The 57,671-nt window shown below is 40.0% G+C and carries 49 protein-coding genes and 1 other annotated feature; of the genes, 18 read left to right on the top strand and 31 right to left on the bottom strand.

Annotation, left to right across the window (positions count from 1 at the left end; all coding sequences use genetic code 11):
* Nucleotides 1–95: 95 nt before the first annotated feature.
* Complete coding sequence (gene mak / locus PR767_RS15920) at nt 96–1,001, bottom strand: fructokinase (protein WP_196718564.1); 906 nt, start codon at nt 999–1,001, stop codon at nt 96–98.
* Nucleotides 1,002–1,190: 189 nt separating this feature from the next.
* On the opposite strand from mak, the gene rdgC reads away from it, so the two are divergent.
* Both rdgC and PR767_RS15910 read left to right on the top strand, forming a co-directional pair.
* On the top strand, nt 1,191–2,096 hold the full coding sequence (rdgC, locus tag PR767_RS15915) for a recombination-associated protein RdgC (protein WP_004914657.1): 906 nt from the start codon (nt 1,191–1,193) through the stop codon (nt 2,094–2,096).
* A 237-nt stretch (nt 2,097–2,333) separates the two neighbouring features.
* Entirely contained in the window at nt 2,334–2,849 is a 516-nt protein-coding gene (locus PR767_RS15910; RefSeq protein WP_004914659.1) for a GNAT family N-acetyltransferase, read from the top strand.
* 339 nt (nt 2,850–3,188) lie between these two features.
* Here PR767_RS15910 and yedF read toward each other — a convergent pair whose 3' ends face one another.
* The 4 genes from yedF to exbB all read right to left on the bottom strand — a co-directional run bounded on the left by yedF (nt 3,189) and on the right by exbB (nt 7,543).
* Nucleotides 3,189–3,428, bottom strand: a complete 240-nt coding sequence (gene yedF, locus PR767_RS15905; RefSeq protein ID WP_004914660.1) for a sulfurtransferase-like selenium metabolism protein YedF — start codon at nt 3,426–3,428, stop codon at nt 3,189–3,191.
* On the bottom strand, nt 3,425–4,639 hold the full coding sequence (gene yedE, locus PR767_RS15900) for a selenium metabolism membrane protein YedE/FdhT (protein WP_272520596.1): 1,215 nt from the start codon (nt 4,637–4,639) through the stop codon (nt 3,425–3,427). The genes yedF and yedE overlap by 4 nt, the downstream gene beginning before the upstream one ends.
* Nucleotides 4,640–6,170: 1,531 nt before the next feature.
* Nucleotides 6,171–6,596: a TonB system transport protein ExbD gene (gene exbD, locus PR767_RS15895; RefSeq protein WP_004905603.1), complete on the bottom strand. Its 426-nt coding sequence runs from the start codon at nt 6,594–6,596 to the stop codon at nt 6,171–6,173.
* Between the two features lie 5 nt (nt 6,597–6,601).
* Entirely contained in the window at nt 6,602–7,543 is a 942-nt protein-coding gene (gene exbB / locus PR767_RS15890) for a tonB-system energizer ExbB (protein WP_004914664.1), read from the bottom strand.
* A gap of 413 nt (nt 7,544–7,956) precedes the next feature.
* On the opposite strand from exbB, the gene metC reads away from it, so the two are divergent.
* Together metC and PR767_RS15880 are read left to right on the top strand one after the other, a co-directional pair.
* Nucleotides 7,957–9,141 carry a cystathionine beta-lyase gene (metC, locus tag PR767_RS15885; protein WP_272520595.1) on the top strand — a complete coding sequence of 395 codons (1,185 nt, stop codon included), beginning with the start codon at nt 7,957–7,959 and terminating at the stop codon, nt 9,139–9,141.
* Nucleotides 9,142–9,304: 163 nt separating this feature from the next.
* Entirely contained in the window at nt 9,305–9,982 is a 678-nt protein-coding gene (locus PR767_RS15880) for a DedA family protein (protein ID WP_004914669.1), read from the top strand.
* A 40-nt stretch (nt 9,983–10,022) separates the two neighbouring features.
* Here PR767_RS15880 and PR767_RS15875 read toward each other — a convergent pair whose 3' ends face one another.
* The 9 genes from PR767_RS15875 to ribF all read right to left on the bottom strand — a co-directional run bounded on the left by PR767_RS15875 (nt 10,023) and on the right by ribF (nt 22,973).
* Nucleotides 10,023–11,045 carry a MerR family transcriptional regulator gene (locus tag PR767_RS15875; protein WP_272520594.1) on the bottom strand — a complete coding sequence of 341 codons (1,023 nt, stop codon included), beginning with the start codon at nt 11,043–11,045 and terminating at the stop codon, nt 10,023–10,025.
* A 202-nt stretch (nt 11,046–11,247) separates the two neighbouring features.
* Nucleotides 11,248–14,469, bottom strand: coding sequence for a carbamoyl-phosphate synthase large subunit (carB, locus tag PR767_RS15870; protein ID WP_109911863.1), 3,222 nt, complete (start codon nt 14,467–14,469; stop codon nt 11,248–11,250).
* 15 nt (nt 14,470–14,484) lie between these two features.
* Nucleotides 14,485–15,648 carry a glutamine-hydrolyzing carbamoyl-phosphate synthase small subunit gene (gene carA, locus PR767_RS15865; protein ID WP_272520593.1) on the bottom strand — a complete coding sequence of 388 codons (1,164 nt, stop codon included), beginning with the start codon at nt 15,646–15,648 and terminating at the stop codon, nt 14,485–14,487.
* 445 nt (nt 15,649–16,093) lie between these two features.
* A complete protein-coding gene (dapB, locus tag PR767_RS15860; RefSeq protein WP_272520592.1) occupies nt 16,094–16,915 on the bottom strand; it encodes a 4-hydroxy-tetrahydrodipicolinate reductase in 822 nt (273 codons plus the stop codon).
* A 290-nt stretch (nt 16,916–17,205) separates the two neighbouring features.
* Nucleotides 17,206–18,159: a 4-hydroxy-3-methylbut-2-enyl diphosphate reductase gene (ispH, locus tag PR767_RS15855; protein WP_004914678.1), complete on the bottom strand. Its 954-nt coding sequence runs from the start codon at nt 18,157–18,159 to the stop codon at nt 17,206–17,208.
* Nucleotides 18,140–18,610: an FKBP-type peptidyl-prolyl cis-trans isomerase gene (gene fkpB, locus PR767_RS15850; protein WP_272520591.1), complete on the bottom strand. Its 471-nt coding sequence runs from the start codon at nt 18,608–18,610 to the stop codon at nt 18,140–18,142. Before fkpB ends, ispH begins: the two co-directional genes overlap by 20 nt.
* A gap of 82 nt (nt 18,611–18,692) precedes the next feature.
* Complete coding sequence (gene lspA, locus PR767_RS15845) at nt 18,693–19,196, bottom strand: signal peptidase II (protein WP_109911860.1); 504 nt, start codon at nt 19,194–19,196, stop codon at nt 18,693–18,695.
* Nucleotides 19,196–22,006 carry an isoleucine--tRNA ligase gene (gene ileS / locus PR767_RS15840; protein ID WP_004914683.1) on the bottom strand — a complete coding sequence of 937 codons (2,811 nt, stop codon included), beginning with the start codon at nt 22,004–22,006 and terminating at the stop codon, nt 19,196–19,198. The genes lspA and ileS overlap by 1 nt, the downstream gene beginning before the upstream one ends.
* A gap of 28 nt (nt 22,007–22,034) precedes the next feature.
* On the bottom strand, nt 22,035–22,973 hold the full coding sequence (gene ribF, locus PR767_RS15835) for a bifunctional riboflavin kinase/FAD synthetase (RefSeq protein ID WP_109911859.1): 939 nt from the start codon (nt 22,971–22,973) through the stop codon (nt 22,035–22,037).
* A gap of 589 nt (nt 22,974–23,562) precedes the next feature.
* Here ribF and rpsT point away from each other — a divergent pair.
* On the top strand, nt 23,563–23,823 hold the full coding sequence (gene rpsT, locus PR767_RS15830; RefSeq protein WP_004914688.1) for a 30S ribosomal protein S20: 261 nt from the start codon (nt 23,563–23,565) through the stop codon (nt 23,821–23,823).
* Between the two features lie 54 nt (nt 23,824–23,877).
* Here the strand turns inward: rpsT and nhaR are convergent, their stop codons facing one another.
* Entirely contained in the window at nt 23,878–24,798 is a 921-nt protein-coding gene (gene nhaR, locus PR767_RS15825; protein WP_004914690.1) for a transcriptional activator NhaR, read from the bottom strand.
* Between the two features lie 195 nt (nt 24,799–24,993).
* Complete coding sequence (gene nhaA, locus PR767_RS15820) at nt 24,994–26,163, bottom strand: Na+/H+ antiporter NhaA (RefSeq protein WP_272520590.1); 1,170 nt, start codon at nt 26,161–26,163, stop codon at nt 24,994–24,996.
* A gap of 391 nt (nt 26,164–26,554) precedes the next feature.
* Here nhaA and PR767_RS15815 point away from each other — a divergent pair, with 391 nt between their 5' ends.
* Both PR767_RS15815 and PR767_RS15810 read left to right on the top strand, forming a co-directional pair.
* Complete coding sequence (locus tag PR767_RS15815; RefSeq protein ID WP_267750968.1) at nt 26,555–27,403, top strand: EamA family transporter; 849 nt, start codon at nt 26,555–26,557, stop codon at nt 27,401–27,403.
* A 120-nt stretch (nt 27,404–27,523) separates the two neighbouring features.
* Nucleotides 27,524–28,924: an amidohydrolase gene (locus tag PR767_RS15810; RefSeq protein ID WP_004914697.1), complete on the top strand. Its 1,401-nt coding sequence runs from the start codon at nt 27,524–27,526 to the stop codon at nt 28,922–28,924.
* A 68-nt stretch (nt 28,925–28,992) separates the two neighbouring features.
* Here the strand turns inward: PR767_RS15810 and dnaJ are convergent, their stop codons facing one another.
* Both dnaJ and dnaK read right to left on the bottom strand, forming a co-directional pair.
* Complete coding sequence (dnaJ, locus tag PR767_RS15805) at nt 28,993–30,129, bottom strand: molecular chaperone DnaJ (RefSeq protein WP_109911858.1); 1,137 nt, start codon at nt 30,127–30,129, stop codon at nt 28,993–28,995.
* 110 nt (nt 30,130–30,239) lie between these two features.
* A complete protein-coding gene (dnaK, locus tag PR767_RS15800) occupies nt 30,240–32,156 on the bottom strand; it encodes a molecular chaperone DnaK (RefSeq protein WP_004914699.1) in 1,917 nt (638 codons plus the stop codon).
* 335 nt (nt 32,157–32,491) lie between these two features.
* On the opposite strand from dnaK, the gene satP reads away from it, so the two are divergent.
* Nucleotides 32,492–33,058 (top strand): acetate uptake transporter, encoded by a 567-nt coding sequence (gene satP, locus PR767_RS15795; RefSeq protein WP_004905651.1) that lies wholly within the window; start codon nt 32,492–32,494, stop codon nt 33,056–33,058.
* A 79-nt stretch (nt 33,059–33,137) separates the two neighbouring features.
* Here the strand turns inward: satP and mog are convergent, their stop codons facing one another.
* Together mog and tal are read right to left on the bottom strand one after the other, a co-directional pair.
* Entirely contained in the window at nt 33,138–33,719 is a 582-nt protein-coding gene (mog, locus tag PR767_RS15790) for a molybdopterin adenylyltransferase (RefSeq protein WP_004914701.1), read from the bottom strand.
* Between the two features lie 191 nt (nt 33,720–33,910).
* Complete coding sequence (gene tal / locus PR767_RS15785) at nt 33,911–34,864, bottom strand: transaldolase (protein ID WP_004914703.1); 954 nt, start codon at nt 34,862–34,864, stop codon at nt 33,911–33,913.
* Nucleotides 34,865–35,248: 384 nt separating this feature from the next.
* Here tal and yaaA point away from each other — a divergent pair, with 384 nt between their 5' ends.
* Nucleotides 35,249–36,025 carry a peroxide stress protein YaaA gene (gene yaaA / locus PR767_RS15780; protein WP_109911856.1) on the top strand — a complete coding sequence of 259 codons (777 nt, stop codon included), beginning with the start codon at nt 35,249–35,251 and terminating at the stop codon, nt 36,023–36,025.
* A gap of 191 nt (nt 36,026–36,216) precedes the next feature.
* On the top strand, nt 36,217–37,206 hold the full coding sequence (locus PR767_RS15775; protein ID WP_004914707.1) for an aldo/keto reductase: 990 nt from the start codon (nt 36,217–36,219) through the stop codon (nt 37,204–37,206).
* Between the two features lie 51 nt (nt 37,207–37,257).
* On the opposite strand, the gene PR767_RS15770 is transcribed toward PR767_RS15775, so the two are convergent.
* From PR767_RS15770 to PR767_RS15750, 5 genes are read right to left on the bottom strand one after another with little or no spacing between them, the layout of a single operon-like run.
* Nucleotides 37,258–37,680: a DUF411 domain-containing protein gene (locus tag PR767_RS15770; RefSeq protein ID WP_042851912.1), complete on the bottom strand. Its 423-nt coding sequence runs from the start codon at nt 37,678–37,680 to the stop codon at nt 37,258–37,260.
* Between the two features lie 41 nt (nt 37,681–37,721).
* On the bottom strand, nt 37,722–40,859 hold the full coding sequence (locus PR767_RS15765) for an efflux RND transporter permease subunit (RefSeq protein ID WP_272520589.1): 3,138 nt from the start codon (nt 40,857–40,859) through the stop codon (nt 37,722–37,724).
* Nucleotides 40,860–40,862: 3 nt separating this feature from the next.
* A complete protein-coding gene (locus PR767_RS15760; protein WP_123382505.1) occupies nt 40,863–42,131 on the bottom strand; it encodes an efflux RND transporter periplasmic adaptor subunit in 1,269 nt (422 codons plus the stop codon).
* A gap of 17 nt (nt 42,132–42,148) precedes the next feature.
* Nucleotides 42,149–42,490, bottom strand: a complete 342-nt coding sequence (locus tag PR767_RS15755) for a copper-binding protein (RefSeq protein WP_227024219.1) — start codon at nt 42,488–42,490, stop codon at nt 42,149–42,151.
* An 8-nt stretch (nt 42,491–42,498) separates the two neighbouring features.
* Complete coding sequence (locus PR767_RS15750) at nt 42,499–43,893, bottom strand: efflux transporter outer membrane subunit (protein ID WP_109911852.1); 1,395 nt, start codon at nt 43,891–43,893, stop codon at nt 42,499–42,501.
* Between the two features lie 154 nt (nt 43,894–44,047).
* Here PR767_RS15750 and PR767_RS15745 point away from each other — a divergent pair, with 154 nt between their 5' ends.
* The 5 genes from PR767_RS15745 to PR767_RS15725 all read left to right on the top strand — a co-directional run bounded on the left by PR767_RS15745 (nt 44,048) and on the right by PR767_RS15725 (nt 47,793).
* A complete protein-coding gene (locus PR767_RS15745; protein WP_109911851.1) occupies nt 44,048–44,731 on the top strand; it encodes a heavy metal response regulator transcription factor in 684 nt (227 codons plus the stop codon).
* Nucleotides 44,724–46,109, top strand: coding sequence for a Cu(+)/Ag(+) sensor histidine kinase (locus PR767_RS15740; RefSeq protein WP_272520588.1), 1,386 nt, complete (start codon nt 44,724–44,726; stop codon nt 46,107–46,109). Before PR767_RS15745 ends, PR767_RS15740 begins: the two co-directional genes overlap by 8 nt.
* A 114-nt stretch (nt 46,110–46,223) precedes the next feature.
* Nucleotides 46,224–46,691, top strand: coding sequence for a hypothetical protein (locus tag PR767_RS15735; protein WP_109911850.1), 468 nt, complete (start codon nt 46,224–46,226; stop codon nt 46,689–46,691).
* Between the two features lie 215 nt (nt 46,692–46,906).
* Nucleotides 46,907–47,122, top strand: a complete 216-nt coding sequence (locus PR767_RS15730) for a hypothetical protein (protein ID WP_272520587.1) — start codon at nt 46,907–46,909, stop codon at nt 47,120–47,122.
* Nucleotides 47,123–47,178: 56 nt separating this feature from the next.
* Nucleotides 47,179–47,793, top strand: coding sequence for a hypothetical protein (locus tag PR767_RS15725; RefSeq protein WP_272520586.1), 615 nt, complete (start codon nt 47,179–47,181; stop codon nt 47,791–47,793).
* 126 nt (nt 47,794–47,919) lie between these two features.
* On the opposite strand, the gene thrC is transcribed toward PR767_RS15725, so the two are convergent.
* The 4 genes from thrC to thrL all read right to left on the bottom strand — a co-directional run bounded on the left by thrC (nt 47,920) and on the right by thrL (nt 52,764).
* Nucleotides 47,920–49,215: a threonine synthase gene (gene thrC, locus PR767_RS15720; RefSeq protein WP_109911849.1), complete on the bottom strand. Its 1,296-nt coding sequence runs from the start codon at nt 49,213–49,215 to the stop codon at nt 47,920–47,922.
* Between the two features lie 3 nt (nt 49,216–49,218).
* The gene (thrB, locus tag PR767_RS15715) at nt 49,219–50,148 is read right to left on the bottom strand and encodes a homoserine kinase (protein WP_109911848.1); all 930 of its coding nucleotides are present in this window, start codon (nt 50,146–50,148) and stop codon (nt 49,219–49,221) included.
* A 3-nt stretch (nt 50,149–50,151) separates the two neighbouring features.
* Nucleotides 50,152–52,611 carry a bifunctional aspartate kinase/homoserine dehydrogenase I gene (thrA, locus tag PR767_RS15710; RefSeq protein ID WP_109911987.1) on the bottom strand — a complete coding sequence of 820 codons (2,460 nt, stop codon included), beginning with the start codon at nt 52,609–52,611 and terminating at the stop codon, nt 50,152–50,154.
* Between the two features lie 24 nt (nt 52,612–52,635).
* Nucleotides 52,636–52,757, bottom strand: a sequence feature (Thr leader region).
* Entirely contained in the window at nt 52,696–52,764 is a 69-nt protein-coding gene (thrL, locus tag PR767_RS21280; protein WP_071548816.1) for a thr operon leader peptide, read from the bottom strand. Its footprint overlaps the feature before it by 62 nt.
* Nucleotides 52,765–53,842: 1,078 nt before the next feature.
* On the opposite strand from thrL, the gene arcA reads away from it, so the two are divergent.
* Nucleotides 53,843–54,559, top strand: a complete 717-nt coding sequence (arcA, locus tag PR767_RS15705; protein ID WP_004905684.1) for a two-component system response regulator ArcA — start codon at nt 53,843–53,845, stop codon at nt 54,557–54,559.
* 119 nt (nt 54,560–54,678) lie between these two features.
* Here the strand turns inward: arcA and creA are convergent, their stop codons facing one another.
* Complete coding sequence (gene creA / locus PR767_RS15700; protein WP_004914737.1) at nt 54,679–55,155, bottom strand: protein CreA; 477 nt, start codon at nt 55,153–55,155, stop codon at nt 54,679–54,681.
* A gap of 185 nt (nt 55,156–55,340) precedes the next feature.
* Here creA and robA point away from each other — a divergent pair, with 185 nt between their 5' ends.
* Nucleotides 55,341–56,255 (top strand): MDR efflux pump AcrAB transcriptional activator RobA, encoded by a 915-nt coding sequence (gene robA / locus PR767_RS15695; RefSeq protein WP_004914738.1) that lies wholly within the window; start codon nt 55,341–55,343, stop codon nt 56,253–56,255.
* Nucleotides 56,256–56,298: 43 nt separating this feature from the next.
* On the opposite strand, the gene gpmB is transcribed toward robA, so the two are convergent.
* The gene (gene gpmB, locus PR767_RS15690) at nt 56,299–56,946 is read right to left on the bottom strand and encodes a 2,3-diphosphoglycerate-dependent phosphoglycerate mutase GpmB (protein ID WP_102138956.1); all 648 of its coding nucleotides are present in this window, start codon (nt 56,944–56,946) and stop codon (nt 56,299–56,301) included.
* A gap of 52 nt (nt 56,947–56,998) precedes the next feature.
* Between gpmB and yjjX the strand changes: the two genes are divergently transcribed.
* Nucleotides 56,999–57,535: an inosine/xanthosine triphosphatase gene (gene yjjX / locus PR767_RS15685; RefSeq protein ID WP_004914743.1), complete on the top strand. Its 537-nt coding sequence runs from the start codon at nt 56,999–57,001 to the stop codon at nt 57,533–57,535.
* Nucleotides 57,536–57,671 lie beyond the last annotated feature (136 nt).

The following is a 57,671-nucleotide window of genomic DNA, read 5'->3' as shown; positions in this document are numbered from 1 at the left end:
ACGCAGCCACAGCTTGAAGTATGACGAAAAGATAGGAGCATACATTAGTATGTGACCCGAGTAGCCAAGCGCCGCCAACAACGCTACAGCGTAAATTAGGACGAAAATAGCCAAGCGGCTCCGCGCACCCCACTCGAATCGCCATGCACCGCTTTACGAATAGGCGTATCACACTCCCCACCAAATACCCATTGGCGGATCCTTGCTGGCAACGCTTCATATAAGTAATCGACATTGCTCATTCCGCCCCCTAGCACTATCACGTCTGGGTCTAACATATTAATGGCTTGTCCGAGGGCTTTTGCGAGGCGGTTGAGGTAATTTTCCAGTGCGATCTTGGCATATTTATCACCTGATTGTGCTAATTCGACAATTTCCATTCCCGTTTTTTGGCTTCCTGACATTTTCGCGTAATCCGCCATAAACCCTGTGCCTGAGACAAACAATTCCGTGCAACCTGTCAGCCCGCAATAGCAGTTTTCTGTTACTAGAAATTGCCTATCTTGCTCATCTTGCCATGGTAGAGGGTTATGACCCCATTCCCCTGCAACGCCATTTCCCCCTGAGTGCACTTGCCCATTTATTGCAATTCCTGCACCACATCCAGTTCCGATAATTACGGCAAACACGACTTTCTCGCCTGCTCCTGCACCATCAACGGCCTCAGAGACGGCGAGACAATTAGCGTCATTTGCCATTTTTACTTTACGGTTTAATAAATAACTTAAATCGGCATCGAACGGTCTGCCATTAAGCCATGTGGAATTGGCGTTTTTAACTCTTCCTGTCACTGGAGACAAGGTTCCAGGGATCCCAACACCAACACTGCCTGACAACCCCGTCGCCGTTTCTGCATCCGCCACTAAACTCGCGATCGCTTTAAGTGTCGCATCATAATCACCACGAGGTGTTGGAATACGTTTACGAAACAAAGTATTACCACTGTCATCCAATGCAATAACTTCAATTTTGGTTCCACCAAGGTCAATACCTATTCTCATTATGATGCTCTCTACTATTCAAGGGTTCTATGGTTATCATGGCTTGATTTGAGGAGTATTATCAATAGTTAGCTAATGAAATGATAGCAGCCCTCAACGTCAACGTATTTTTTTTCGCTTAATAACAGACAATTCGCTATCATAGCCCCCTGCTCTAACTGGCTATTTATCAACAAAGGTAGGTTTTTCATGTGGTTCAAGAATATATTGGTCTATCGCCTAAATCGGGATTTGGCACTCTCCGCAGATGATTTAGAGAAACAGCTTGCCGCCCTCGCCTATCATCCTTGTGGTAGCCAAGACATGATGCAAACTGGCTGGGTTTCCCCTATGAATGGTGGTGATGCATTGACGCATGCTGCGGGTAATCAAATTCTTATTTGTGCTAAAAAAGAAGAAAAAATGCTGCCATCTCCTGTAATAAAGCAAGAACTACAGGATAAAATTGAAAAACTAGAAGCTGAACAAGGGCGTAAATTAAAAAAAACCGAAAAAGACTCCTTAAAAGATGAAGTCGTCCATGCTTTACTCCCTCGCGCATTTAGTAAATTTAGTAAAACCTACATTTGGATCGATACTGTAAATCAATTAATTATTGTTGATGCCGCAAGTGCAAAACGCGCTGAAGACAATTTAGCCTTACTCCGCAAAAGCTTAGGTTCTTTACCTGTCGTTCCTCTGACTTTTAAAGACCCTATAGAGCTAACACTTACTGAGTGGATCCGTTCAGGCTCATTACCACAAGGCTTTGCTGTCATGGATGAAGCAGAGCTAAAAGCTATCTTAGAAGAAGGTGGTATTATCCGCTGTAAGAAGCAAGACCTAATTTCTGATGAAATCGCAAACCACATTGAAGCTGGCAAGCTCGTTACCAAACTGGCCTTAGATTGGGAAGAGCGTATCCAGTTCATGTTATCTGACGATGGTTCACTAAAACGCCTCAAATTTAGCGATACATTAAAAGACCAAAATGATGACATCGCCAAAGAAGACTACGCTCAAAAATTTGATGCTGATTACGTCTTAATGACCGGTGAACTCAGTGCATTAATCGCTCGCTTGATTGATGTCTTAGGTGGTGAAGCCGAACACTAAATTTGTTTCCATATCCTCTATTGCTCTCACAATGGCAACTAACACTTAAGTAAGTTGCCATCACTTTTTAGATCCCGCTTACATAGCCACAATTAAGTCATTGACTGGTTGTGAAATCTCTGGTTGATTGATTTATATCCATATCGCAAATTTCTGATATTTAATTATGTTCAACAACAATAATAAAAATAATCCATCACTGATGATTATGGTCAATATTCTGTCGAAGGAAATGTTATGAAAGAGCTCATCGAACCTGAATTAGATGAAAATTCACTGGTTACCCTACAAAAAGTCACTGCAGAAAATTTTTCTGAAATTTGCTTACTAAGTCATACACTTAGTGAGGCACAGCGTAATATGGTAGCAGATAACGCCTATTCCATGGTGGAAGCACAATTTTCTGATTGTGCATGGTATCGAGGCATATACGCTGATGATGTCCCTGTTGGTTTTATCATGCTGCATTCAGGGCTAGATGACGATGAGTTAGAATATGACGGCATTATGCTTTGGCGCTTTATGATTGCAGAACCCTACCAAAAACTGGGGTTTGGCCGAGAAGCTTTAGTTCAAGTCATCCAGTATTTAAAGAGAAAAGGTTATCCTCGCCTTTATAATAGCTGTGGTGAAGGGGAAGAAAGCCCATTTGAGTTCTACAAAAAGCTTGGTTTTGTTCCAACAGGCGCTTATATGGATGACGAATGTGAGTTGGTTCTAGATATTACTAATTGGCAAGAACAAGAAGAGTAATCGAACTACCACCTATACTAACCGTGTTCAATTTCCCGGTTTACCGACCGCTTTAATATTTACAGGGTATCACTAAGATACCCTATATAATTTGGGTTGTAACTAGGCGACAAGCGAACCGAGCCTTAGGAGCATGCAGTGTGATTAGGGAATAGGCGTAAGCCTATAAGTGCAGTCAACAACGCTACAGCACGAAGCATGACCAATACCAATACGCTAAATAGTTTGTGCTGTCGCAAGGCGGCAAATGCGTTAGACCCTAGGAGCATACACAAGTATGTGACTAGGGCTAACGCATGAAGCCAACGCCGCGACAGTGCAAAATATGACGCGTATTCGTTATTTTTGGATAAGATAACGAATAGTCGGCCCATCTTGCTGAATATCCAACACAGTATAACCGTAGTTTTTCGCATCCAGAGGAATATTATTGATCGACTGCGGGCAATCACTTACTACCTCTAATATTTCACCTTTTTTCAACGATGGCATTGCTTCTAATGTTGCCACTGCTGGGTATGGACAAGGTTCGCCGACCATATCTAACCGGTAATCAGGGATAATGTCTTTCTTACTCATACAACCTCCACGGATACATTAGATGCTTTTTGAGAACGTTTACGGAAAAAATGTTTTTCCCAGACCAACATCAGTACAAATGCGACCGCTAATAACCCATAAGTGACCAGTAATCCACCTTCTGGTCCAAAGGTTTCAAGTAAATTAACTTTGTCAAAATCAGTCGCTAGCCAAGGGCCTAAGTCATCCCAGTAGTAAGCCAGTACTGTAGCACCAATAATATTACCAAAACCTACCCACCAATAATGAACCTGGCCTTCTACGGCACGGTACATCCAGCCCGTTTCACAGCCACCAGCGAGTACAATACCGAAGCCAAACAGTAATCCACCAATGACGGCATTCGGCCCAGCCCATAAAATTTTTGGCGTTGCACCTAACTGCACATAGCTGAAAATACCAATCGCACTGACCGCCATACCAATAATGATAGCTTTCGCCATATGGGTGCGTCCGGTGACCCACAGATCACGAAATGCAGAGGTAAAACAAATTTGTGCTCTTTCAATCAGTAACCCGAAGCCAATACCACATAAAATGGCAAACCCCATTACTGGGGAGTCTAATAAGCTATAAAAGCCCCAAGCCAGTGCTAAAGTGAAAATAACCATTCCCAGTTTAAAGCGCCTTTTCGCCACATTATGATTTTGTGTTAACGGCGATGCGGTGCTGACTTTTTTCAGTTTCACAGGAATGCGAAACATTGGCATTAGTGTGAATTTCGCACCAAAGTATGACCCTACCGCAGTAGCAACAGCAAAATACCATGCGTGTAATGAAAATTGAGGGATACCAGTAAAGAATGCAGCTAAATTACACCCCATCGCCAAACGAGCACCAAATCCAGCGATAATACCGCCTAAAATAGCTTGAAAAATACGTATCCGATGCTGAGGCATTCGTAATTTAATATTATTGGCCCATAATGCAGCGGAAAAACACCCGGCAAACATACCAATGATCATCACGCCATCAATACGATCCAGAGGTGTACCCTCAAAACCAATAACTTTAAAATAGCCCCATGTCTCTGGCTCTGCACCAAATAATTGCATGATGTGCCCGCCCCAACGCGTAAACTCACCCGTGACCGCCCAGAATGTGCCGGTCAAGCCAAAGTAATAGGTTGATAAGATACCTGCGGCAATAACTGCAGGTAATGGTTTCCAAAAACCGATGAGATAGCGAGATTTAAAATCAGACCAAGTCATTGTTACTTCCAATTCATTCACGCCAGACCTTGGCAGAGAAATTCGCCGTTGTATAATTATCGTTATAAGTATTTATATCGATCCCCACAGCGAAGTGGCAACATCATACTCCGATAAATTTTTTCGTGAAGTTATTTCATCATAAAACGAGAGACAGATTGATCTTGAGCACACTCAGATTTAAAGAAATAGATGGGAATAAAAAAAAAGCGCTATCTCAATGATAACGCTGGAAGTGTAGTCTTATTTTATCTATAGAAGAGTATAATATGAAATTGCCTTATTACGGCGACGCTTGCTATGCGTAGTCTGTAGTCAGCCCATTTGACTCCAGTAATAACACTTATCTCACAGTATAAATACGTTCACTTAGCTGACCTACTTGTTAAGTAATTATAACTATTTTTAATACAAAGGCCTAAACGTTCACTAACTTTGTATTATTTCCAAATTAGCATTGGCCTTATTGATTCCCTAGCATAAGTAAATTATAAAAATAGATAACTCAGTATAATAAAGTATTTAAAAGTGTTTCTAAATGTTATTGGTTGCATTATAGCGCAACACTTTTGTTGCGCAAGTGTTTTTTTATTTTCATGATAAGCTACAAAAACCATGCAATAAAACAATTAAAATCAAACAGATACATTGAAAAACCGAAATCAGGCAAAATATTTAACCTATAGTTAAGATATTACAAACAATTTACATTTTTTATAGAAAACAATTTACTTAAAATTTAAAAGTAAATTTAATATTAATTAATATATATCACATAGCTTTACAAATATATTTTCTGGAATAATAAAACCTTCTGAACATTAATAAAACTTACATATTTTTCAATTATAAATATTAATGGTATTTACGTAATTAAAATTTATTAACCTACGAATTAAATATAAAAACAATCAGGCTCATGATAAATAATAACTTTTCTGATGAATCCTTCCCTTACAAAATAACCACCAATCTGATAAGGAATTAGGTCAAATAGATTAAAAATGATCCCCACATAAATCCTTACTTATAATATGGTTTATTTTTCGTTAAGTTTCACATCGCTATTGCATTACTTTTGATAAAATAATCAGCATTAATATGCTATTTAACTCGCATTTAAAAATTAAAAAACCAAGAAAATGAATCAATGTAACTAATAGATAAATAGTAAAAAAGGTAAAATCAATAGACATTACTGTGATAATAAAGAAAAAACAAACAATGATTCATTATAAAAATTAATAAGATGTTTCATTGCTTATAGAAAATACAAGCAAAAATATCCTAAATAGAGTGAAACAATGAGTGCAATAGCCATCCCCAGCCTATCAAATTACGAATAGAAAGCGTCAAATAAGAATAAAATTCTTAAAAAGAAATCTAATTAGCAAAATAAATGTGATGAGATAGACAAAAATAGTGCCAAAGGTAAATTAGATCGCCACAGGCTTACCTTAAGGCATAGTTAGATAATAAAAAAACGCGTTTTACCCTTAACGATAAAACGCGTTTATACGATGTAATTCGCTTATTTTGAAGTTGTTGCTTCCATACCCACTAAACCAATCTTCAAGTACCCAGATTGACGCAATGCATTCATTACATCCATCATAGTTTCATAATCAACACTCTTGTCCGCTTGGAAAAAGATTGTCGTTTCCTTATTAGAACTTGTTGCTTGGTCAAGTGTAGAAGCAAGCTGTTCTTTTGTCACAGCTTGGTCCCCAATAAAAAGCTGGCTGTCCGATTTCACCGTTAAAAAAACGGGTTTTTCTGGACGCGGCTGCGGCTTCGCTGTCGAGGCGGGTAAGTCGACTTTAATATCAACTGTTGCCAATGGTGCCGCAACCATAAAGATAATCAATAAAACCAACATAACATCGATAAAAGGTGTTACGTTAATTTCATGCATTTCACCGCTATCGTCTTGTTCGTCACCTAAACGCATTGCCATAATAATTACCTTGCTTTGCTATTTGCCAGATCAAGATCACGCCCCAGTAACAATGCGGACTGAGCAGCGACATCTCCTACTTGACCACGATAGTTGTTGATCATACGAGCAAAAATATTATAAATCACAACCGCAGGGATAGCGGCAATAAGACCGATTGCTGTTGCTAATAATGCTTCTGCAATACCTGGCGCAACAACAGCAAGGTTAGTCGTTTGTGAGTGGGCAATCCCGATAAAGCTATTCATGATCCCCCAGACAGTTCCAAATAAACCGACGAATGGAGAAATCGCACCAATAGTAGCCAAATAACCATTGCCACGCCCCATATAACGGCTAATAGCAGCAACAGCCCTTTCTAGGCGGAATGATGTGCGCTCTTTTGTACCTGATAAATCAGAGCTATTCGCTGATAAAGCTCGCTCAGTAACAGCTTCATTTAATAACATACGAGTAATGCTATTTGCTTTGAAGCCTTCTGCAATACTGACCGCCTCATCAAGTGATTTTACCTCAGCAATCGCTTTCGCTTCTGCTTTTAAGCGACGGCGAGCAACTAAAATCTCCAAACCTTTTGAGAAAAATAGCGCCCATGTAATAACAGAAGCAATCACCAAACCAATCATAACGGTTTTAACCACGTTATCTGCATTTTGGTACATTCCCCAAACAGATAAGTCTTGATCAAAACCTCCTGTTGGTGCTTCTGTTGCAATTTCAATGTTTTCATTAACAACTGTTGTGTTCACAGCTTCGCCTTGTACAGGCTCAGCGGGTACTGATGCAACTTCAGCACTTGGTGTTGTTGTTGGTGCAGCCGGGTTTACTGCCGGTTGTGTTGATGGTGTATTTTGAGACGCAGCTGGTGTTGTTGCAGGTGTGGTTTCAGCGACTGCCGTACCCATCAAGCCGAACGCCAATAGAATAGAAGCTGTTAGTTTACGCATCAGTTGGCCTTTACTCTCTTTTTAGTGTTGTATAATAAAATTCATATCGATGATTGTGCCATTCATCGACTAACCTTTAAAAGCGAAATTTGACTCGCGCTGTCCGTCTCTTTTCAAAAAGACGGTGCTGATGATATCAAACACAGCGCGAATTGATAGTAATTATCATTAGTATTCGCGATTTTTTTATATTTTTTTGCGTTTAGACAAACATGTCCTTCTCTATTATGCGGTTATTTTCCTTAATAATTCATAGCTCAATTAAGTGTTCATACGCAACCTGAGAAAATGAGACTTACCTATGAATTGAAAGTTGAAGAATACTCAGGTTACATTTCTATCAGGATCATTTAACGTCTTAGTATAAATCACCTTTGAGTTTAACTAGTTCACATCCTGTGTAGGGAAAAATCATGGCAGACATAAAACCTGAAACACAATTAGTTCATATTGGGCGAAACCCTAAATACACACAAAAAGGAGTAAACCCCGTTATTCAACGTGCTTCTTCTATTATTTTTGATACGCTTGAAGAAAAACGACATGCAACTCGCCATCGTGCAAATAACGTACTATTTTATGGGCGCCGTGGTACGCAAACACATTTTGCTTTCCAAGAAGCCATGACAGAATTAGAAGCAGGTGCAGGTTGTGTCCTTTACCCTTCAGGTGCTGCCGCAATTACCAGTGCCATTTTGTCCTTTATCTCTGCAGGCGAACATATCCTTGTTACCGGTTCAGCTTATGATCCAACCCAAAATTTTTGCGACAATATTCTCACTAAGTTAAATGTTCAAACCACGTATTTTGATCCCTTAATCGGAACGGGGATTGCTGATTTAATACAATCCAATACACGTATTGTATTCTTAGAATCCCCCGGCTCTATCACCATGGAAGTTCATGACTTACCTGCAATCGTAAAAGCTATACGTGCTAAATCGCCTGAAATTGTCATTATGATTGATAACACTTGGGCTGCGGGCGTCTTACTTAAACCATTATTATTTGATGTTGACGTTTCAATCCAATCAGCAACTAAATATATCAATGGCCATTCCGACGGAATGCTCGGCCTTGCTGTGGCAAACCAACGCTGTATTGAAACATTACGTGAAAATTCCTATCTCTTAGGTCAAACAGCTGACCCAGACACTGTTTATATGGCTAATCGTGGCCTGCATACATTACCGACTCGATTAAAACAGCATCAAATTAATAGCTTACAAGTTGCTAATTGGTTACAGCAACGTCCTGAAGTTGAACAGGTTTTTCACCCGGCACTTGAGAATTCTCCGGGTCATGAATTCTTTATTCGTGATTTTACAGGCTCTAATGGTCTGTTCTCTTTCCAACTAAAATCACGCTTAACCACGGAGCAATTTACCGCTTTTCTTGATAATTTTAATCATTTTAAAATGGGTTATTCATGGGGGGGCTTTGAATCGCTGATTTTGGGATACCAAAAAGAAGATTTGCTCAGTATGCGGCAGTATGATTTTTCACCAAAAGAAGGCACCTTCTTCCGAGTGCATATCGGTTTAGAGCACACCGATGATTTAATTCACGACTTACAATTAGCTTTTGAGCGAATTTAATTTGTAGCTTAAATCAAGATGTTAATTGCAGGATAATCATTAAATATTTCCTGCAATTTATCCACTCAATGATTAATTCATCAAACAAATCAAACTTGAACCCTTTTTTTCCTGTAATATAGATGATAAAGAAATTCGCTTTTACGCAGATACAGGAATGATTATGGAAGTCCTACGCGAAATCGTACTGGCACTTTGGCACCACGATTTCCTTAAACTCTCCAACCCTGAAGTGCTTTGGGTTATTTATACCGTACTTTTTGTTGTCATTGTTTTAGAAAATGGCGTTCTTCCCGCCGCTTTCCTACCCGGTGATACCTTGTTGATCCTTTCAGGTGCATTAATTGCCAAAGGGGTCTTACACTTTATTCCCACAATACTATTGCTAACAACAGCAGCCAGTTTAGGTTGCTGGTTAGGTTTTCTACAAGGCCGATGGTTAAGTGAAACCAAGGTTGTGAAACGCTGGTTAGCGCAAATTCCTGAGGAATATCACACCAAAGCAAATAATATGTTTAATAAGCAAGGATTATACGCCCTACTTATCGGCCGCTTCCTTGCATTTGTCAGAACAATATTACCTTTGCTCGCTGGGTTATCTGAATTAAGTCACCGCCGTTTCCAATTTTTTAACTGGCTAAGTGGCTTGTTATGGGTTGGCTTGATTGTCACCTTGGGGTATGCCTTAAACCAAATTCCTTTTGTGAAAGAACATGAGCAAATTGTTATTAGTGCGCTAATGATTATCCCTGTCATCCTACTAATTAGTGGGCTAATTGGTTCAATTGTAATGTATTGGAAACACCGAAAGGCACTCTCTGGTAGCAAAGAAAAATCATAGTATGACCGAGTAATGGCCGCTAATTAGCGGCCATTTGGTTTTATTGATCCATCAAACTAATAGCAGAAAATAAGTACTGGCCAATTTCTGCTGTCATCCATGTTCCTTGCGAAGTCTTGGGTTCCTCACGATAAATTACCCGAATTCTCTCTTGTAGCTCAGGATCTCCCCCCGTAAACTGGTTGAACATCGCTAACCATGTTTTCGCTAATTGTTGTACTTCGGGTGAGCCTGGGGATTTATGTGCTTTTAATGCATTATATAAACCTGCGATTAATTCGGGCCACACCTCACCTGAGGAAAAATAATGCTGCTGAACAAAAGCAAATTGCTCCGCGGTTAAATGAGGTTTAAACAGTGATAATTGGTACTCACTAAAACCCTCTGCTACATATTGGATCATTGCAACAGAAATACCTGATGAATAGGCTAACGTGTTATCCGATAAATGAATTCGATTCAATCGTGCAAAGAAATCCGGGTTGCCTCCGGTATCTCTTTCTAATGCCGTCATCCATTCATGTGCGATTTGTTGCACCTCGATAGATTGAGGTGTTACACCTTGTTCCATCAACTTATTTACCGTTGCTACGCGCTGTTGCCACTCTTGGTTTTTCAGCGTGTGCGCCGTATAGAGTGGTAATTGTTCCAATTCTTGAGGGGTAAAATATTTATCAAACATCGACATCATCTCCAATACAGAAAACCAATCAGCCTGAGTTAAACTATTACCTGTTTGCATTTGCTTGTGTAATTGCTCTAATCGATAACGTAATGTCGCCATTTGCTCCATTTGTTCCGTTAATAATGCAATTCGTTCTTGCAGCAAACTCGTTATATCTCCACTCTGGCCATCCAGTAATTCACCGATGTTTTTCAGTTTGACTCCAACCTGCCGTAGCAATTGAATTTGCGTTAAACGCTCTATGCATTGCATGTTGTAAAGCCGATAACCCGCATCGGTTCTTGCAGTTGGTACCAATAAGCCAATTTCTTCATAATGATGCAGTGTACGGATGGTTAATCCTGTTTTTTCCGCAATCTCACCAACTTGAAATAGCATAGGTTCCTCCTGTAATTGCGACCAAGGTTAGTGCCTCACGTTACGTGAGAGTCAATCTCAATTTTGCATTTTTTATTGGAATTATATTTTACCCACAATATCACCAGACAATTATTTTCTCGCTAGCGATAGTTTAAAAGTAGCCATAAAAAAGCCCCAGTAAATTGAATACTGAGGCTTACATAGGTGACTTATTAAATAATTACTTAATTAATGCATGCATTTCTTGTACAGAGATTACTGTATCTGTTGGATCTGCACTGAGCGACATCGTGGTGGCAAAGCCGCCATTTAACGTCGTGTCATAGTGAACTTTGTAACGCAATGCACTGCGACGAATTAATTTTGAGTCTTCAATAGCTTGACGACCTGCAGTGGTATTCACAATGTAATCATATTCACCATTCTTAATTCTATCTTGAATGTGTGGACGACCTTCATGAACTTTGTTGACGAGGCGCGGATTAATCCCAGCCTCTCCTAACACAATCGCCGTACCGTGAGTAGCATCTAACTCAAAGCCGTGTTTTAACAGCTTAGCGGCTAAATCAACCACACGTGTTTTATCCCCTTCACGAACGGATAACAGTGCACGGCCTGATTTTTTCATCGTCGAGCTACTGCCTAACATCGCTTTAGCAAATGCTTCTGCAAATGTCCGGCCGACACCCATTACTTCACCTGTTGAGCGCATTTCAGGCCCAAGAATTGGGTCAACCCCAGGGAATTTATTAAATGGCAATACGACCTCTTTTACAGAGTAGTATGGTGGAATAACTTCTTCCGTTACTCCTTGCTGTGCCAAGGTTTGCCCTACCATCACTCGCGCTGCAACTTTCGCTAATGGTACACCTGTTGCTTTAGAGACAAAAGGCACAGTTCTTGCGGCACGTGGATTGACTTCAATTAAATAAACTTCGTTATTTTTGACGGCAAACTGCACATTCATCAAGCCACGTACACGTAATTCGAAGGCAAGGTTGCGGACTTGCTCGCGCATCACATCTTGGATTTCTTGGCTAAGTGTATATGCAGGTAGTGAACATGCAGAGTCACCAGAGTGCACGCCAGCTTGCTCAATGTGCTCCATGATACCGCCAATCAGCACCATCTCACCGTCACAGATCGCATCTACGTCAACTTCAACTGCGTCGTCTAAGAAGCGATCAAGTAGCACTGGCGCATCGTTAGAGACGCTTACCGCCGTTTGGAAATAGCGACGCAAATCGATTTCATCATATACGATTTCCATTGCACGGCCACCTAACACATAGGATGGGCGAACAACCAGTGGATAACCAATAACAGCTGCTTTTTCAACTGCTTGCTCAATAGCAGTGACAGTTGCATTCTGTGGCTGCTTTAAGTTCAAGCGATTAACGGCCTGCTGGAAACGTTCACGGTCTTCTGCGCGGTCAATGGCATCTGGGCTCGTACCAATAACAGGAACACCCGCAGCTTCCAACGCTCTAGCTAATTTTAATGGTGTTTGACCACCATACTGCACAATCACACCTTTTGGCTGCTCGATGCGTACAATTTCCAGCACATCTTCAAGAGTGACAGGTTCGAAATAGAGACGGTCTGACGTGTCGTAATCGGTTGAAACAGTTTCTGGGTTACAATTCACCATAATGGTTTCATAGCCGTCTTCACGTAACGCTAGAGATGCATGTACACAGCAATAGTCAAATTCAATCCCTTGCCCAATTCGGTTTGGCCCACCGCCTAATACCATCACCTTCGGTTTAGCATTATTTGGGTTTGACTCACACTCATCTTCGTATGTGGAATACATATAAGCCGTGTCTGTTGCAAACTCTGCCGCACAGGTATCAACACGTTTATAAACGGGATGTAAATCATAGCCTTGACGTAGTTTGCGTAGTTCTGCTTCAGAAACACCGACTAAACTTGCCAGACGTGCATCTGCAAATCCTTTACGCTTAAGTACACGTAAGAAGTCCTTAGTTAGGCCATTGATGCCTAATTCAGCCACTTCTTCTTCTAAACGCACCAATTCTTCGATTTGCACTAAGAACCAGCGGTCAATATTGGTTAAATTGAAAACACCATCAACAGAAAGACCGGCACGGAACGCATCCGCGATAAACCAGATACGTTCTCCACCTGCATCTTTTAACTCACGACGGATGCGAGTTAGTGCTTCAGGATCTTCTTGGGCCACTTTCGGGTCGAAGCCTGTTGCGCCTACTTCTAAGCCACGTAATGCTTTTTGCATTGATTCTTGGAATGTGCGACCAATAGCCATTACTTCGCCGACAGATTTCATTTGCGTTGTTAGTCGGTCATTCGTGCCCGCAAATTTTTCAAAGTTAAAACGTGGAATTTTTGTCACAACATAGTCAATGGAAGGCTCAAATGATGCCGGAGTACGGCCACCAGTGATGTCATTCATTAACTCATCAAGGGTATAACCCACTGCTAATTTTGCCGCAATTTTTGCAATTGGAAAGCCCGTCGCTTTAGAAGCAAGCGCTGATGAACGCGAAACCCGTGGGTTCATTTCAATAACAATTAAGCGCCCATCTTTAGGGTTTACCGCAAATTGAACGTTAGAGCCGCCCGTTTCAACGCCGATTTCACGCAATACTGCCATCGATGCATCACGCATGATTTGGTATTCTTTATCGGTCAATGTCTGAGCCGGGGCTACGGTGATAGAATCCCCCGTGTGGATCCCCATGGCATCGAAGTTTTCAATGGAACAAACGATAATACAGTTGTCTTTTTTATCGCGGACAACTTCCATTTCGTATTCTTTCCAGCCAATTAACGATTCATCAATCAATAATTCGTTAGTAGGGGACAAATCTAAACCGCGAGTACAGATTTCTTCAAACTCTTCACGGTTATAGGCAATACCGCCACCGGTGCCTCCCATCGTAAATGATGGGCGAATAATACAGGGAAAGCCGACCGCATCTGCAACGGCATATGCCTCTTCCATATTATGTGCAATACCTGAGCGTGCAGTGCCCAAGCCGATTTTTTTCATTGCTTTATCAAAACGTTGACGATCTTCAGCTTTATCGATTGCATCTGCCGTTGCCCCAATCATAGTGACGCCGAACTCGGCTAAAACGCCTTTACGCTCTAATTCAAGCGCACAGTTCAGTGCGGTTTGGCCACCCATGGTTGGTAATACTGCATCTGGGCGCTCTTTTTCGATGATTTTACGCACAACTTCCCAGTGAATCGGCTCGATGTAAGTTGCATCTGCCATTTCTGGGTCAGTCATTATTGTCGCAGGGTTCGAGTTAACTAAGATTACGCGGTAGCCTTCTTCACGCAGTGCTTTACATGCTTGAGCACCTGAGTAGTCAAATTCACATGCTTGGCCAATCACAATCGGGCCGGCACCTAAAATCAGAATGCTTTTTATATCAGTACGTTTTGCCATTTCTTTTGCTCCCGATTATTGTGCGTTTTGACGAGGTGTGTTCTGACGGTATTCATTAATTAATTCAATGAAATGGTCGAATAAATTTGCCGCATCATGTGGCCCTGAACTTGCTTCTGGGTGGCCTTGAAAACTGAATGCTGGTTTATCCGTACGGTGAATACCTTGCAATGTTCCATCAAACAGCGACTTGTGAGTCACTCGCAGTGTGTCGGGAAGTGTCGATTCATCAACAGCAAAACCATGGTTTTGCGCCGTGATCATCACCACATCTTTATCTAAATCTTTAACTGGATGGTTAGCACCATGATGGCCAAACTTCATTTTCATGGTATTAGCGCCACTCGCCAGGGCAAGTAACTGGTGCCCTAAACAGATACCAAATACTGGAATTTCTGTGGTTAAAAATGTTTCAATGGCCTTGATGGCGTAATCGCATGGGGCTGGGTCACCAGGGCCATTCGATAAGAAAATACCATCGGGGTTCATCGCTAATACAGTTTCTGCGGGTGTTGTTGCTGGTACCACCGTTAAACGGCAGCCACGGTCAACTAACATACGTAAAATATTGCGCTTCGCACCGAAGTCATAAGCGACAACATGTAAAGGGAGTTCATCCGCAGTTTTTGCGCCTTGCTGGCCATTTTCCAGCGTCCATGAACCTTGGGACCAGTTATAAATCTCTTTAGTGCAGACTTCTTTTGCTAAATCCAACCCATTCAAACCTGAAAAACTACGCGCTTTTTCCAATGCCAGTGCAACATCTGGGTTATCACCCGCAATGATACAACCGTTTTGAGCGCCTTTTTCTCTCAGTAAACGTGTCAATTTACGTGTATCGATATCTGCAATCGCCACCACATTATGGCGTTTTAGATATTCAGATAACCCTTCTTGCCCGCGGAAGTTACTGTATACCAATGGTAAGTCACGAATGATTAAGCCTTGAACATGAACATTTGGAGATTCTTCGTCATCAGCATTAGTGCCGACATTACCAATATGGGGATAAGTGAGAGTAACAATTTGGCGGGAATAGGAAGGGTCTGTAATTATTTCTTGATATCCGGTCATCGACGTGTTGAAAACGACTTCTCCAACAGCAGCGCCTTCTGCACCGATAGCACGCCCGTGGAATTGGGTTCCGTCTTCCAGAACCAATATAGCTGACTTAATCAAAACACCCTCCGGAGAATAATAAATCACGTTTTTTGCATATTAATTCAGATTTTGCGATCTAAATCAATGCCAAAATGAGTTTTTAAGCAAATTTTTGGCAAATTGCGCGCATTCTAATGATGAGATAGGGTCTTGTCTAGAAAAAAATGCATTTTTTTCACTTTTATCTTACTTTTTTACTTAACTACCTCACTTTTAGTTGGATGAGTAGTATAAATAGCAGTAAATATGAATAAGTAAACGGTTGCAAAGCAAGATAACTAGTTTATTGATAATAACCCAGCTAAAAGAAGGAAGAAAGGATAATTAACGAGCAAAACTGAAGATAAAAACCATTAAAACATAAATTAATATCGATTTGAATAAAAATAATTCAAATCGATATCATAATAACAAAAATCAATTTTAAGATTATAATTTAAAAGAAAAATAAAAAATAAAAAAACTACAAACCATCTAGATTAAGCACATCTTTCATATCATATAACCCATTATTTTTAGCACAAACCCACCCTGAGGCTTTTATTGCGCCATTTGCAAAGGTCATACGGCTAGAGGCTTTATGGCTAATTTCAACTCGCTCCCCAATATCTGCAAACATTGCAGTATGTTCACCCACAATATCCCCAGCACGGATAGTTGCAAAGCCAATAGTTCCAGGTTCTCGTTCCCCGGTGTAACCTTCACGGGTATATACCGCACACTCTTTTAAATTTTTACCCAGCGCGCTAGCAATAGATTCCCCCATGGCTAAAGCAGTACCTGATGGCGCATCCACTTTATGGCGGTGATGAGCTTCAACAATTTCAATATCCGTGTAATTTCCCATTACTTTTGCTGCTTTTTCCAGTAATTTCAGTACGACATTGACGCCAACACTGAAATTTGCTGCAAAGACAATAGGAATAGATTTCGCAGCTTCGGCAATGGCTTGCTTCCCTTGCTCATCAAACCCTGTCGTACCAATGACCATGGCTTTTTGGTTGGCTTTACAAAATGCTAAGTAATGCAATGTGCCTTCTGGACGCGTAAAATCAATAACCACATCAAAATCATTAACAACCTGGTCAAGTGAATCAACAATGGAAATACCTAACTTACCGATACCTGCGAGTTCACCTGCATCGGTTCCGATAAGTGATGATCCTTCACGCTCAATCGCTGCCCCCAATTGAATTCCATCTTGTTGTTGTGCGGCTTGGATTAGCTGGCGTCCCATACGTCCACCTGCACCAACTATTGCGACACGTACCACTGAATTTGCCATGGTTTATCCTTTTTTAATTAATGCAAATATATAAATTTGAACTGTTGTTTAGGATAAAAAGGCTATTTTTACCCACAGTTTAGAAATGTTTGTGATACAGATTAACTATCCTGACTGTATTCTGCTAGCAAAAATGCAGAGTTATTAACAAAAGCGTAGAAAGCATAGAGATTATCAGTAAAAGTTTTAATTGAGAGAAAACGCGAAGGGAACAACTTGAATAAAAAGGTTAAAACAGCCGCAAAGATAGGAATGGTAAAGCGGCTGTTCCTGTAATTAAAACCAAATGATTAATTAATCTCTTTGACCTCAACTCTTAATTCTTTAGGGACTTCAAAGACGATATTTTCTTCACGCCCTTGCAATTCAACAACCGAGTCGGCTCCTAACTCTTTAAGTCGATCAATGACTTGCCTAACTAAGATGTCTGGCGCTGATGCCCCCGCAGTTAAGCCGATAATGTTTTTATCTGCTAACCATTCCGTTTTAATATCTTCTGCACCATCAATTAAAAATGCAGGTTTTTGCATGCGCGAAGCTAATTCCGCTAGACGATTTGAGTTTGATGAGTTTTTAGAACCGACGACTAAAACAATATCAGCGCGTTCTGCAAGTTCTCTCGCTGCCTCTTGGCGGTTAGTCGTTGCATAGCAAATATCGTCTTTACGAGGTCCTACAATGCTTGGAAAGCGAGAAGTCAGTGCATCAATAACATCAGAGGTATCATCAACAGAAAGTGTTGTTTGTGTCATGAAAGAGAGATTATTTTCATCTTTCACTTTTAATTTCCAAACATCTTCTGGGCTCTCAACAAGATACATCCCGCCTTCAGGGTTACTATATTGGCCCATCGTGCCTTCGACTTCTGGATGCCCGGCATGCCCAATTAAAATGGCTTCTTTGCCTTTACGACTTGCTCGTGCAACTTCCATATGGACTTTCGTCACCAAAGGACAAGTGGCATCAAATAACATCGTTAGATCGCGAGAACGCGCTTCTTGGCGAATGGCTTGAGAAACGCCATGCGCAGAAAAAATCAAGATTGACCCATCCGGTACTTCTGAGATTTCTTCAATAAAGATAGCACCACGTTGACGTAAATCATCAACAACATAACGGTTATGAACCACTTCGTGACGAACGTAAATCGGAGCACCATATATTTCTAATGCCCTTTCTACGATGCTAATTGCGCGGTCTACGCCAGCACAAAACCCACGAGGGTTAGCCATTAATATTTGCATTGTGATTCTCCAATTGCGGGTCTACTTCAAGCACTTCGATATCAAAACTAATCTGCTGCTCAGCGAGAGGGTGGTTAAAATCAATAGTAATCGACTCACCTTCAATTGATTTTACTACACCTGGCATTTCACTGCCATTCATCGCGGTAAATAGCATTATCGTACCAATTTCAGGAATGCCTGTTTCTATAAAGTCACGCAATGAAAAATATTGAACTAAATCAGGATTATGTTTCCCAAAAACAGTGTCTCCGGGCAGCGAAAAACTTTTCTTTTCACCTTCATAAAGGCCAATCAATTGAGCTTCAAGTTCTGGCGATAAGGAGTCATTCCCTAAAACAAACAACGCAGGCTTTCCTTGTGCATGCGAGGAATCAGCCGTAGAGCCATCTTCCAATTTCAGTGTGAAATGCAGTAAAACAGAGCTCTGCGCCTGTATTTGAGTAGACATAAACCAAACCTATTTATCATAAAATTCAGCCCAGAAAATCTGGGCTGTGAGTTATTACATTCTAACCTAGTGCACTACCATTTTATTTGGCTTTTTCTTGCTTTGATTTATCTGGTAGGAAACCTTCTAAAATCACAAGAGCTGCACCAATACATATCGCCATATCCGCTAGGTTAAATGTCGGCCAATGCCAATTACCGACGTAAAAATCAAGGTAATCGATAACGAAGCCATGGACTAAACGGTCGCTTAAATTACCGATAGCACCACCAATAATCAATGCATATGCAATGTTAGATAGGCGTTTTTGTGCACTTTGGCGATACATCATAACCATTAAGATAACGGAGATCCCAATTGCAATACCTGCAAAGAACCAACGTTGCCATCCGCCTTCATCAGCCAAGAAACTAAATGCCGCGCCAAAATTTTGCGCATACATTATGTTAAAAAATGGCATTATCGGATGCGGTTCGTACAAATTTAGGTCACTAAGCACTAATTGCTTAATGCCTAAATCCGCAACGATGATCACAATGGTTAACCATAACCAACGCAAACCGGTAGAACAAACTGGCGTCTTCATTAAGCAAACTTACGTGTTTCGCCGTTACCGGCTACGTTAGTGACACAGCGACCACAGATTTCTGGTTGCTCGCTTGAAGAACCGATATCACTTGCATAATGCCAGCAACGTGGGCATTTTTCACCCGCTGCTTTACTGAAAGCAATTTTCAGGCCTTTCAATTCACTTTCTTGTGCATCTGCTGGAGCTGTTGCGATATCAGCGACATGGGCTTGTGATGTCAGTAAAACAAAGCGTAATTCATCACCCAAGCTTTGCAGTTTTTCGGCCAGAGCTTTATCCGCATACAATGTCACCGCAGCTTCTAATGAGCCCCCGATAAGCTTATCAGTACGCGCTTGTTCTAAGACCTTATTCACTTCACCACGAACAGCCAATAGCTCAGTCCAGAAGCTGTTGTTCATTTCATTTGATTCATCTAAACCAAACAAACCGTCATACCACTCTTCGGTAAGAACGAATTGAGCGCGTTTTCCTGGTAACTCATTCCAAATTTCATCGGAAGTGAAGGACAGAACTGGAGCCATCCAACGCACTAACGCTTCAACAATATGGAATAACGCAGTTTGGCAGCTACGACGCGCTAAACTATCACTTTTCGCCGTATACTGACGGTCTTTGATGATATCCAGATAGAATGATCCCATTTCAATGGAGCAGAAATGCATTAATCTCTGGATAACAGACAAGAAGTCGTATTCATCATAAGCTTTGGCTATTTCTTGCTGAGCTTCTAACGCACGGCTCACCGCCCAACGGTCTAAAACCACCATATCTTCTGGTTTCACCATATCGGTTTCAGGATTGAAACCACTCAGGTTAGCCAGTAAGAAACGTGCAGTATTACGAATACGGCGATATGAATCAGCAGCACGTTTTAAAATTTCATCTGAAACCGCGATTTCGCCAGTATAATCCGTTGATGCAACCCATAAACGTAAGATATCTGCACCCAGTTTATTCATTACATCTTGTGGGCTTACTGTGTTGCCTAAAGATTTAGACATTTTGCGGCCTTGGCCATCAACAGTAAAACCATGTGTCAACACTTGGCGATAAGGTGCTTTCCCTTTCATTGCTGTTGATAACATCAATGATGACATAAACCAGCCACGGTGTTGATCCGACCCTTCAAGGTACATATCCGCTGAATTACCATGGAATTCAGGACGTGCATCAACAACCGCAAAATGCGTTGAGCCTGAATCAAACCACACGTCTAAGGTATCAGGTACTTTACGATATATTTCAGCTTCATCACCCAGAAGCTCGGCAGGGTCAAGATCCCACCATGCTTGGATGCCATCCACTTCAACACGCTTAGCCACTTCTTCCATTAATTCTAACGTGCGAGGATGTAGCTCTTCAGTGTCTTTATGAACAAACAACGACATTGGGGTACCCCAAGTACGCTGACGAGAAATACACCAGTCAGGGCGGTTTTCAACCATAGACTCAATTCGTGCACGTCCCCAACCCGGGATCCATTGAACAATATCAATTTCTTTCAGAGATTGTTCACGTAAGCCGTTTTTATCCATGCCGATAAACCACTGTGGCGTAGCACGGAAGATAACTGGAGTCTTATGGCGCCAGCAACATGGGTAGCTGTGTTGAATCGCTTGTTTGTACAGTAACGCACCTTTTTCGTTCAATAATTCAACGATAAGGTCATTAGCTTTAAAAATAAATACACCATCTAATGTTGGGTAAGTATTTGGTAAGAAGCAGCCATCTGGGCCCACAGGATTAGCCGTTTCTAAGCCATATTTCTGCCCGACAACATAGTCTTCAGGGCCGTGGCCTGGTGCGGTATGAACAGCCCCCGTACCTGCGTCTAATGTCACGTGATCGCCCAAAATAGCAGGAACATCAAAGCCCATAAATGGGTGCTGGAAGCGCAACAATTCTAATGCTGAACCTTCGCATTCACCAAGAACTTCCCATGCGGTGATACCCGCAGTTTTCATCACGTCTTCAACAAGGTCAGCAGCTAAAATGACTAACTCGCCATTTGCATCAACCAAGTTATATTTGAATTCAGGATTTAATGAAATTGCACGGTTTGCTGGCAATGTCCAAGGTGTCGTTGTCCAAATAACCAGCGACGGAGTTTTGTCACTTGCCACACCAAATTTTTCGCACACGGTTTTGCCATCTACCGCAGGGAATCGAACATAGATAGATGGCGAGGTTTTATCATAATATTCGACTTCAGCTTCCGCTAATGAAGAACCGCAAGCTGTACACCAGTGAACAGGTTTTGCCCCTTTCACTAAATGGCCGTTTGCAATAGTTTTCGCCAATGCTCGAATAATGTGAGCCTCGGTTTTAAAATCCATTGTTAGATAAGGTTTATCCCACTCACCTAAAACACCAAGACGCATGAAATCAGCTTTTTGACCTTCAATTTGCTCTTTAGCGTATTGACGGCATTGTGCACGAAATTCAGCGGCAGAAACTTTTTCCCCTGGCTTACCGACGATTTGTTCAACTTTATGTTCAATCGGTAATCCATGGCAGTCCCAACCTGGGATGTATGGGGAATCATAACCCGCCAACCCTTTGGACTTAATAATAATATCTTTGAGAATTTTGTTAACTGAGTGACCAATATGAATACTGCCGTTAGCATACGGAGGACCATCGTGCAGAATAAAGGTTTTCTTGCCCGATTTTGCTTTACGGATTGCCTGATACAAACCTTCTTTGTACCAGCGCTCTAACATCTGTGGTTCGCGTTTAGCGAGATCGCCACGCATTGGGAACCCTGTTTCTGGTAGATTCAGGGTATTTTTATAGTCACTCATCGATTCTCAGTTCCAATTTTCCGCTAAATTATCTGATTCCTATTGCAGTAAGATACTCTCTCGCTGCAATTACATCATTAGCAATTTGCTCCTTAAGCGCTTCCAACGAAGCAAACCGCTGCTCATCACGTAATTTCTTACGTAACACTACATCGATATGACGCCCATATAAATCCATATTTGCATCAATCAGATGAACTTCTAACTGTGTTCCTTTTCCAGATACAGTCGGACGTGTGCCAATATTTGCCACACCAGGTAGAGGCTTATCACCTAAACCGTAAACTTCTACAGCATACACACCAGTAACTGGTGTGACTAAACGTTTTAACGGTAGGTTTGCTGTTGGAAAACCTATTGTTCTGCCAAGTTGATTACCATGAACCACTCGCCCGCTAATACGATAAGAATGCCCTAATAGGCTTTCAGCTAATTCAAGATTGTTTTCTTGAATCGCTTTTCGTATCGCCGTACTGCTAATACGAAGCCCTGAATCACAGAAGCTTTCTGTATCTGCAACTTCAAAACCGAATTCATCACCCGCCTGTTGTAAAAAAGTAAAATCCCCCATGCGATTTTTCCCAAAGCGGAAATCATCACCTATAGCGAGATACTTTACCCCAAGCTTACTGACAAGTAAGTCAGCAACAAACTCAGCGGGTGTTAATGATGCAAAGTGCTGGTTAAATTCAACACATAAGAGGTAATCAATACCACTGTCTGCAAGATATTTAACTTTGTCTCGCAAGCGTGTCAAACGCGCAGGCGCTTTGTCACCAATAAAAAATTCAAGGGGCTGTGGCTCAAATATCATCACGACAGTTGGTAACCCTAACTGCGCTCCCTTAAGTTTCAAATTTTGAAGCAAAACCTGATGCCCACGATGGACACCATCAAAATTACCGATAGTCAGCACGCAACCATGATGGCACGCCCGGATATTCTGTATACCGCGAATTAGCTCCATAACAGGCTCAATACCGAGGAAATTGCAGGATTATACCTTGTACGACGCATAAGGTTAACCTTAGTTCGCAAAAGGTTTCATTAAACCCTATTTTTTTGATCTCTACACGATTTATTAACCACTATTTTTATGCAATTAGTGGGTTATTACGCTCCTCAAACAGAGCAATTAGATTCGAACATCAAAAACTTTGGGGTAACCAATGGATTATCAATACAACAAATTTGTTCCAAGGTCTCTAAAAATATTATATTTTTATGTTTTATACTTCAATGGTTATAACCACGTGGTCAAAAAGAACAAAAAACAACCATAACATGCTTGGTTTTCATACTACCCACTGATTGATAAACTAAAAAATATTTTTCGCCTTAATTCTTTTTAAATTTCTGCCATCAATTACGCATTTTTTCACGCTAAGATCTGTATTCTTCTTATATTTGCTGATAGAATCTTGCACCATTCACAGCGCATGAGCATCGAAGTACACGATGTTTATTTGCACAAATCCATTGACAAATGAAGGGCGAAAGGGCATATTCCTCGACCTTTGAATTGTCCTCAATAGAATACATTTGGGAGTTGGACCTTGGCTAATATCAAATCAGCTAAGAAACGTGCCGTTCAGTCAGAGAAACGTCGCCAGCATAACGCTAGCCGTCGCTCTATGGTACGTACTTTTATCAAGAAAGTTTACCTTGCTATCGCTGCAGGCGATAAAGAAGCTGCTCAGAAAGCATTCAATGACATGCAACCTATTGTTGATCGCCATGCTACTAAAGGCCTGATCCACAAAAATAAAGCAGCACGTCATAAAGCTAACTTAGTTGCTCAAATCAAAGCAATGTAATTTTGCTTCTTGATTAGCTTAAAAAACCGGCTTATGCCGGTTTTTTATTTGTCGTTATTTTTTATCTAAGCTATCAAGCGGAACTGAAAATAAATCTGAAAAATCTTTATTACACACTCGCTGTACTGCTGGGTGCTGTATCATTCTCTCTGCAAAAATAACGTAATATTCTTCTTTTACGCTCTCTAAACGGCCTAACTCTACAATGTCTTCACCACCTAGAAGATCAGGTGTATACTGCGATGGAGCTACAAAAATCGCGTTATAATGCATACCAAATGCTTTCATAAGCGCCGCATCATCAAACTCACCTAACACTTCAACTTGCAGATTTTTATTTCGTATCCAAGCTAAGATATGCCTACCTAACAAATATCGCCGCCCAGGAATTAATAAACGACGTTCCTCTAAACATTCAGGGAATGGCTTTTTAGGGATTGGCTGACGACAAAAGAAACTCATATTACACTCGCCCAATTTCACCGAAAACAAGCCTTCTTGCTGCGATGAGTCAACTGGGCAGTCAGACAAAATCATGTCTAATTTATGTTGGCTGAGCTGTTCTAATAGCAATTCATGTGTTGATTCAAAACAACGTAAATGAATTTGTTCATGCTCTACAACTGTAGTTTCTAATATTTTACTAACTAACTGTTTTGATAGGGTATCCGCAACCCCGACGTCAAACAGTAAATTAGATTCGCGGCTGTAATTAACGATATCTAGCATTTCTTGGCTAAGCATGAACATTTTATCTGCATAGCGAAAAATTAATTGCCCAAGCTCAGATGGCACCAAACCTCGCCCCTGCCTTTTGAATAATTTTCCACCTAATCGTTCTTCCAATGCTTTTATTTGCCCTGTAATTGTCTGAGGAGTCAGGTAAAGCGCTTCTGCTGCTCCGACGACAGAGCCTTCTTTACATACATGCCAGAAGTAGTAAAGATGGTTAAAATTAAGATGTGAAACCCGCATATCGATTCCTTTTGTACCGTCACTAGCTAGAAAAACCACTATTGACCATACACATTTACCCGCAGCTCATATTTCTCAGAGCCTTTAAAATGAATACCGTAGTGTATTTATAAACACACTACGGTATATCATAGATTATTAGTTCGGAAATTCTTACTAATAATTTGCAAAATTAAATATTGAGCTGGTACTAAGTTAGTCTTTTTGTTTCGGTAACACGACTCTTAACATAAAGTAACCTAAAAATGCAGCTAACGTAGAACCAAGCAAAATACCTAGACGTGAATAGGTACTATACACCTCATTAAGCCCATCAAATGCGAGGCCGGTTATAAAAATAGACATAGTAAAACCGATCCCACACAATACAGAAACGGCAAAAACCTGTTTTAAGTTAATCGACTCAGGCAACTTTGCAAACCCAAGTTTTACCGAAACCCAACTAAATAGAAAAATTCCGATAGGCTTACCAAAAATTAGCCCTGCAGCGACACCTAATGGCAGTGGGCTTAATAAACCTTCTAATGTTACACCTTGAAGCTGTACACCCGAATTAGCAAACGCAAAAATAGGTAGAATTAAGTAAACAACCCATGGGTGTAAGACGTGTTCCAATTCTTCTGAAGGCTTGGTCTGGTTAGTACCATGTAAAGGAATCAAGAAGCCAACAATGACCCCTGCTAGTGTGGCATGAACCCCAGATTTCAAAATACACACCCATAATATTAACCCAATAACTAAGTAAGCCGCTGTATTCTCTACTCTACGCCAATTCATCATACAGAGAATGGCGATGCACAATGCTGAAAGCCCCAATGCAACCAAAGAAACAGAACTTGTGTAGAAAAAAGCAATAATTACGATAACACCAAGGTCATCAATAATAGCCAATGCTAATAAGAATACCTTAAGTTCTGTTGGAACCCGCTTACCTAATAAAGCCATCACCCCCAAAGCAAACGCAATATCTGTCGCTGCAGGTATCGCCCAACCTTGCTGAGTAACTGCATCTCCCCCATTAAATAACAGGTAAATTAGTGCAGGGGCAATCATTCCCCCTAATGCTGCAATTGCTGGAAATATCGCTTTATCACGCCCGGCAAGAGATCCCTCTAATAATTCACGTTTTACTTCAAGGCCGACCACCAAAAAGAAAATCGCCATTAAGAAGTCATTAATCCATAATATCAGAGGTTTATCTAAACCAAACTCTGATATTTTAATTGATACAGGAATATCTAAAAATTGCTGATAAGCCCCTTGTAATGGCGAATTAGCCATCATTAAAGCGACTATGGCAGCAATAATCAGGAGTAAGCCCCCTGCTGCTTCTAACCTTAGAAATTTACGAATAATTGCTGTCATATAGTTAACCCCAATATATTTTTGAATGTTAATACTATGCTAATCATCAATTCGCAAAAAGTCGTTTATTCATCAGAAATAAATCGGAATTATCGAGTAATTTAAGTTAAGCATCACAGAGAATGATAAAGAAACGTTAATTTTACTATAGACAACTTTTATAAAAACAAATAACAAATTTTGTTAAAAATGGACTTTATAATTTCAATTTCTTATTACAGTATCCAACCTACATTTTTCAACCACCACAGAATAATTATATATCTTCTTTTCTCGATACCTTTCGTGAAGATTTTAAATGTGGGAAACTGCTTGCAAGATATTTGCAAAGCGCTTCGCAAATAAAATGCGATTAGATTGCCAATAAAAAACTCAAGATTACAATTTACTAATGACAACTCACGTACTATTTGCCGTGCTTTTTGCTGCTTTTTGCCATGCAAGCTGGAACGCCATTGTTAAATTTGGCAATGACCGCTTTTTCGGTCTAGTCATGATTTCTGTTTTTTCTGGCATCTTAACGCTACCAGCAATATCCTGGTTAGGCCTACCATCACCAGAAGCTATCCATTGGTTAGCTTTATCGGTATTATTTCATATTGGCTATACCTATTTTTTAAGCCAGGCTTATACACATGGTGATTTAAGCCAGATATACCCCATATCACGTGGGTCTGCGCCATTAATGACTGCACTACTCGGCGCTTTGCTATTTAGTGAGCTAATTCCATTAATGGGCCTTATTGGTGTTTTATTTATCATTAGTGGCGTAGTGCTCATTGCCTTTGCAGGAAAAAAATTCACCTTAAATATCAAAGGAAAAGCACTGGCTTTTGCCATATCAACTGCCTTTTTTACTGCCTGTTATACCTTATCTGATGGCTATGGTGCTAGAGCAAGTGAAGACCCTGTAGTGTATACACTTTGGTTATTTCTATTGAATGGGATTGTGTTAGCTGTACCTGGCTTTATCAAATATCGTGGTACCCTAATTGTTGGAATTCAACAATACTGGCGCTCTGGGTTACTAGGTGGGTTAATGCAACTGATTAGCTATGGTATTGCCATATGGGCGATGAGCCAAGCACCCATTGTCATGGTCGCTGCAATTAGAGAAACTAGTGTACTATTCGCTATGTTCCTATCTATTGCTTTTCTTAAAGAGAAATTCAACGTCATGCGAGTCGTTGCCTGTGTTGTTATTGTTTTTGGTGTTTTATTAGCAAAATTAAGTCATTAATAAAATTATTATTATTTAAATGTTCGGTTACCAAGCAATCAATTTTGTTTTATTAAAAATAGTATTATTTTTTTTATTTACCTATAGTTTTTATATTTTCTCACCAGATATGAGGCCAAAATGTCGCTTTTAAAATCTTTACTGGCTATTTCCATTATTAGTGCTTCTTTTTCTAGCTTTGCTGCTACACCCGCTGACATCATAATTGTAGATGGCACCATCTTAACTATGGATGCTCAAAAACAGGTTATTGACCATGGTACGGTTGTCATCAAAGGCAATAAAATTATTGCCGTTGGTGGCCCTGAGCTTACTCAACATTATCAAGCACCTAATGTACTGAATGTTGATGGTGATATTGTCATGCCAGGTCTAATTAACACGCATACACATGCATCTATGACCGTATTTCGTTCTTTAGCCGATGATGTTCCAGACCGTTTACACCGTTATATTTTCCCATTAGAAAATAAAATGGTCTCCCGTGAAATGGTACGAGTTGGGGCAAACCTTGCTAATGTTGAAATGATTAAAGGGGGTGTCACAACATACGTTGATATGTATTATTTTGAAGATGAAGTGGCTAAAACCGTTGATAAAATTGGCTTAAGAGCTGTCCTTGGTGAATCTGTTATTCAATTTCCTGTCGCTGATGCAAAAAATGCAGATGAAGGCATCAATTATGCCGTAAACTTTATTAATCAATACAAAGATCACCCACGTATCACTCCTGCTTTTGCTCCCCATGCCCCTTATACCAACACAACAGAGCATTTACAAAAAATAGCAAAATTATCTCAAGAACTTGATGTTCCCGTGATGATCCATCTAGCGGAAACAGATCGTGAGCAAGAAGAAATCGCCAAACGCACTGGTGGCAAAAGCCCGGTACAATATATGGCAGACATAGGTGCACTGAACAATAAAGTAATAGCTGCCCATGCCATTATGGTTGATGAAAAAGATATAGATTTGCTCAAACAATATGATGTCGGTGTTGCACATAATATCAGTGCGAATACTAAGTCCGCTAAGGGTGTTGCCCCTGTGACAACCATGCTTGAAAAAGGGATCCGTGTTGGCTTGGGAACTGATGGACCAATGTCGAGTAATACGTTGACGACGTTAAATGAATTGAATTTAGTGGGTAAGATTCACAAACTAGCAAATAAAGATAGAGCAGCGATGCCACCAATCACTGTTGTTGATATGGCAACAATGGGCTCTGCTCGTGTATTACACATGGAAGATAAACTGGGCTCTCTCGAACCAGGGAAATTAGCTGATATTATTGTTATTGATACTAAATCACCTAATATGGTTCCTATGTATAGCCCATATGCTGCGCTGGTATATGGGGCTAATGGAGCCAATGTTCGTCATACCATAGTTGATGGCAACGTATTGATGAAAGACCGTAAAATACTGACTGCGGATGAAAATTCAATCATCAAAGAAGCTCAAGATTTTGCCAATAAAGTCCGAGAAACTGTGGTTGCTAGCGGTGAAGTTGTAAAATAAGATAAAAAAAATGGCTGACTTGGCAATATGCTCAGTCAGCCATTCTAACTTTACCAACTATTAACTAATTATTTATTAGTTAAATCATCAAAGAATTTCTTCACACCATCTAAAAAGCTTTTAGAGCGCGGGCTGTTCTTCTCACCGCTCTTTCCACCTAATGATTCACCAAATTCTTTGAGTAACTCTTTTTGTTTCTCATTGAGTTTAACAGGGGTTTCAACAACGATGTGGCACATTAAATCACCTTGCAGGCCACCACGTACCGATTTCACACCTTTTCCTTTCATACGGAAAATTTTACCGGTTTGAGTTTCTGCTGGGATTTTCAGTTTTACACGCCCATCAAGGGTTGGCACTTCAATTTCGCCACCCAGTGCTGCATCAGCAAAGTTAATCGGCACCTCACAGTGCAGGTTATTACCATCACGCTCAAAAATATTATGAGGCAATACATGAACCTGAACAAATAAGTCTCCTGCTGGTGCTCCGTTTTCTCCGGCTTCACCTTCCCCTGACAAACGAACACGGTCACCCGTATCTACGCCAGCTGGAATTTTAACTGACAGTGTTTTATATCTTTCAACACGGCCATGACCATGACATTTGTTGCATGGATCTTTGATAACTTTACCGCGACCATGGCAAGTTGGACAAGGCTGCTGTACAGAGAAAAAGCCTTGGCGCATATGGACTTGGCCCATACCGTGACAGGTTGAGCACGTATCCGCACTGGTTCCCGGTTTCGCACCATTACCATGACAAACGTCACAGGTTTCTAAGGTCGGAATACGGATTTCTTTGGTCACTCCACGGACAGCCTCTTCAAGAGTCAGTTCCATGTTGTACTGTAGGTCAGAACCACGGCTTGGGCGCTGCTGTCTGCGGCCACCTCCAAAAATATCACCGAAGACGTCACCAAAGATATCACTAAAGTCAGCGCCACCACCAAAGCCGCCGCCTCCGCCCATTCCGCCTTGCTCAAACGCTGCATGACCATATTGGTCATAAGCGGCGCGTTTTTGCTCGTCAGAAAGAACTTCGTAAGCTTCTTTAATTTCTTTAAATTTACCTTCTGATTCTTTATCCCCCTGATTACGGTCGGGGTGATGCTTCATCGCTAAGCGCTTATAAGCTCGCTTAATATCTTTATCTGAAGCATTTCTTTCGAGGCCTAGCACCTCATAAAAATCTCTTTTCGCCATTCTATTTACCCTTAACATGCGGAACGGGCGTAGAGTTCCCTCGACGCCCGTATCCGGTATCAGTAACCATTAACTAGCATTTGCTACAGCTACTGCGCCCGCTAAGGGCATTATTTTTTATCTTTGTCGTTAACTTCTTCGAATTCAGCATCAACAACGTCATCATCTTTCTTCGCTTCTGCGCCAGCAGCACCACCCGCTTGCGCTTGAGCTTGTTGCTGTGCGATTTCCAGAAGTTTTGCAGATGCAGTGACTAAAGCTTGGATTTTCGCTTCAATATCCGCTTTATCTTCACCTTTTGCTGCCGCTTCTAATTCAGAAGTTGCTTTTTCAATATTCGCTTTATCTTCAGCTGGTAATTTATCACCGGCTTCTTCAATTTGTTTACGAGTACCGTGAACTAATTGGTCAGCTTGGTTACGAACCTGAACTAACTCTTCAAATTTACGGTCAGCTTCAGCGTTTGCTTCTGCGTCACGTACCATTTTTTCGATTTCCTCGTCATTCAGACCTGAAGAAGCCTTAATGGTGATGTTTTGCTCACGCCCGCTATTTTTATCTTTCGCAGAAACATGCAAGATACCATCAGCATCGATATCAAAAGTCACTTCAATTTGTGGCATACCGCGTGGGGCAGGTTGAATACCATCTAAGTTAAACTGACCCAGTGATTTGTTGTCACTTGCACGTTTACGCTCACCTTGCAGAACATGGATAGTTACCGCTGCTTGGTTATCTTCCGCTGTTGAGAATACTTGGCTATGTTTCGTTGGGATAGTGGTGTTCTTCGAGATTAACGAAGTCATCACACCACCCATGGTTTCGATACCTAAAGACAGAGGAGTTACGTCAAGTAACAGAACGTCTTTAACATCACCCGCTAAAACACCACCTTGTACTGCCGCACCCATTGCAACTGCTTCGTCAGGGTTCACGTCTTTACGTGGTTCTTTACCAAAGAAATCAGCAACAACTTTTTGAACCATTGGCATACGTGTTTGGCCACCAACTAAAATAACGTCGTTGATTTCGCTCACGCTTAAGCCCGCGTCTTGCAGAGCAACTTTAACTGGCTCCATAGAACGCTTAACTAAATCTTCTACCAGTGACTCTAATTTCGCACGAGTCACTTTAATATTCATATGTTTAGGACCTGTTGCATCCGCTGTAATGTACGGCAGGTTAACGTCTGTTTGTTGTGCAGAAGACAGCTCAATTTTTGCTTTTTCTGCAGCTTCTTTCAGACGTTGCATCGCTAACGGGTCGTTACGTAGGTCAACACCTTGTTCTTTCTTAAACTCTTCAACTAAGTAGTTGATTAAACGAGTATCGAAGTCTTCACCACCTAAGTGAGTATCACCATTGGTTGCCAAAACTTCATAGGTTTTTTCGCCATCAACTTCATCAATTTCGATGATTGATAAGTCAAATGTACCACCACCTAAGTCATAAACCGCAATAGTACGGTTACCCACTTCTCTATCTAAACCATATGCTAATGCCGCAGCTGTTGGTTCGTTAATGATACGTTTTACTTCTAAACCAGCGATACGACCAGCATCTTTAGTCGCTTGACGCTGAGCATCGTTAAAGTAAGCAGGTACAGTAATAACTGCTTCTGTTACAGGCTCACCTAAATAGTCTTCAGCTGTTTTCTTCATTTTTTTCAGAACTTCAGCTGAAACTTGTGGCGGAGCCATTTTTTGGCCTTTCACATCTAACCAAGCATCGCCGTTATCAGCCGCAATGATTTTATATGGCATGATAGAAACGTCGCGCTGAACTTCTTCGTCTTGGAAACGACGACCAATCAAACGTTTGATTGCAAATAAAGTATTTTCTGGGTTAGTCACAGCCTGACGTTTTGCTGGCTGACCTACTAAAATTTCACCATCTTGAGTGTACGCAATGATGGAAGGAGTCGTTCTATCACCTTCGCTGTTCTCCAGAACACGAGCTGTAGTACCATCCATAATTGCAACGCATGAGTTAGTTGTACCCAAGTCGATACCAATGATTTTACCCATCTAAAACGCCTCCAAAGGAATTCTTTTCACTATGATTTCGATATCAATCTATATGAGGCTCAATATTTCATTTTCAAGGGAGTTTTCACTCTGAGCCTAAATTATTTTTCAATACGCAATAATTTGGATTGATATCAGTTGATGCTTTTAAGATGGGGTCACAAATTCATTCATCAAGGGGGAGAATCAAAAAAATTTGCATTTATTGCAAAAAAACCTGTCTTGTGATCATGGTTTAAACAATCAAAACTGCGTATGATGCGCCGCCGCTGTCACTTTGGCAAAACTTTCTGTTTTTTATCTATTTGAATTTTATATATTTTACCAGAGGTTATATGCAGTCTAGCTCTCTTGCAAATCCAGGCCCACTTGGTTTACTAGGCTTTGGTATGACAACCATCCTGCTAAACATTCATAACGCAGGTTTTTTCCCTCTTTCATCCGTTATTTTAAGTATGGGCATTTTTTATGGTGGTATTGCTCAATTTATTGCGGGCCTGATTGAATACAAAAAAGGCAATACATTCGGTGCAACCGCATTTACTTCTTACGGGATGTTTTGGATTGCATTAGTTGGTCTATTATTTTTACCTTCAATGGGATTAGCTGAAGCAACTTCACCTGAGTTTTTAGGTGTTTTCCTCGCTATTTGGGGAATTTTTACCTTTTTTATGTTCTTGGGAACATTCAAAGCTAATTTTGTTTTGCAATTTGTCTTTGGTAGCTTAACTGTATTATTCGCTTTATTAGCGATTGGTAATATTACGGGAAATGCGGCATTACTAAAATTTGCAGGTTTTGAAGGAATTATCTGTGGTGCTAGCGCATTTTATTTAGCGGTTGCGGAAATCTTAAATGAGCAATATGGCAAAACTGTATTACCGATTGGTCAACGTGGTTAAGTTTGACTAACGCATGTGATTTTATGCATTAAATATTATTAATCAGGTGAGTCAATGCTCACCTGATTATATTGAAATACTACTCAGAACGAATTGCTGATTTAGGTCTAAATGCCTTCACAACCGTAGGGTCTGTTTCCACATATGGGCCATCAAGCAATTGAATACAATAAGGAACACTGGCGAAAATACCAGAAACGACTACATTCCCTTCTTTGTCCTTTAAGCCTTCCAGAGTTTCCGCAATTGCTTTAGGCTGCCCTGGTAAATTTAAAATCAGAGCCTGATTGCGTATTACTCCAACTTGGCGTGATAATATCGCAGTAGGCACGAACTTTAGGCTAATTTGGCGCATTTGTTCGCCAAACCCCGGCATCTCACGGTCTGCAATCGCGAGGGTTGCGTCAGGTGTAACATCGCGACGAGCGGGGCCTGTGCCCCCGGTAGTTAGGACTAAATGGCAAGCAAATTCATCCACCAGCTCACATAATGTTTGCTCTATCATGATTTGCTCATCAGGGATCAGGCGAGTTTCGATGCGAAAAGGTGTTGTCAGCGTTTTTGCTAACCACTCTTCTAGTGCAGGAATACCTTTGTCTTCATAAATACCGCTCGAAGCACGATCAGAAACAGAAACCAGACCTATGCGCAATTCATCCATACAAACCTCAAAGAAATTATTCAATCAAAAACTGTTCACTTAAGAATAAACAGGAGCGATATCATATCATGATGAACGACTGCATACAGTGTCGAGGTGTTTTTATCTTCAAATTGAGAACTAACTCAATGAAAAATGGATATAAAAAAACCCAACCAACCGGCTGGGTTTTAAAGAAAAAACGAAATAAATTACAGTAAATCTGCAATCATTTTTTCCAGTTTCTCTTGGTCTACTGCAAACTTACGAATACCATCAGACAGTTTATCAACCGCCATTGGATCTTGATTGTGCTGCCAGTAGAACTCTGCTTCCGTCAACTTAGCGCCTGGCTCTTGAGTTTTACCTGAATCTGTCAGTTTACGTACTAATTCACCTTGTGATTCTGACAGCTCTTTCAATAATCCTGGAGAGATAGTTAAGCGGTCACAACCGGCTAATTCAATGATTTCACCCACATTACGGAAGCTTGCGCCCATTACCACAGTTTTATAACCGTGAGCTTTGTAGTAGTTGTAGATTTCAGTAACAGAAACCACACCTGGATCTTCATGTGGCGCGAATTCTTTCTTATCTGTATTCGCTTTGTACCAGTCAAGAATACGACCCACAAATGGAGAGATCAGGTATACACCCGCTTCCGCACAAGCACGTGCTTGAGCAAAAGAGAATAATAAAGTCAGGTTACAGTTAATGCCTTCTTTTTCCAGTTTCTCTGCAGCACGGATACCCTGCCAAGTCGAAGCCAGTTTAATCAGAATACGGTCATTACTGATGCCTGCATCGTTGTACATTTTGATTAAGTGACGCGCTTTAGCAATACAAGCTTCTTCATCATAAGAAAGGCGCGCATCAACTTCAGTAGAAATACGACCCGGAACTAATTTCAGAATTTCCAGACCGATATTAACAGCCAGCTTGTCACAAGCATCAACAATTTGTTGCTCGCGATTATTGCTTTGCTTACGTGCCCATTCTACCGCTTCATCAATTAATTTACGGTACTCAGGAATTTGTGCAGCATTTAAGATCAGCGATGGATTTGTGGTCGCGTCTTGTGGCTTGTAAAGCTTCATTGCTTCGATGTCGCCAGTATCAGCAACAACAGTTGTCAGACTACGTAATGAGGTTAGTTTATCGGTCATTTCTTTAATCTCGTTGTTATACCCGTCATATTCCAAGTTGTAGCGGTGTTGGCTACCTACAATTCTTGCGACTCTTGTGGTGTTGGCTAACAAACTGCAACTTGAATTACTTTGCGTATTATAAAGGAATTGTGGCTATCGCCGCACCGTCTACAGATAATATCATGCATCCATATTGCTGCAAGCAAGTAAATCTAGTCAAAAGCAACTATTTGATTGGCAATCGATTTCGCTAGCCAATTAGAAACTGAATCCTTTTAGCAAGTTATATCGTGCTGTTATTGTAATAAAGAATAATATTGGTTTGGCTTATCGTATCAATTAGCCAATTAGGCAGAATTTTTGCTAAAGTAAGCAGTATCATTCTTTATTAAGGGTCAAGTCATGCTTATTACAATTTCACCTGCAAAAACATTAGACTACGAAAGCCCACTTGCAACACAGCAATTTACTCAGCCTGAGTTACTCTCTGAGTCTCAAAAATTAATTAATGTCTGTCGTAAGTTAACCCCCGCGGATATCGCCAGTTTAATGAAAATTAGTGACAAACTTGCAGGGCTCAATGCCGCTCGTTTTGCAGAATGGCATGCGGACTTTACCCCAGAAAATGCACGCCAAGCGATCCTCGCCTTCAAAGGTGATGTATATACGGGTATGCAAGCAGAAACGTTTTCTCAAAACGATTTTGAGTTTGCTCAATCCCATTTACGTATATTATCAGGCCTTTATGGTGTTTTAAGACCGCTAGATTTAATGCAGCCTTATCGCTTAGAAATGGGAATTCGTTTAAAAAATACCCGTGGAAAAGATTTATATGAGTTTTGGGGAGACATTATCACCAAGCAATTAAATCATGCATTAGCCGAGCAAAAAGACCCAATATTAGTCAATCTTGCCTCAGATGAATATTTCAAATCAGTGAATACAAAAAAACTGGATGGCCAAATTATCAAGCCTATTTTCTTGGATGAAAAAAATGGTAAATATAAAGTTATCAGTTTTTATGCAAAAAAAGCTCGAGGTTTAATGAGCCGTTTTATTATCCAAAATAAATTAACGAAAACAGACCAACTGGCTGATTTTAATTTAGAAGGCTATCAGTTCGATGAAAGCCAATCTAAAGGTAACGAGTTGATATTTACTCGCCCAGAGCAAGCTTAATGCACAAAACGTGGGGACTGGCGCACAGCAGATACCCACGTATTTCAAAATACTTCATTCTTTTTTCGGGCTCAATCACAATTTACTCATAAACCTTCTTGCTAAGCACGAATTAGCATTGATTCCTCAGCCTACTTTTTAGCTTTATGACAGTATAAATTGAGTTTTACCCACTATTTTGGAGGTGAAGTATGCCTTATGTCGCATCATCAAAACGCTATACTGAAATGGAATATCGTTTATGTGGCCGTAGCGGATTACGCTTACCACTGATTTCATTAGGGTTATGGCACAACTTTGGCGATAACAAACCCTTTGATAATTGCCAAGCCATGCTTCGCCACGCTTTTGACCTTGGGATCACCCATTTCGATCTTGCGAATAATTATGGGCCACCGCCAGGATCTGCCGAAAGTACATTTGGCAGGATCATGCAACAGGATTTTCTGCCTTATCGTGATGAAATGATCATTTCATCGAAAGCCGGTTTCACTATGTGGGATGGCCCTTATGGCGACTGGGGAAGTAAAAAATATTTGGTTGCAAGCCTAAATCAAAGTTTGAAACGCATGGGTTTAGATTATGTAGATATCTTTTATCATCATCGACCTGACCCCAATACTCCATTAGAAGAAACTATGGGAGCACTAGATCTCATTGTTCGCCAAGGAAAAGCTCTGTATGTGGGAATTTCTAATTACCCAACAAATTTAGCTAAAGAAGCCATTAATATTCTCAATGAATTAGGAACCCCTTGCCTGATTCACCAACCTAGATATTCCATGCTAGAACGCACTCCTGAAGAAGATTTACTTGATTTACTGGAAGAAGAAGGTGTCGGCTCTATCGCATACTCTCCGTTAGCAGGTGGAATTTTAACCGATCGCTATCTTAATGGTATTCCTGCGGATTCACGCGCTGCGGGTAATCCTTCTTTACCGCCAGAAAGACTCACATCCAACGTTTTATCAAAGGTTAAACAGCTGAACGAGCTGGCGGTAAAAAGAGGACAGAAGCTAAACCAAATGGCCTTAGCATGGTTACTGAGACATGATAGGATCACTTCAGTGCTCATCGGAGCAAGCCGTATCAGCCAAATTGATGATGCGATGGGGATCCTAAAAAATCGTAATTTTACGCAAGAAGAGCTCAAAGCTATCGAATTAATATTAGAAAGCTAATGAAATACACAAGTTGCAGGAAATCCTGCAACTTACTGAAATACAGCTTAATTAACGATATTCCCCATTTGCTTTAAACTGCACCACAGAATAAGGCTGAGTACGGCCATCTGGCTGCTCCATACCTAGGCTACCAATTGGCATGCCCGGAACAGAAATTCCCACCACATCTGCCGGTAAAGCATCAATCGCATCAAGGCTACTCACAGGAACATGCCCAACAATCACTTTGCCTTTGTATTTCGCTATGTGGCAGCTGCGTAAGTTATAAGGGACCTTCAATTCATCATTGAGTTGATTTAATTCATCATAACTAATTTCGTTCACTTCAACGTTATATCCCGCTTTTTTAACCCCTTCTCCCCACAATTCACAGCAACCGCAATTTGCATCTTTATACAATTGCACGCTCTGGCTTTGAGAAAATGCCGAAAATGACAGTAATAACATTCCACTCAACATTAATTTTTTCATTTTTAATTTACCTTCAAAATAGTCATGGTGAATATTCATCATTATTTATTATGACGTAACTGGCAGATTAATTTATAAGCTGCAGGAATAATAAATAGGGATAATAACGGTGCGGTGATCATGCCGCCAATCATCGGCGCCGCAATACGGCTCATCACTTCCGAACCAACGCCTGTTCCAAGTAATATGGGTAATAAGCCCGCTAAAATTACAGCAACCGTCATGGCTTTAGGACGAACTCGTAAAACAGCGCCTTCATATAATGCACGGTCTAAATCTTGATCTGATAAGCTGCTTATTCCTTGCTGTTTTTCTTTATCTTCGATTGCATGGCGTAAATAAATCAACATTACCACACCAAATTCAGCGGCTACACCTGCTAATGCAATAAATCCAGTTCCTGTCGCAACCGATAAATTAAAGTTCATCCAGTAAAGGAACCAAATAGCCCCAACCAAAGCAAAAGGTAAGCTTAATAAAATCAGCAAAGCTTCACTAAATCGTCTGAATGCTAAATAAAGCAAGACAAAAATAATCATGATGGTAGCGGGAACCATTAACATTAACTTTTGATTAGCCCTTTCAAGTAATTCGAATTGCCCCGTAAAGGAATAGCTAAGACCCGGCTTCATTTGGATGTTATCTTTTATTGCTGCATCAATATCTTTAATAACAGAGACCATATCGCGATCGCGCGCATCAATATAAATCCAACTAGTCGGTCTTGCATTCTCAGTTTTCAACATTGGAGCGCCCATATTCACGAATACATCCGCAACATCACTAAGCACAATTTGCTGTTTACTCGGCGTTAAAATTGGCAACAATTTCATCGCAGATACACTATTTCGGTAATCTTGAGGATATCTTATGCTAATTGGATAACGCTCAATCCCTTCAACCGTTTCCCCAACCATTTCCCCGCCAGTCGCCATTGAAATATAAACTTGTACGTCACTGATGCTCATACCAAAACGAGCTGCTTTTTCTCTATCAATTTTGACATCAATATAGCGCCCACCAACCAATCGCTCGGCTAAAACAGAAACAACTCCAGGCACCGATTTGGTGACTTTTTCAATTTCTTGGGCTAATGCATCAATTTCTTCGAGATCTCTGCCGGATACTTTGATACCTATAGGGCTTTTGACTCCCGTAGATAACATATCAATACGATTGCGAATAGGAGGAACCCATAAGTTCGCAACTCCAGGTAAACGCACCGTTTCATCAAGCTCATCAATAATTTTTTCGAGAGTCATACCTTCTCGCCACTGTGTTTGCGGCTTCAAACGTATCGTTGTTTCAATCATTTCCATCGGGGCTGAATCCGTAGCTGTTTCAGCTTTACCGACTTTTCCAAATACCGTATCCACCTCAGGAATAGTTTTGATTAACTTATCTGTATTTTGTAGTAAAAATGCTGCTTGTGCAGGAGAAACCCCCGGTAACGTTGAGGGCATATAAAGTAAGTCACCTTCATTAATCGCAGGAAGAAATTCACCACCTAAATGTTTTAATGGCCATATCACGGTAAATAAAGATAAGAAACCAATTAACAAAGTTGTTTTTGGCCATGCCAATACCTTAGTTAAAATAGGGCTGTAGAGTGAAATCAACCAACGATTCAGTGGGTTTTTATTTTCATTTGGAATATTACCGCGGATCCAATACCCCATTAGAATTGGAATAACAATTAATGCTAACGCTGCAGCCCCCGCCATGGCATAGGTTTTTGTAAATGCGAGTGGACCGAATAAACGGCCTTCTTGCCCTTCTAACGTAAAGATAGGAATAAAAGACAATGTGATAATTAATAAGCTGATAAATAATGCGGGTCCAACCTCAACAGCCGAGTCCGTAATAACTTTCCAACGCTGGGCATTATCAATGACTTTACCTTCATTTTCATGCTGCCACTTTTCTAATTTTTTATGTGCATTTTCTATCATAACAATGGCAGCATCCACCATGGCTCCGATCGCAATTGCAATACCCCCTAATGACATAATATTTGCATTTATTCCTTGGTAGCGCATGACGATAAAGGCAATAAATAATCCAAGAGGCAAGGAAAGAATAGCCACGAGAGCAGAACGGAAATGCCATAAAAAAACAGCACACACTAATGCGACAACAATAAATTCTTCCAGTAACTTATAACTTAAATTATCAATCGCGTTATCAATAAGAATACTTCTATCATAAGTCGTGATAATTTCGATGCCTTCCGGCAAGCTAGCACTTAAATCTTCAAGCTTCTGTTTTACATCATGAATCACATTACGTGCATTTTCACCTGAACGAAGCAAGATAATACCACCCACGACCTCGCCTTCTCCATTTAGCTCTGCAACCCCACGGCGCATTTCGGGCCCTTCCTGTATTCGAGCCACATCTTGTAAGTAAATGGGGACGCCATTTTCCGAGGTTTTTAGGTAGATTTTATTAAAGTCATCAATAGATTGAAGGTAGCCACTTGCTCTAACCATATATTCAGCTTCAGCAATTTCAATCGATGACCCACCCGCTTCTTGGTTAGCCATTTCAACTGCCTGTTTTATTTCAGGTAATGTCACTGAAAATTGGCTAAGTTTGAGTGGGTCAACTAAGATTTGGTAAGATTTAACCACACCGCCAACGGTTGCAACTTCTGAAACATTTGGCAACGCCTTCAATTCATATTTCAAAAACCAATCTTGTAATGAACGCAGTTCCGCTAAATTATGCTTTCCCGTTTTATCCACTAAAGCATATTCAAAAACCCAACCAACACCTGTTGCATCAGGTCCAATGGATGCCACTGCACCTTTAGGTAATTGGTTTTGGACTTGGTTTAAATATTCTAAAACTCGTGAACGAGCCCAGTATAAATCTGTATTATCTTCAAAAATAACATAAACATATGAGTCGCCAAAGGCAGAAAAACCACGCACCGTTTTTGCTCCCGGCACAGATAACATTGTGGTTGTTATCGGGTATGTGACTTGGTTTTCGACCAATTGTGGCGCTTGCCCTGGGTAAGTGGTTTTGATGATCACTTGTACATCAGATAAGTCAGGTAATGCATCAACAGGAGTACTGCGAATACTCCAAATACCCGCAATAACTAAAAATACGACCCCCATTAGCACTAAAAACCGGTTAGCAACTGAGCGTCTTATAATCCATTCCAACATACTCTACTCCTGAGATTTATGTGATGAATGATTAGATGACGCCGATGGTTCGGGAAGCGCTTCCATCTTGGCTAATGCCCCGGCAATATTCGCTTCAGAATCAATTAGGAAAATCCCCTGAGTCACTATATGCTCGCCCACTTGTAAGCCTTCAGATATTGCCGTCATTTGTTGGGATTCACTCAGCACTCGCACCCTTTTCGGAATAAATTCACCATTCTCACCAACAGCAATAACATGCTGTTCTTTCCCTGAATCCACAATGGCTTGTGATGGGATCAACAAACTTTCCTTACCTTCTGCAACTAGATTTAAATATGCAGTCATACCCGGTTTTAATAAATGGTTAGGATCCGCAATTTCTGTACGAATATTAATTGTACGACTTGCTTGATCTGCACTGGGTAATATCAACCAGTTTTTTACATTAAATAACTGCGAAGGGTAGGCAGGAATAGAAACTGTAAATTGTGTTTGTTGATTAAGTAATTCAGCAACTGACTGAGGAACAGATGCATTAATCCACAATGGATCTGTTCCTTGAATTTGTGCAATAACGACTTCTTTGGATACGTTCATCCCTAAGCGCAAATTAAGTGCAGTAATTACCCCAGAAATAGGGGCTTGAACGGTAAAACGTGTTTGCACTTTTCCTGTTTTAATAAACTGGGAAAGCGCACCTTCTGGCATGCCATTTAAACGTAAACGCTCAATGACGCTATTAAGATCTTGTTGGCTCGCATTCATTTGCTTAAGTGCGAGATATTCGCTTTGTGCTTCAACCCATGCTGGGATCGTTAGCTCCGCAATAGGAACGCCTTTTTGGATCCTCTCACCGACTGTGAATGGATAAACTTTTTCAACAAAACCATTTTCTCGTGCTTGTACGATCGCAAATTGGTGATCATTAAACACAATTTCAGCTGGAAATGTTAAGTCATAGTTTAATTTTCCCCACTTTACATCCACCGTTTTAAGCCCTAAATTTTGTGTCTGTGTTGGGTTAATTGTTATTCCTTTGCTATCCGCTGAAGCCAAGTTTTCATCCGCATATTTAGGAACAAGGTCCATGTCCATAAATGGGGATTTTCCTGGTTGATCAAATTTAGTATTGGGATACATTGGGTCATACCAATACAATACGGTGCGTTCTTGTTTTTCAACTGATTGGCTATTATTTTCTACAACGAAAAAATAACGATAAAATAAAATTGAAATAACGCTCGATAAAATAATTACCAATAGCAATTTGGTCAGGTTAACTAATGACATAACATCTCTCTACCTATTTAGTTTATCTTTTCGATGGATTTCAACATTGAAAGATTACCTTGTTGTACAAAGGAAAATTTTAATTCATCATTTTCTTGTAAACCGTTGATCATATTTTCATTTTCATAAGTAAAACGCATAGTCATTGGTGGCCAGCCAATACTTTCAATTTCTTTATGGTTAATCGTTAATTTCTTGTTCTCTTTATCAATCGAAATGAGCTTTCCTTCCGTATTGATTGTCGGTTCTGCGACTTTTTCTGGATAAATAGAGTGGTTATGTTCAGCGCCGCTTGCATAGCCAGTTGCTGCTAACATCGCCATTGAAATTGCAAAAAATACCGTATTTAATTTTTTCATTGTTACCCTCATGATTTTATTAATCCGCCACCTAGTGCAGAGAATAAATTTATTTCATTCTTCTGCTGTTCTATTTTCAACATCAATAAATTTTGCTGTTCGGTAAATAAGCTACGCTGTGCTTCAAGAACATCGAGATAGCTCAAGCCACCATATCGATAACTAGCTTGTTTCTGTATTAAGACGTTTTGCAGCGTGTTGACATATTGCTCTTGGGATATAAGTTGTTTTTCTAAACTCGATTTGATCACTAGGGCATCTTTCACTTCACGAAACGCCACCTGAATGCTTTTTTCATAATTAGCAATCGCTTTATTTTTTCTAATATTTGCCAACTCTAAATTTCGGCTATTTGATCCTCCAGTAAAAATAGGTAACGTGATTTTAGGAATAAAATTCCAGATACCATTTGAAGAATCAAATAGCCCAGTTAAAGACTCGTTATTATTTGCGATACCCGTATTAAAGGAAATTGAAGGAAAAAAAGCAGCTCTCGCTACACCAATATTGGCATTCTCAGAAACAATATTTTGTTCCGCTGCCATAATATCTGGGCGTTTTAATAATATTTCAGAGGGAATATTTGAAGGTGTTGTAATCAAGGGATAATTCGGTTCGTAGTGCCCTAACTCTGAGTTTATCTTTGTTACATAATCATTCGTCAAAAAATTCAGTAAATTTTCATTTTTTGCAATTTCACTTTCAATTTTTTCGATATTAATAGAAATAGACTGAACTTGTCCTTTAGCTTGTTCTAAGTCTGATAGCCCCGCTTTTCCTGCCGCCACTTTTTGTATTACTATCGATTGACTATTGAGGTAGCTTTGTTTCGTCTCTTGTGCAATTAATAATAGTTTTTGGTTATACACCACATCTAAATACGCTTCTGCTACCGTTTTGATTGTTATAATTTGTGTCGCACGGTTCATCTCTTGAGAAGCGATAAATTTTGCTTTATCTGCATCAGATAAATTTTTAATACGTCCAAAAAAATCCAGTTCATAGCTGATATCAATACCCGCACTATATTTCTTATTGAACGATGTGCCAGACTCTAATGATTGGCTGTAGTCAGCACTCATTGATGAATTAACTTGAGGATATTTTTCAGCTTCCGCTAACCCAAAACGCACACGAGCTTCTTCTACATCTAACGCAGCAAGATATAAATCACTGTTTTTGTTAAGCGCAATTTCTATCGCTCTTTTCATTTGTGGATCTTGAATAAATTGGTCCCAACTAGGAATCGATAATTCTATTTGAGACTGCTTTACTGCATCAGGAATATTGCTACTGAATTGATGAGGTACATTAAGATTAGGACGTTGATATTCAGGGGCTAGCGAAACACAACCCGTCAAAATTAAGGCATAAGCTATAATTAATATTTTTGGGGAATACATGGTATAGCCATGCCTCTAGTGATTAAAATTGAGGCTATAGTAAAAAAGAACAACTGTTAGATTCATGACATGAAAATGACAAATTTGTCATTTTACATTTCGTTACTGTAGTGCTTAGAATGGCAGTATTGTTTACCTGTCTGCTAGGTCTAAGATGAAATTACTTATTGTTGAAGATGAACATAAAACGAGAGAATACTTATCTAAAGGCTTAAGTGAGTCCGGGTTTATTGTTGATGCAATCGAAAATGGCATTACAGGCCTGCATATGGCCACAACTGAAGACTATGATTTAATTATTCTTGATGTGATGTTGCCGGATATTAACGGCTGGGAGATTGCAAAAAAATTACGCAGTGTAGGAAAAAATACACCAATACTCATGCTTACTGCTTTAGGTAATGTTGAACATCGAGTCAAAGGGTTAGAGTTAGGTGCTGACGATTATCTCGTTAAACCATTTGATTTTTCTGAGCTACTTGCCCGAGTGAGAACTTTATTGCGCAGAGGCAATAACAGCATCCAAAAAACACAATTTACCATCGCTAATTTGCATGTTGATCTGATCAAACGGCGCGTTACCCGTGAAAATGATAAAATTATACTCACCAGTAAAGAGTTTTCTTTATTGGAATTTTTTATTCTTCACCAAGGTGAAGTTCTTTCTCGTTCTCTAATAGCCTCAAAAGTTTGGGATATGAATTTTGATAGTGATACCAATGTCATTGATGTTGCAGTCAAAAGACTGAGAGCTAAAATAGATCAAGGCTATGAACCTAAATTGATTCATACCATCAGAGGAATGGGCTATTTACTTGAGATCCCTGAAAATGATTAAGTTATTTCGATCTCCTGTCTCTATTTCAATTCGTCTTATTGTTTTAATCAGTATTACCCTCTCCCTCGCTTTATTATTATTTAGCTCGATCATGATCAATTCAGTTATGTTACATTTCAAACAGCAAGATGAATATACATTGAGCCAAATAAATCTCACTATTCGCAGTTTATTAAGTGAAAAAACTAACTCACAAGATGAACAATTTTCACGTATCAGAACTATTTTGAATGAACACCAAGATTTGGTTGTCTACCTCATAGATCAAAATGGGAATGTCCTGACTTCCTCAAATGCAACTGTAGACCTCATTTCTCGCCTAAAAAATTATGACTCGACTAAAGATAATGCGGATCAATATCTTGAAAGTTATCGATTAGCCGAAAGTAAAATTAAGGTATATCGCTCCAATGATATACAGCAATACCGCCTAGTAACGGCTCTTTCTCTTAATTTTCATCATAATTATCTTAGCTCTCTCATATATAACCTGATAATCAGTGCGATTTTACTGTGTTTATTTACTATTGCAGTTGTTTATTTTTTAGTTATCAAAGGCCTCAAGCCACTTAAAGAAGTTAGCGATGAAATAAAGAATGTAACCTCTGAAAATTTAAGTGTTCGTTTAGACCCTGACTCTGTGCCTAATGAATTAAAGCAATTAACTAAATCATTTAATCAGATGTTAGTAAAGATTGAAGATGTTTTTGTAAGGCAAACGAATTTCTCTGCAGATATTGCCCATGAAATGCGTACGCCAATTACTAATTTAATGACTGAAACTCAAATATCTCTGAGTAAAAACCGCAGTAAAGAAGAGCTAGTTGAGGTGTTATATTCTAATTTGGAAGAATATAACCGTCTATCACGAATGATATCTGACATGCTTTTTCTTGCTCAAGCAGATGATAATAGGCTTATTCCAGAGAAAAAAATGATTAATATTAAAACTGAAATAGAGCTTATATTTGATTATTTTGAATATCTCGCAGAAGAGAATGAAATAAAACTCAAGCTGATTGGTGAAACAACCTCTATTATGGCCGATAAAGACATGTTAAGGAGAGCGATTACTAACTTAATCTCAAATGCTATCCGCTATACCCCAAAAGGCGATTCTATCAGTATTAATATTTCAAATGTAAAAGAGGGAGTTGAATTAATCATCAGCAACCCTGGTATAAAAATACCAGAAGAACATTTAGCTAAACTTTTTGATAGGTTTTATCGCGTGGATAAATCAAGACAACGAAAAAATGAAGGAAGCGGTATCGGATTAGCTATCGTCAAATCGATTGTATCAGCACATAAAGGCAGGATCACTGTAACATCAGATGATTTTTCAACACGTTTCACTATATTTTTACCTATAAAATAAAATTAAAAATTTCATTATAAATGGCAATTTTGTCATTTTGTTGTCAGTATTCAGACAGAAATAAAGCCTTATTATAGTTATAAGATAAATTATTTAACTTAATAAGGATTCACAATGAAAAAAATTATTTTTGCTTTAGCGATTTCTGCTGTAACAACACATGTAACAGCAGCTCAAACAGAAAAAGAAATTCATTATAATGCAGCAACTGCTCTCAGTTTCACTGAAAATAATACCTCTTATTCCAATCTAAAATCGATTAATAACCATTTAAAGCAAGCGGGTATTTCTGGCAATAATATAATTAACTCACCTCAGTCATTTCTTCAATTAGATGAACATACTCAAGCTGCTACTGCATTGAATTTTACTCAAAATAACACATCTCCAGTAATACTGAATATGATCAGCCGCCATCAAAAGCAATCACCTAACTATAAAAAACCGATAGTAAAAACGGCTAAATTATTTTCCGATATGAATGAAAGTGAGAAGGCTATTACTATGCTAAGTTTCAATAAAAATAGCTCTTCGGCACCAATTCAAAATGAAATCATGAAAATATCAAAAGATAACAAATAATTAGTTTTAAATAAAATTATTTAGTTCAATTAAATAAAACAAAAGTCTATTTTAATCGGAAAATCATTATAGTAAGTTTAAAGCTTATTATAATGATTTACCCTATTACATTTTTTATTACCTAAATAAATAAATCCTTTATTGATTATTCGAATCTGTGAATTACAATTCACTTGCAGTACACATTCATTTAAACTTTCCAATGAGGATTTATTATGTACAAAGCATCTATTATTATCGCATCATTATTATTTTCAACACTAGCATCTGCAACTTCCTTAGAGTCTCAATTATCATCAAAAAATATAATGAATTTTTCTGCCGAATATTCACTACATAATGGTGGAAACGGTGGTAATGGTGGTAATGGTGGCAACGGTGGTCATGGTGGCAATGGTGGTAACGGCGGCAATGGCGGACATGGTCATTAATTTATCTCAATATTAAATTTCTCCCCCTTCTTTTTGGAGGGGGAAAGGAGAAATACATGAATCATAAGGTTTGCATTTCATTAAGTCTGTTATTAATTAGCTCTTATTCCATCTCAAGTTATTCTCATTCCTTATTTAATACTACATCTAACTGTTCATTAAAAAATGAACTTATTATTAATGACGTTAATAATAAAATATGTTCGATATTAAATGGTCAATATTATTATTCTAAGATCCTTAGCTTTGCAAGCCATGGGCAAAACGGAAATCATGGCCAAAATGGAAGTCATGGTCAAGGTGGATTAGGTGGTCAGGCCGGGCAAGGTGGTGATGGTCAAAATGGTGGAAATGGCGGAACAGGTTCAAATAACGGCAACGGTAGTAACGGTGGAAATGGTGGCCATGGTAGTGTTACCGGTGGTGACGGTGGCCATGGGGGAAATGGTGATGGAACCGGCAATGGTGGTAATGGCGGCAATGGCACAATGAATGGGAATGGAGGAAACGGGGGGAATGGGGGAAGTAATGGTGGGAATGGCGGCAATGGTGGAAATGGTTCTGGAGGTGGAAATGGCGGCAATGGTGGCAATGGCAGCCAAGGCGGTAAAGGGGGACGCGGTGGTTCAGATGGTGGTAGAGATGGCCTCGACGGCATCAGTACACTCTAATAGGCAAATTCATTAGCTGTGAATAAGTGATGTGGCAATATGAAACCATATAATTACCTTAACAATAAATGGTCTTATCATTAAAAACGGAAGCTTCTGCTTCCGTTTTTCATATCCACATATTCTTTATTGCTTAGGTGCTAATTTCATTAAAAATGTGCGTAATTGGGTAAAGTCAGATGGTAAAAAGTGTGAAAGTAGCGGTAGCTCTGCACGCTCAGCTAACTCTTTTGGTAAAGGTATGGCTTTATTAAGGATCTCTTCAACACTTTCCTTAAACTTAGCTGGATGTGCCGTACCTAAAAACAGCCCGTATTCGCCTTCTTGCAACTGGTCACGCAGCACACGATAAGCAACCGCAGCATGTGGCTCAGATAAATATCCTTTTTTATCTAATTCACGTACTGTTTCTTTAGTCACTTCATCACTCACAACCCCATGGCCTAATTCATCAAGGGACCAACCTTTACGGCGGAATAACTCCTCAATACGAGGCCAGTTGTTCGGCTGACTAACATCCATGGCATTCGATAATGTAGCCACAGTTTGCTTTGGTTTCCATTGTCCATCAACAAGGTAACGCGGCACAGTATCATTTACGTTAGTCGCTGCAATAAAGCGTTTGACAGGTAAGCCCATTGCTTTGGCTAATAAACCTGCCGTAAGATCCCCAAAGTTCCCACTCGGAACCGAGATCACTAGTTGATCGCGTTTTTCTGCTGGGATCTGCGCGACCGCTTCAAAGTAATAGCAGATCTGAGCAAGTAAACGACTGATATTGATCGAATTCGCTGAATTTAAGTACAGCGCCTTTTTCAACTCTTCGTCATCAAATGACTGTTTTACTAATGCCTGACACGCATCGAAGTCATCTTTAATCGCAACCGTATGAATATTTTCACCCAGTGTACAAAAGAGTTTTTCTTGCAGCGGGCTGATTTTCCCTTCTGGATAGAGAATAACAACTTGCACGTTATTAAGACGATAGAATGCGTGAGCGACTGCCGCTCCGGTATCCCCTGAAGTTGCCGTCAAAATGGTCACAGGTTGCTCACCAGCGACTTGACCTAACGCCTGAGCCATAAAGCGGCCACCGAAGTCTTTAAATGCGAGGGTTGGCCCATGATATAGCTCCAACGTTGCAACATCATCTTCAACTTTAGAAACTGGCGCAGGAAAAGCAAATGCGGCTTTAACTCTCGCTGCTAGCTCTTCTGATGGAATTTCATCACCAATAAAAGCACTTAAAATACGGCTGCTACGTGTGACAAAATCTAATTTTAATAATTCGTCGATTTCAGCCGCACTAAATTCAGGCAGATCTTGGGGAAAGAATAAGCCTTGTTGCTTCCCTAACCCTTGCTTAACCGCTTGCGCAAAACTTACTTGTTCATTGTTATCTTTTAAATTATACAGTTTCATTATTTACCCTATTGTCCTTGCCCCGGCCAGATCCAAACGGCAGATATGCACAAAGCCTTCATCATTCTGAATATAATGTTGTTGCAAGTAGCTCGCCATATTTTCAGCGATATGTTTCTCATCGCAAATAGCAAATAGTGTTGGCCCAGAGCCAGAGATACCACACGCCAATGCACCTATTTCTTTTGCGTTCTGGCGCGCTGCCGCAAAACCCGGTAATAGTTGTGTACGATAAGGCTCAGCAACAACATCTTGGATCATCGTTGCTGCAAGTAACGGCTGGTTTGTATGACATGCATGAATGAACCCTGATAAGTATCGACCATGGTTTACAATGTCGTGACGTGGGTAGCTATCAGGCAGGATCGCACGTGCTTCCGCTGTTGATACTTTAATTCCTGGATAGGCCATAACCCAATACCAATTTTCAAATGCAGGTACAGGCTGTGAAATAATACCATTTTGCTCGATAATCAGTTGTAAACCACCTAAAAAACACGGTGCGACATTATCATAATGCACACTACCAGAAATACGCCCTTCCAGTTCCCCCATCATGCCAAGCAGTTGGGTATCATCAAATGGTTTCTCTGCAAATTCGTTTAGCGCCATCAATGCGGCGACAACAGAGCAGGCACTAGAACCGAGCCCTGAACCAATTGGCATATTTTTTTCAAGCGTCATCGCAACATTTAATGGCTGACCAAGACGCTCACAAAACAGCTGCCAACATTGGTAAACAATATTGTGCTCATTCTTTTTCGGAAGTTTAGCAACGAATTTGCCTTTATTCGTCAACGAAAAGGTGTCTGCCGCTTCAACTGTTACACAATCACCTAATAGTGAACCGTCTGCAGGCGAAACTGCTGCCCCTAGGACATCAAACCCGACGCTCACATTACCAATTGAAGCCGGTGCATAAACTTTAATCACTTATTAAACTCCCAATTTCCATGAAAGGGTACGCAGCATATCCGCAAATACACCAGCCGCAGTAACATCATTACCTGCGCCATAACCTCTTAATACTAAAGGAATTGGTTGGTAATAGCGTGTATAGAAAGCTAGTGCGTTTTCGCCATTTTTAACTTTGAAGAGAGGGTCATTACCATCTACGGCAACAATCTTAACCTGACAGCGTCCTTCTTCAATCAATCCAACATAGCGTAACACTTTTTGTTCTGCTTCTGCGGCTTTTATACGTTGCGCAAATTGTTCATCCAATTGTGGTAGGCGTGCCATAAATTCAGGCACTGCGCCACTACTGTCAAAATCCGTTGGTAAAACAGGTTCAATTTCAATATCTTGTAACTCTAAGTCATAACCTGCTTCACGGGCTAAAATTAACAATTTACGCGCCACATCCATACCCGATAAATCATCACGAGGGTCTGGCTCCGTAAAACCTTTTTCTTTAGCGAGTGTTGTGGCTTCGGATAAAGACATGCCTTCGTCTAACTTACCAAAGATGAATGATAAAGAACCGGATAAAATTCCGCTGAAATGAACCAGTTCATCCCCTGCATTCAATAAATTTTGCAGGTTCTCAATAACCGGCAAGCCCGCGCCTACGTTAGTGTCATAGAGGAATTTACGTTTCGATGTTTCACTTGCCGCACGTAACTGATGGTAGTAATCCATCGACAAAGTATTGGCTTTTTTATTTGGTGTGACTACATTAAAGCCATCTTTCAAGAAATTGACATACTGCTCTGCAATTTCCTGATTTGATGTGCAGTCAATAATGACAGGGTTCAAGAAATGGTATTCACGCTCTAAGCGAATTAAACGGCTTAAACTAAATGGCTCTTTCGCTTCCGCTAGCTCCGCTTTCCAGTTATCTAAATCAATCCCTTGCATATCCGTTAACATTGCCCGTGAATTAGCAATACCACATACACGCAAATCAATATGCTTTTGTTTTAACCATTGTTGCTGGCGGTGAATTTGCTCAATTAATGCATTACCAACGCCACCAACACCAATGATAAAGGCCTCGATAACTTGTTCCGCATTAAATAGCATTTGGTGACATAAGCGTACCGCCGTTGTGGCTGACTCGTTGGCAATAACAGCAGAAATAGAGCGTTCGGAAGACCCCTGTGCGATAGCGACAATGTTTATGTTACCGCGAGTTAAAGCGGAGAAGAAACGCGCGGAAATGCCTTTCAACGTGCGCATGCCGTCACCCACAACTGAAATAATCGCCAACTGCTCCATCACATCCAGAGGATCAAGTACGCCATCTTTCAGCTCTAAGTAAAACTCTTCTTCCAGTGCGGCACGTGCTCTCACTAATTCATTTTGCGGGACACAAAAGCTAATACTGTATTCTGATGAAGACTGCGTGATCAGGACGACCGAGATCCCTTTACGAGACATGACTGAGAAAATGCGTGCAGCCATACCCACCATTCCCTTCATACCGGGGCCAGATACGTTAATCATCGCCATGTTATTCAGGTTGGTGATCCCTTTCACTGGTGTGCTATCGTCAGTTTGACCATCACCAATTAAAGTCCCCGGAGCGCTTAAGTTAGTGGTATTTTTTATCAGGCAAGGGATTTGGAATTGAGCAATTGGGGCGATGGTACGAGGATGGAGAACTTTGGCACCAAAGTAGGATAACTCCATGGCCTCCTGATATGACATACCTTTCAACAAGCGTGCATCGGGTACTAAACGCGGGTCACAAGTATAAACCCCATCTACATCAGTCCAGATTTCACAACAATCAGCCCGTAAGCATGCCGCTAAAACTGCAGCTGAATAATCAGACCCATTACGACCTAATACCACTAATTCACCTTTGTCATTACCTGCAGTGAAGCCCGCCATTAAGACAAAATGATCTTTCGGTATATTTAAATCAGCAATGCGTTTTGTTGACTCATTTATATCAACGGTAGACTCAAGGTAATGGCCTTTCGCGAGTAAGCTCTCTACAGGGTTAATTACAGTCACATTATGGCCGCGTGCTTTTAGCACCGACTCCATAATGGCGATAGAGAGTTTCTCGCCACGGCAGATAATGGCTGCGTTAATGCTGTCAGGACATTGTCCGAGAAGAGTAATACCATGCAGTACTTGTTTGATTTGTGCGAATTCTTGCTCTGTCAATTTTTTTAAACGGTCATATTCAAAACCGGGTTGTTTTTCTTTTAATCCTTTTAAAAGGTTAGCAAAAATCATTTCAGCATCATTAACATGCGTGATGACATCTTGTCCTGCAACCGTTTTTTCAATCATAGCAACCAGATGGTTAGTGATTTTTGCTGGCGCGGATAACACCAAAGCCACTTGTCCATCTGCTAGTTTACTTTCAGCGATGTCGGCAACATTCAGTACTCGTTCGTCATTTGCAACCGAAGTACCGCCAAATTTAAGCACACGCATGGTATTTCTCTCCTGAATTAACACCAAAAAAAAGCCCGCATCGGTTAAGTATGCGGGCTTTTTCATTTTTATTTTTTGGATGCGTCAGCCCGCCCCGTTTCCTGTGGTTACGGTGGTGGTGGTAATAATAATAGTCAGGCTGATATTACGCATAGATTCTGTCTGTCTCTTAGATTCTTTTAAGTTTCTCCCTATACGGTTAAAGCAATTGGTATATTTTGTCAAATTTATTTGCAAAACATCCCTTTTAAAACTCTTTTTTTATTTGATAAATTATCTATCAGCGCGAAAAACACATTCACAAAAAGATACCTATCACACCAATGATGGTATTAAAAACCAAAAAAACTTAAATTTTAAGTTAAATAATTTTTTACCTAGCCAGAAATGAAATTGCCTATTAAATAGGCAAAACAGATAGCCTTTAGCGATTTCTTGTGAAGAAAATCAAAATGAAAATATGAACAACAATGACCCACTTAATCAATGCATTTAGCAGCTATATTTCTTATCATTTGCCCCATGTTCATCAATACATAGGCACCATTACACAAGTCAGTATTGATACTTAATTTTATGATTTTTTCATTCGTTTAAATTACAAACAAATGCTATGAAATTGTTAAAAAATAGTCACAGCAAAATAAAATAAGTATTTTTCCTAATTAAATGAAACAAAAAATCACAAACTAAATATTTACACCCCGTTATCTCTAGCAAGATAAATTTTTCACCTTTTTCTGTAGCAAAATAACATTTCGAAATTGGAGGTAAGTCACAAATTAAACATTATTTATAATGGTATATTTAACTCATTGAAGACTATGTTCATTGATACCAAGCCGAAGCATACCCTATGCATCAACTACTCCCCTTTTTTAGACGCTATCTGATTCCTAAACACCGCATTAATTTATATAATTATCTGCCTAACAATTTTTGTTAACGTGCTACAATTGATTTTGATATGTATCAACAAAAGTTAGTTTTTTAGGTGGTAAATGCAGTATTAGCTGTTATATTGCTGTTAACAGTACAATATTGGGAAAGTGCTTACATTTTGACTTGCAGTTAAAGTCTTTTGCCTAAAATGGCAACATAATGTCACTGTTGAATTTCAAAACAAATTTATACTCATAAACGTTTTTTCCAGAGAACAATATCAATAACCACCTAACTGGAAACGGCTTGTGAGTTCAGTATTTTTATTTTAATACTTTAGGTAGCAACTATGCAGACCCCACACATTTTGATTGTTGAAGATGAAATTGTCACACGCAATACGCTTAAAAGCATCTTTGAAGCGGAAGGCTATGTGGTTCATGAGGCAACTGATGGCGAAGAGATGAATAACGTTCTCTCTGAGCACGACATCAATTTAGTCATCATGGATATTAATTTACCAGGAAAAAACGGTTTATTACTTGCTCGTGAGCTTCGTGAACAAGAAAGCATTGCGTTAATGTTCCTAACAGGACGTGATAACGAAGTCGATAAAATCCTTGGCCTTGAAATTGGTGCTGATGACTATATCACTAAACCATTTAACCCACGCGAACTGACTATTCGTGCGCGCAATTTACTGTCCCGTACAATGAATTTAGCGGGTGGTACGGAAGAGCGTCGTTTAGTGGAAAGCTATAAGTTTAATGGTTGGGAATTAGACATCAACAGCCGTTCATTAGTCAGCCCTGCCGGTGAGCACTACAAATTACCCCGTAGTGAATTCCGTGCGATGCTGCATTTCTGTGAAAACCCAGGAAAAATTCAGACTCGTGCAGACCTGCTGAAGAAAATGACTGGCCGTGAATTAAAACCACACGACAGAACTGTTGACGTAACGATCCGTCGTATTCGTAAACATTTTGAATCGACACCTGACACACCAGAAATTATCGCTACCATCCACGGTGAAGGCTATCGTTTCTGTGGTGATTTAGACGAATAAGAATAATTAGAAAGCTAATTATTTACTGGTTATCGAAATCCGTTGTCTTTCAGGCAACGGATTTTTTATTTGCGAGCTATTTTTATTGCGAGTATAGCGACTCAACCGTTTTTTTGTGATTACCAAGGCATAATTGGTACCGCACTTAACGCATTCTTTGGTGAACCGTCGATCATTTTATCTGAATAAGTCAAATAAATTAATGCATTACGCTTAGGATCATAAAAGCGTACAACTTGCAATTTCTTGAAAACTAAAGATGTTCGTTTTTGAAAAACAACCTGCCCTTTCGTTGGTTTGCGTTTGACACGGTCATTTAACTCAATCGGCCCAACTTGCTGGCATGAAATTGCAGCATCAGAAGTATCTTCTGCTAAACCTAAGCCACCTTTGATTCCCCCTGTTTTTGAACGGCTTAAATAACAAGTCACATTCTCAACATCGGGGTCATCAAATGCTTCAACGACAATTTTATGGTCAGGGCCGAAAATTTTAAAAACAGTATCGACTGAACCAATTTCTTCAGCAAATGTGATGCCCGGCAACACTGATAATAATGCTGCAAGTACGATATTTTTTAATCTGGAACGACGCATACTGAATTCCCTATTCAACTAAAAATCGGTAAAACTTCGTAGTAAAACGAGACTTATTATTCACTTTCTTAACTAATTATCAAATACAACTCATTTACTATAAACGAAAAAGATAACTTGATATAGAATAGCAATTCATTGATAGATTATATCTGTTCTATAAGTCGCATTGGCTGGGGATATACATGGATCAAACTAATATTATTCGCGACTTGCTTCGCTGGATAGATGACAACCTAGACAAACCACTCTCACTGGATAATGTTGCAGCAAAAGCTGGCTACTCTAAATGGCATTTACAACGAATGTTCAAAGAGGTGACTGACCAAGCGATTGGTGCTTATATTCGAGCCAGAAGGCTTTCTCGTGCAGCTGTGGCATTGCGGCTAACAAGCCGACCAATTCTTGATATTGCGTTACAGTATCGTTTTGATTCGCAACAAACTTTTACTCGAGCCTTTAAAAAGCAATTTAACCTAACCCCTGCTTTTTACCGCCGAAGTGAAGAATGGTGTGCAGCAGGAATTTGCCCACCGATTATTTTAGATAATCACACGAATATTGAACATGAATTCTTGCAAATGCCAGCGCAAGAGCTGGTTGGCTTGGAACAAAGTTGTTCTTATGCGTTAGAAGAGTGGTCAACGGCCTGTTCGCAAATGCGCCAGACATTTTGGCACTACTATTTGGATAATACGACGACTATTGCGTCAGAAGTTTTTGGCTTGCACCATGCCATTCATAATCCAGAAAAAGAAGATGAACAAACGGTGTTTTATACCACTGCGGTAAGACCCGAAGATGCAAGTTTTAACACTGACCAATACACAAGTTTAACGTTGCCAAGTGGTCATTATGTTAAATTTTCGTTCAACGGCACACCAACTCGAGATGCATTACAAGAGTTTTTATACCAAATTTATGGTGTATATCTGCCTAAGCTGAATTTAACGCGTCGTCCTGGTTATGACATCGAACATTATCGATTAAAAAATATCGATTTACGTCATATCACCCCAGAAAATGATGACCCAAAAACACATATCGATACCTTTGATTATTATGTCCCAATCAAAACAGGTTCGACCGCAACACCTTAAAGTAGAGGAGTTTCAGTTTGTTGAAACTCCTTTTTCTAAATCGTTAACCTTGCTGTTCATCGAGAGCAGGCTGCGACAAGTGTGTCACCTCACCAGCTGTTTCAACTATCCAACCATTCGCCAACCATGGGCTGTTTTGGTAATCAACACGAGATAGTGAACAATTACGTAAACGCAAGCGGCGTTCTGAATAGGCAGGAACCCCCATAATACGGCTAATTAACGTACTTAACGCAATACCATGACTAACAATCAGTGGGCGACTCCCTTCAGGCAAATCTAAACAACTATTTAGTGCTGCAAACATGCGTGTATATAGCTCCTCCATCGATTCACCCTCTGGAATTCGTCCTCCACGAGTGCCATCAATTAAGCTTTTACGCCACTGTTCTTCCTCTGGCGTTAACGACTCTATTGCTCTTTGCTCAAGAACGCCCATATTTAGTTCACGTAGACGCGGTTCTGTGGTAATTTCACACCCGCATACACTTGCAATTATTTGTGCAGTTTCCAGTGTGCGTCCCATATCACTAGTGATAATATGGGTAATGCCTTCTGACTTTATCCTCTCAGCCACCTGCCTTGCTTGCAGTCGTCCAGTGGCGGTCAGAGGGCTATCGGATTGTCCCTGGATGCGACGAGCTAAATTCCATTCAGTTTCGCCATGGCGAACAAGATAAACCTGTAACATAGATGTGTTCCGTTATTACTTTTCGAAGTATGTGTTCAAAGGAAAATAATTAATGTACCAAGTTATAGCTGCAACGACTAATCCTGCCAAAATTAAAGCGATCCATCTTGCTTTCGATGCTGTTTTTGGGGCTGGCAGTTATCAAATTGAAGATATTAATGTCGATAGCAGCGTTCCACAGCAACCTATCGGTAATAATGAAACCCGTACTGGGGCTAGACAGCGCGTCATGGCCTCTCGGCAAGTTCGCCCTGAAGCGGATTTTTGGGTTGGTATTGAAGCGGGTATCGAAGACGATATGACATTTGCTTGGATAGTGATTGAGCATAAGCAAATACGCGGTGAGTCTCGCTCTGCCAGTATTATGATCCCAGAAAAAATTCTGGCGGGTATTCGTGAAGGCCGTGAACTCGGTGATGAAATGGCCTTTTTAACAGGCATCGATAATATCAAACAACAAGGTGGTGCCATTGGTTTTTTCACTGACGGGGTATTAACTCGCACCAGTGTTTACCAACAAGCCTTGATATTGGCCTTGGTTCCCATTAAGCATGAAATTTATAAAGAGCTAAACCAAGTAGAAGATTAATTATACTTAAAATAATTAAAATTGCATGTGCGATTAAACACTACTCTTTTCACACTAAAGTATGGGAAACCATACTTTTTTTGTGCCTATTTATTTGAAATATGACCAATACCAATACACTAAATAGTTCGAATTG

The sequence above is a fragment of the Providencia sp. PROV223 genome, assembly GCF_028479245.1.
GTDB classification, from domain to species: domain Bacteria; phylum Pseudomonadota; class Gammaproteobacteria; order Enterobacterales; family Enterobacteriaceae; genus Providencia; species Providencia rettgeri.
Note: the sequence above shows the minus strand (reverse complement) of the source record. Positions and strands in the feature narration are given on the sequence as shown.

What these genes read in the sequence shown, in the direction of transcription:
- PR767_RS15745 (WP_109911851.1), top strand. Translation starts at nt 44,048, where the DNA reads ATGAAATTACTTATTGTTGAAGATGAACATAAAACGAGAGAATACTTA.
- mak (WP_196718564.1), bottom strand. Translation starts at nt 1,001, where the DNA reads ATGAGAATAGGTATTGACCTTGGTGGAACCAAAATTGAAGTTATTGCA.
- mog (WP_004914701.1), bottom strand. Translation starts at nt 33,719, where the DNA reads ATGGATGAATTGCGCATAGGTCTGGTTTCTGTTTCTGATCGTGCTTCG.
- lspA (WP_109911860.1), bottom strand. Translation starts at nt 19,196, where the DNA reads ATGAAGACGCCAGTTTGTTCTACCGGTTTGCGTTGGTTATGGTTAACC.
- yjjX (WP_004914743.1), top strand. Translation starts at nt 56,999, where the DNA reads ATGTACCAAGTTATAGCTGCAACGACTAATCCTGCCAAAATTAAAGCG.
- rdgC (WP_004914657.1), top strand. Translation starts at nt 1,191, where the DNA reads ATGTGGTTCAAGAATATATTGGTCTATCGCCTAAATCGGGATTTGGCA.
- creA (WP_004914737.1), bottom strand. Translation starts at nt 55,155, where the DNA reads ATGCGTCGTTCCAGATTAAAAAATATCGTACTTGCAGCATTATTATCA.
- nhaR (WP_004914690.1), bottom strand. Translation starts at nt 24,798, where the DNA reads ATGCGGGTTTCACATCTTAATTTTAACCATCTTTACTACTTCTGGCAT.
- nhaA (WP_272520590.1), bottom strand. Translation starts at nt 26,163, where the DNA reads ATGACAGCAATTATTCGTAAATTTCTAAGGTTAGAAGCAGCAGGGGGC.
- yaaA (WP_109911856.1), top strand. Translation starts at nt 35,249, where the DNA reads ATGCTTATTACAATTTCACCTGCAAAAACATTAGACTACGAAAGCCCA.
- PR767_RS15875 (WP_272520594.1), bottom strand. Translation starts at nt 11,045, where the DNA reads ATGCTATTTCAAGTTGGTGAGATTGCGGAAAAAACAGGATTAACCATC.
- dapB (WP_272520592.1), bottom strand. Translation starts at nt 16,915, where the DNA reads ATGGCAAATTCAGTGGTACGTGTCGCAATAGTTGGTGCAGGTGGACGT.
- PR767_RS15735 (WP_109911850.1), top strand. Translation starts at nt 46,224, where the DNA reads ATGAAAAAAATTATTTTTGCTTTAGCGATTTCTGCTGTAACAACACAT.
- yedE (WP_272520596.1), bottom strand. Translation starts at nt 4,639, where the DNA reads ATGACTTGGTCTGATTTTAAATCTCGCTATCTCATCGGTTTTTGGAAA.
- tal (WP_004914703.1), bottom strand. Translation starts at nt 34,864, where the DNA reads ATGACCGATAAACTAACCTCATTACGTAGTCTGACAACTGTTGTTGCT.
- PR767_RS15910 (WP_004914659.1), top strand. Translation starts at nt 2,334, where the DNA reads ATGAAAGAGCTCATCGAACCTGAATTAGATGAAAATTCACTGGTTACC.
- ileS (WP_004914683.1), bottom strand. Translation starts at nt 22,006, where the DNA reads ATGAGTGACTATAAAAATACCCTGAATCTACCAGAAACAGGGTTCCCA.
- PR767_RS15755 (WP_227024219.1), bottom strand. Translation starts at nt 42,490, where the DNA reads ATGAAAAAATTAAATACGGTATTTTTTGCAATTTCAATGGCGATGTTA.
- PR767_RS15770 (WP_042851912.1), bottom strand. Translation starts at nt 37,680, where the DNA reads ATGAAAAAATTAATGTTGAGTGGAATGTTATTACTGTCATTTTCGGCA.
- PR767_RS15725 (WP_272520586.1), top strand. Translation starts at nt 47,179, where the DNA reads ATGAATCATAAGGTTTGCATTTCATTAAGTCTGTTATTAATTAGCTCT.
- PR767_RS15730 (WP_272520587.1), top strand. Translation starts at nt 46,907, where the DNA reads ATGTACAAAGCATCTATTATTATCGCATCATTATTATTTTCAACACTA.
- PR767_RS15740 (WP_272520588.1), top strand. Translation starts at nt 44,724, where the DNA reads ATGATTAAGTTATTTCGATCTCCTGTCTCTATTTCAATTCGTCTTATT.
- PR767_RS15815 (WP_267750968.1), top strand. Translation starts at nt 26,555, where the DNA reads ATGACAACTCACGTACTATTTGCCGTGCTTTTTGCTGCTTTTTGCCAT.
- PR767_RS15775 (WP_004914707.1), top strand. Translation starts at nt 36,217, where the DNA reads ATGCCTTATGTCGCATCATCAAAACGCTATACTGAAATGGAATATCGT.
- yedF (WP_004914660.1), bottom strand. Translation starts at nt 3,428, where the DNA reads ATGAGTAAGAAAGACATTATCCCTGATTACCGGTTAGATATGGTCGGC.
- PR767_RS15810 (WP_004914697.1), top strand. Translation starts at nt 27,524, where the DNA reads ATGTCGCTTTTAAAATCTTTACTGGCTATTTCCATTATTAGTGCTTCT.
- gpmB (WP_102138956.1), bottom strand. Translation starts at nt 56,946, where the DNA reads ATGTTACAGGTTTATCTTGTTCGCCATGGCGAAACTGAATGGAATTTA.
- fkpB (WP_272520591.1), bottom strand. Translation starts at nt 18,610, where the DNA reads ATGTCTACTCAAATACAGGCGCAGAGCTCTGTTTTACTGCATTTCACA.
- ispH (WP_004914678.1), bottom strand. Translation starts at nt 18,159, where the DNA reads ATGCAAATATTAATGGCTAACCCTCGTGGGTTTTGTGCTGGCGTAGAC.
- satP (WP_004905651.1), top strand. Translation starts at nt 32,492, where the DNA reads ATGCAGTCTAGCTCTCTTGCAAATCCAGGCCCACTTGGTTTACTAGGC.
- PR767_RS15880 (WP_004914669.1), top strand. Translation starts at nt 9,305, where the DNA reads ATGGAAGTCCTACGCGAAATCGTACTGGCACTTTGGCACCACGATTTC.
- metC (WP_272520595.1), top strand. Translation starts at nt 7,957, where the DNA reads ATGGCAGACATAAAACCTGAAACACAATTAGTTCATATTGGGCGAAAC.
- exbD (WP_004905603.1), bottom strand. Translation starts at nt 6,596, where the DNA reads ATGGCAATGCGTTTAGGTGACGAACAAGACGATAGCGGTGAAATGCAT.
- robA (WP_004914738.1), top strand. Translation starts at nt 55,341, where the DNA reads ATGGATCAAACTAATATTATTCGCGACTTGCTTCGCTGGATAGATGAC.
- exbB (WP_004914664.1), bottom strand. Translation starts at nt 7,543, where the DNA reads ATGCGTAAACTAACAGCTTCTATTCTATTGGCGTTCGGCTTGATGGGT.
- carB (WP_109911863.1), bottom strand. Translation starts at nt 14,469, where the DNA reads ATGGCAAAACGTACTGATATAAAAAGCATTCTGATTTTAGGTGCCGGC.
- PR767_RS15750 (WP_109911852.1), bottom strand. Translation starts at nt 43,893, where the DNA reads ATGTATTCCCCAAAAATATTAATTATAGCTTATGCCTTAATTTTGACG.
- arcA (WP_004905684.1), top strand. Translation starts at nt 53,843, where the DNA reads ATGCAGACCCCACACATTTTGATTGTTGAAGATGAAATTGTCACACGC.
- PR767_RS15760 (WP_123382505.1), bottom strand. Translation starts at nt 42,131, where the DNA reads ATGTCATTAGTTAACCTGACCAAATTGCTATTGGTAATTATTTTATCG.
- ribF (WP_109911859.1), bottom strand. Translation starts at nt 22,973, where the DNA reads ATGGAGCTAATTCGCGGTATACAGAATATCCGGGCGTGCCATCATGGT.
- thrA (WP_109911987.1), bottom strand. Translation starts at nt 52,611, where the DNA reads ATGCGTGTGCTTAAATTTGGCGGTACTTCGGTTGCAAATGACGAACGA.
- PR767_RS15765 (WP_272520589.1), bottom strand. Translation starts at nt 40,859, where the DNA reads ATGTTGGAATGGATTATAAGACGCTCAGTTGCTAACCGGTTTTTAGTG.
- thrC (WP_109911849.1), bottom strand. Translation starts at nt 49,215, where the DNA reads ATGAAACTGTATAATTTAAAAGATAACAATGAACAAGTAAGTTTTGCG.
- dnaJ (WP_109911858.1), bottom strand. Translation starts at nt 30,129, where the DNA reads ATGGCGAAAAGAGATTTTTATGAGGTGCTAGGCCTCGAAAGAAATGCT.
- dnaK (WP_004914699.1), bottom strand. Translation starts at nt 32,156, where the DNA reads ATGGGTAAAATCATTGGTATCGACTTGGGTACAACTAACTCATGCGTT.